Origin of the sequence: Methylobacterium sp. Leaf112 (genome assembly GCF_001423295.1) — a bacterium.
Classification (GTDB): domain Bacteria; phylum Pseudomonadota; class Alphaproteobacteria; order Rhizobiales; family Beijerinckiaceae; genus Methylobacterium.
The window spans coordinates 1-50,433 of record NZ_LMNG01000013.1 but is presented as its reverse complement, the minus strand read 5'-3'; the positions used below and the strand labels follow the sequence as shown (position 1 = coordinate 50,433).

Genomic DNA, 50,433 nt, shown 5'->3' with positions numbered 1-50,433 from the left:
CATCCATCCGATAACGCCTCCAAGAGAACCGGCGCCGCCGCCAAGACCAAAGTCCCGCTGGCCGCCGCCGATGAACAGGCTTCTACGGGCCCATAGCCCAACCGTCAACGGCCAAATGACGGGGAAACGAAATTTTCGCGACGAAAGCGTCATCCCGCCTCACACGGCCCCCTGATGCGATCTGGAACGCCAGTTCCGATGCTCCCTCCGTTCCGCATTCAGCCCAGGATCCTGCCGTTCCGAGCGACTTGAGATGCGGTCGGCGCGCGCGGTATGCGTCGTGGCATGACTCACCGAGACACTGCGCAGCCCCGACAGGGGCGAGCCCGATGAGGTTCGCCCTCCCCTGGCGCCGCATCGCTCCTCCCGCCGGCCGTGCCATCGGGGCTCTGGCGACGCGTTTCGAGAGCCTCGGCGACAATTGCGAATTCGGGTTGGTGCAACGCTATTGCGGCGTCGAACCCCTGGGCCTGTTTCGATTCTCGTCCGTCGAACACGCGGCGCTGATCGACGCCCTCGAGACCGATTTCCGGCACTATGGCGCGGCCGACGATCTCGAGATCCTGGCGAGCTTTACGGGGCGGCTCTATGTCCGCAGCCGGCGCTACGGGTTCGCCTACAACACGTCCGATTTCATCGAAACCACCGCTCCGGAGACGATCCATCGGCGCGAGATCGGCAAGGTCGCCTATCTCAAGCGCCGTCTCTTGGAGGATCTCGCGTGCGGCGAGAAGATCCTGGTGCGCAAGGGCGATACCGATGGGCAGGCCGATGCCCTGGCCCGGGCGATCCGGCGCCACGGACCTGCGCCTCTTCTCAACGTGCGTGCGGCGCAGCCGGGGGACCCGTCAGGACGGGCGGAGGCGCGCGACAGCTGGCTGGCCGGACATGTCCGGCGCTTCGCACCGTACGAGACCGCCTACGAGATCGACCTCGAATCCTGGGTCGATCTCATGACCGATGCAGACGGCCTCGTTCGGGCGCGGGGCCTCGCGGCTCCCGCTCCGGTCCTGCCGAATCTCCTGACCGGTGCGTCGGGCCGGGCCGTCGCGCACGTGCTCGGAACGCCCACGGACGGCGTCTGCGTGTTCGGTGCGCGCCAACGCACGGACCGCCTCGATCCGAACGCGGTCCACGTCTTTTCCGCGTGGGTCTGGGTTCCGGCGAGCTTTCGCGGCGAGCGGGTCGGGGCGGCCATCGGGCATTTTCGCCTCGGCTGGCGCGATGCCGACCTCGACTTGCGGGAATGCTGGCAGCGGGTCTGGGTCGCGGCACGCATGCCCGACAGCTATCGCGATCTGATGATGGGGCTCGTCGTCGTCGGGCCGGTGGGCGACCGCCTGTGGTCGGCCGGGCGGCGACTCGAAGCGGCCCCCCTCCCCGGCCCGGCGCCTCAGCCGTGGGCGATGACGATGGGGCTCGGCCCCGGCCTGTAATCGGCGAGCGCCAGGCGGAAGGTCTCGCTGCCGTCGGCCTCCGCGGCGAGGGGCGTGAACCCGAGCCCGGGGTAATGGCCGCGCACCATGCCGTTCTTCGGGCTTGGCCGGTAGCGGCCGACGAGGTGGCGGCCGCCCGCCTCAGCGACGACCTCGGCCAGAACCCTCAGAACCGCCGCCTCCACCCCTCGGCCGAGGACCCGGCAGCTCATCAGCCAGGTCTCGATGGCATGGGTTTCCGGCTCGGTCTCCCGCGCCACCACCACGCCGATCATGCCGTTGTCGCCGAGGCGGTCGACGAGCCGGAACTGCAGGCCGAGGGCGTGCGGATCGGCGATCAGGGCACGGATCTCGTCCTCTGTGGTGCGCCGGGTGGTGAGGTTGAACTGGTTGGTCTTGTTGATCAACTGGGCGATGCGCGGCAAGCCGACGGGGTCGAACCGCCGCCAGACCAGGCGCATGTCGAGGCCGGCGAGGTAGGCGGCGAGGTCGCCCCCTTCCGAGACGGCCGCCACCCGCGCGGCGTTGGCGGCGTAATGGGCCCCGCGCGCCCGGTCCTCGTCGGTGACGCGGAGGGCTTCGAAATAGCCCGCTTCGGCGAGGCGGCCGGCGTAGAGGGCGGGGTCCTCGGGCAGTTCGGGCACGGCCACCATGGGCAGCTCGGCCCGCACCCATTCGCGCTCGAACGGATTGTCGTCGACGAAGACGAGGGCGTCGAGGCCGATGCCGAGGGTCTCGGCGACCCGGCGCAGGTTCGTGGCCTTGTCGTCCCAGTTCGCCAGGAAGGCGGCGATGTCGCCCCGGCGCAGCAGCATCTCGGGATGATTCTCGAACACGTCGAGGGCGTTGGCCGCGTCGTTCTTCGAGACGACGGCAAGGATCACCCCGCGCGCGGCGAGATCGCGCGCATACGCCTGGAGGCCGAGATAGGCCTCGCCCTCCGCGCTGCCCTGCCCCAGGACGAGACCGGCGGTGCCGTCGTCGCCCACCACGCCGCCCCACAGGGTGTTGTCGAGGTCGAGCACGAGGCACTTTTTCGAGAGGCCCTGCCCCGCTGCGAGCAGCCGGGCGACGTGGTCGCCGTAGAGGGGGGCCGCGGACGGTGCGATCGCTTGCTTGGCGCGCAGCCACCAGACCGGATCGTGCCAGGCGGCGAGTCCGTCCTGGGCCGCCGCCTCGTCGAGGGCGAGGATGTCGACGCCGTCGGACTCCGCCGCCGCGCGGATGCCGGCGTTGAGGCGCGTCACGGCGTGGCGGCGCGAGCCGGGCAGGCGATGCTCGTTGGAGCCCATGAGGGGCAGTGCCACGGGAAGAAGCGTCTGCTGGATCACCGGGCAGCGAAAGCCGTCTCGCGCGCGGCGCCAGGTCTCGCACAGGCGGCGAAGGGCTTGCGCCTGGGCCGCCTGCGCCTCCTCCGGGCCGGCCGCGGGGTTCAGGCCGCCGGTGAGGTGCGGGGTATCGAGGGCGAACAGGATCGCGTCCGGTCCGAACGCGTGCAGGCCGGAGGCGGGATCGGCCAGATCCTGCGCGTAGGCACCGAAGGGCGCCTCGTAGGTCTCGATCCACAGGCCCCGGCGCAGGCCGCCGATGCGGATCGCCGGCAGGAGGTGCGAGACCGTGGACGAGGACAGCACGGCGAGGCGCAGCGGACGCGTCGCCAGATCGCCGGGCGGTCCCGCCGGAAACGCCTTGCGCAGCATCCGGTCGAGGCCGTTCGTCCGCATTGGGTCGAGGCGGGTGTTGGCCAGGGCGACGAACGCGTCCCAGGATCGGGCACGCGCGGTCGCGCCCGCCCAATCCTTCGGTTCGGGGAGCCAGGCGAGGGGGAGGCTCAGGGCCGGTCCGCCGTCTTCGCCGCGATGATGGCGATGAAATCCGCCACCCGCGCCATGCCGTCGACCTCGCGCGTGGTGAGGCGGATACCGAATTCCGCCTCCGCCGCGACGATGAGCTCGATCATGCGTCCCGAATCCCAGCCCTCGATGTCGTTCGCGGTGGTTTCGGGATGGATGATCAGGGCGGGATCGCCGAACACCTCGCGAAACAGGGTGGTCAATCGTGCCTGGACCGCGTCGGTGTGCATGCCGCCCTCGCCTCGTTCGCCCGAGCTACGATCCGGGCCGATCTCGGCGCCCGCATATCAAGACGCCGCCCGGTCAGCCACCTCTTTCGCTTGCCCCGGGGCTGTCCCGGCGATCTCCCCCGAGCTCACGGGGAGCGCGGTCCGCACGCCCCGTCGCAGGGTGTCCGGCCCCCGAGGATACGGGCGATCCGGGGCCGCAGGGGCAGGAACAGGCGGTAGGCGACCTCGGCCAGCCACGGCACGCCCGGGACGTGGCGTATCCAGGCGAGGCGATGCCATCCGGGCAGATGCGCCCACAGGGTGAAGAAGCCCGCGGCCCCCGAGGCGAGGCGTCCGTCACGGTCGCGGACATGGAAGCGAGCTCGGGCGTCGGCGCGGCTGAGGCCGCCGAGATCGGCCGGACCGTCCCGGCTCACATCCACCCAGGCGAGGGCGTCGGCACCCCGGCACCGGCGATAGGTTCGGATCTCGGCCGCACAGAGGGGGCAGGCGCCGTCGTAATAGACGGTGAGCGGGGCGTCGGAGGTCGTGTCCATCCCCGTGAGATAGGGCGGTACGCACGAAAAAGCGGCCGCGACAGATGCCGCGGCCGCCGGGTGTTCGATAAACGTAGGGCTCATTGCGCGGAGCGGATCTTCAGGGCCTCGCGGCCGGCATAGCGGGCCTGCGAGCCGAGGCCCTCCTCGATGCGGATGAGCTGGTTGTACTTCGCCAACCGGTCGGAGCGGGCCAACGAACCGGTCTTGATCTGCCCGCAATTCGTCGCGACGGCGAGGTCCGCGATGGTCGAATCCTCGGTCTCGCCGGAGCGGTGGGACATCACCGCGGTGTAGCCGGCGCGCTGGGCCATATCGACGGCGGCCAAGGTCTCGGTGAGCGTGCCGATCTGGTTCACCTTCACCAGGATCGAGTTCGCCGTCCCCTCGACGATGCCGCGCGACAGGCGGGTCACGTTGGTGACGAACAGGTCGTCGCCGACGAGCTGGCAGCGGTCGCCGACGCGCTCGGTCAGCAGCTTCCAGCCCGCCCAGTCGTCCTCAGACATGCCGTCCTCGATGGACAGAATCGGGTAGCTGTCGACGAGCTTGGCGAGGTAGCTCACCTGCGCCTCGATGTCCCGGGTCTGGCCCTCGCCCTCGTAGCGGTAGGCGCCGTCCTTGAAGAACTCGGTGGCGGCGCAGTCGAGGGTCAGCACCATGTCGGTGCCGGGCTTGAAGCCGGCGGCCTGGATCGATTGCATGACGAAGTCGAGGGCGGCCTCGGCCGAAGGCAGGTTCGGGGCGAAACCGCCCTCGTCGCCCACATTGGTGTTGTGGCCGGCCTTCTTGAGGGCGCCCTTCAGGGTGTGGAACACCTCGGCGCCCATGCGCACGGCCTCGGCGAGCGAGGACGCGCCCACCGGCATGATCATGAATTCCTGGAAATCGATGGGATTGTCGGCGTGCGCGCCGCCGTTGATGATGTTCATCATCGGCACCGGCAACACCCGGCCCTGCGTTCCGCCGATGTAGCGGTAGAGCGGCAGGCCGGCGGTCTCGGCCGCCGCCTTGGCGACGGCGAGGGAGACGCCCAGGATGGCGTTGGCACCCAGCCGCGCCTTGTTCGGCGTGCCGTCGAGTTCGATCATCGCCTCGTCGATGGCGATCTGGTCCTCCGCGTCCATGCCCCCGATGGCGTCGAGGATGTCGGACTGCACGGCGTTGACCGCCTTGCGCACGCCTTTGCCGCCGAATCGACCCTTGTCGCCGTCACGCAGCTCCACGGCCTCGTGGGCGCCCGTGGAGGCACCCGAGGGCACGGCCGCCCGGCCGAAGGAGCCATCCTCAAGGAGGACGTCGACCTCGATGGTCGGGTTGCCCCGGCTGTCGAGGATCTCGCGGGCGGCGATGTTGGTGATCGCGGTCATGCAGGAGCCTTCTTGCGTCGTTGCGATCCCTGGGGCGAGCCCGACACGAGGCCCGGTCCTCAATCCCTGCCGACCGGGGCATCGGGTCGAGATCGCGATTCAGTCGAGGCTTATCCGCCAACGTCACGCATCGGGCAAGCGTCCGGCCCCTGCGGAGGGTGGGAAGGCTCCCAAGAATGTTCGCCCGCCCCTCAAGAAAATCTTGTCGTCGCCCTGTGCTTCACGCGACAGCGACGAACCGGCAGATGCGCGCCCCTGCATCGCACGTTATAGCGAGGGGCATGACGCACGCGCCCCTGAACCCCGAAACGCTCCAATTGGGGCAGGCCACGCCCCTTCCCGGCTCCCCCGAGGAGGCCCGTCTCGATCGGGTGCCGAATCCGCATCCGGGTACGGATTACCTCGCCCGCTTCACGGTTCCGGAATTCACGTCGCTCTGCCCCGTCACGGGCCAGCCGGATTTCGCCATCTTGGTGATCGACTACGTGCCGGGTCAGTGGCTGGTCGAATCGAAGTCGCTCAAGCTGTACCTCACGGCTTTCCGCAACCATGGGGCCTTCCACGAAGATTGCACCGTCGGCATCGGCTTGACCCTGACGGAACTGCTGGCCCCGCGCTACCTGCGCATCGGCGGCTACTGGTATCCGCGCGGCGGCATTCCCATCGACGTGTTCTGGCAGAGCGGTGAGCCGCTGAAGTCGGTCTGGCTGCCCGAACAGGGTGTGCCGCCCTACCGGGCACGCTGAGGCGCACCGGGCCTGCACGCCCCTCGGCGGTCCTAGCGGTCTTCGTAGATCGCGCGCCGAACCTGCTCGACGAACCTGCTCTGCGACTCCGTCGGGCCCTGATGGACCGTGGCCACCGCCGTCAACATCCGGCACAGGTCATCCCGTTCGCCCTGGGTCAGCCGGTCGCGCAGGAGCGGCGCGAGGGACCGGATCGCCAGATCGGGATCGGGTGCCGCTTGATCGGCTGCATGGCGGATCACCACCATACGGGTTGCCAGATCGTCGCTCGGGTCGGTCACGTCGCGCATTTGGTTCAGGATCTCGCTCTCCTGCTCGGGCGTCCGGACGCCGCGCTGTCGGGCCACCAGCGCCATCAACACGCCGGCCGCATCGGCGGGATTAAGCAGGGATCGCAGTGGTGCCGAACGGATCTGGCGCTCGCTCGCCCGTCGGCGCCGGGCGGTCCGCCAGTCCCGTACGGCGTGATCGATGTGTTGCATGCCGTTCCCGTACCTGACCCAGTAGATCAGGCCGGTTACGAGGGCCCCTGCCAGAGCGATGAGGATCGGCATTCGAAATCGTCTCCGCGCCCGTTCGCGCGGTCACCTCATGCAATCTAGGCGTGTGTTTGGCAATCGTCGCCGATGGTCGGACGGGGCCGTCCTCCTGTTGCGTGGTCTGCCCTCGCCGTGCATGCGAAAGGCGGCCGGCTCGCGCCAACCGCCCCGTCGTTCGCACCCGTGAAAGGTGCCTCAGTAGCCGTAACCGTAGGCGGGGGCACCGTAGCCGTAGGCCGGACGGTCGTAGCCGCCGCGATAGTAGGAATCGCGGGCTGCACCGGCCGCGATGGCACCCGCCGCGAGTCCGGCGATCCCCAGGCCGACAGCCGCGCCCGTACCGATGCCCCGGCGGCCGCCGCCCCGATAGGCGTGACCGCGATGGCCGTACCCACCGTGATTGTACCCTCCCCGACCGTAGCCGTAGCCATGACCGCCCGGGCGTGCCTCGGCCGCCGTCGTTGCCGCCATGGCGCCGAGGGAAAGGGTGACGGCCGTGATCATCGCAAGCTTACGCATGAAGGCTCCTCGAAACGTTGAATCTCTTGAGAAGAGCAACGGTCTCGAAGCGGGAGGGTTCCCCGATCGGCCATTCGCGGCGAAAGCCCGAAGATTGGGATTCACCCGCGCGGGGATTTGTCGATCGCCTTGGCGAGGCGGTCGAATGCCTGCAATTCGGCCAGGAGTGCGGGCATGTCCTTCAACGCCACCATGTTGGGACCGTCCGACGGGGCGTGATCGGGGTCGGGATGCGTCTCGATGAAGAGGCCGGCGACACCGACGGCCACGGCCGCCCGGGCAAGCACCGATACGAATTCCCGCTGACCGCCGGAGGTGGCGCCCTGCCCGCCCGGCTGCTGCACCGAATGGGTGGCATCGAACACCACGGGGGCGCCGTGGGTGACGCGCGCCATGATCGGCAGGCTGCGCATGTCGGACACGAGGGTGTTGTAGCCGAAGGAGGCGCCGCGCTCGGTCACCAGGACGTTGGGGTTGCCGGCACCCGTCACCTTGGCGGCGACGTGGGCCATGTCCCAGGGGGCGAGGAACTGGCCCTTCTTCACGTTGACCACCCGGCCCGTCGCGGCGGCGGCGAGGAGCAGGTCGGTCTGCCGGCACAGGAAGGCCGGGATCTGGAGCACGTCGATCACCTGCGCCGCGACGGCGCACTGCCCGGCCTCGTGCACATCCGTGAGGACCGGCAGGCCGAACCGCTCCTTGATCTCGGCGAAGATCGGCAGGGCGCCCGCGAGGCCGAGGCCCCGGGCAGTGCCGCCGGAGGTGCGGTTGGCCTTGTCGAACGAGGCCTTGAACACGAGGCCGATGCCGAGCGTGTCCGTCATGCCCTTGAGGGCATCGGCGATCTCCACGGCGTGGTCGCGGCTCTCGAGTTGGCAGGGGCCGGCGATGAGGGCGAAGGGCAGGTGGTTGGCGAAGGCGACGCGGCCGGCCTGGACGACGGAACCGGCGGTATTGGGGGCAATCTCGGACATGGGAGCGGTCTAGCCCGGCCGGCGCTCCGCGAAAAGGCCGGCCCGGCGGCGCAGGGGGGCGGCCGGCGTCACGATGCAGACCGTGAGGCTGCCGGACAGGGTGTCGTCGCGCGGCCCGGTCTCGCAGCGCAAGGCCGCCTTGCCGACGATGCCCTCGCGCGACAGGCCCGTCAGCAGCGAATCCTGGTGGAGCGTCAGGGCCAGGACCTCGACGGCCTCGGCCTTCGCCCCCGCGAGCGCCTCGGCCGCGCGTCCGACGAGCACGAAGAAAGGCCGTTCGGGTTCGCGCGCCTGGGATCCGAACACCATCCGGCGCGGCGTCCGACAGGCGAGGCTCATCCGCTCGGCATCGGCCGCTCGGAACACCGCGCCGGACCCGGCGCGCCCGGCGAGGGACGCGCCCGTGGCGCGGATGACCTTGGCCGTGAGGGCGTCGCAGGCGTCCGCGGCGTGGGCCGTGCCACCGGCGAGGGCAACGAGCAGACCGCTCGTCATCCAAAGGGCATGGACCGCGCGAGTTGGCTTGCGCGAGGTGCTCACCCCTTCGTCTCCACGGGACCAAGTTTGGCGGCGGCGTCCCGCAGAACGTCGTTCATCCGAGTCTGCCAGCCCTCGCCCGTCGCCTTGAACGCGTCGATGATGGCGGCATCGAGCCGGATCGTCACCGGAACCTTGACGCGCTCCTTCTCGGAACCACGTGATTGGCGGAGCTTTTCGCCCAGGGTCGGGAACGCCTCGGCGAACGGACGTGCAGTTCGGAAATCGTCCGCGGTCCATTCTGGGTTGTCGGTGACCGCGTTCCAATCGGCCTGGGAATAGCCCGGATTGGGGACGTAATCGGACGCGATCTTAGTGGCGGCCATACAACATTCTTTCCAATGCACTCGCGGGCCGAAGACTGATGAGGGTCAAGGCCTCCGTGCCGAGTGGGGATACGATCGCAGCGACGACGATGCGGCCGTTGAACGATCCGATCAGCTTACTCCGCGGGCGACCGGTCTGGCTGGATTTGGCCGGAACTTCCAAGGCGGTCGCGAAATTAAAACCGGCCTCGAAATCCGCGAAGTCCAGATCGTGTTTGACGAGATTCGCCAAGCGCTTCGGCCCATCCCATACAATCATGGACCATCTGTACGATGAGAGCTGCCTGACAGTCTACGGCGGGGAAACGAACGCTTAACGCCCCACCTCGAGCGACCCCGTCCGTTCGTCCGGGCAGGCGGCGTCGGGGTGCGCGCGTAGGATGCGTGACAGGCGGACCGGGCGCGCGCCGGTATCATCCTCCAGCACGCCCGTGAGGGCCTCCACCGTGAGCGTCCCCGTGAAGCGAAGCGTGTGCCCGTCCGAATCCACCGTGAAGGCCAGGGCCTTGGAGGCGGCGTCGACCCGGACGGTCCCCGCCTGGACGGGGCCCGTCAGGGCGGCCTCGTAGATCAGCGTATCCCCCATCGGCGAGCGGCGCAGGGTCACCCGGTGGCCGACGGGCTCGTGATCCACCGTCAGGCACAGATCGGAATAGACGGCGGTGCCGGACGCCCACGAGGTCCGGGCCTGGGCCGCGCCGGCCGCCGCCCACAAGGCGATGGCGAGGCCGAGGGTCCGTGTCGCGATCCCGCCCATCGCCGCCTCCCTGTCTCCGACGCGCCCCGGGGCGCGTCGGTTTCCAGATCGCGTCGGGCAGCCTACGCGGCGTCGCGTTCGCGCACCCGGCGCTCCGCCTCGACCGATGCAAGAAGGATGCACACGGCGATGCCTTCGGCGGCGGCGGTGACGTCCTTCAGGCTCGGATAGGAGGGCGCGAGGCGCAGGACGCTGTCGCGCGGATCGCGGCCGTAGGGCGAGGTCGCGCCGGCCGGGGTCAGGGCGAGGCCGGCTTCCTTGGCCAGACGCACCACCTCGGTGGCGGTGCCGTCGCGCGCCTCGACGGTGATGAAGTAGCCGCCCTCCGGCTTCGTCCACCGGGCCGCGCCCGTGCCGGCGAGGTGGCGGGACAGGGCTTCCTCCACGGCGGCGAATTTCGGCGCCAGCAGGGCGCGGTGCGCGTCCATGTGGGCGTCGAGACCGGCCGCGTCGCGCAGGAAGCGGACGTGGCGGAGCTGGTTGAGCTTGTCCGGCCCGATGGTGCGCTTCGACGCGCGGGCGAGGTACCAGCGCACGTTCTCGGGCGAGCCCGCGAAGAAGGCGAGGCCGGCGCCGGCCAGGGTGATCTTCGAGGTCGAGGCGAATTCGAAGGCGCGGTCCGGGTTCCCGGCCTCGGCGCACAGGCTGAGGATGTCGGCGACGGCCACGCGCTCGGGGGTCAGGTGGTGGACCGCGTAGGCGTTGTCCCAGAACAGGCGGAAATCGGGGGCGGCGGTCTTCATGGCGGCGAGGCGCCGGACGGTCTCGTCGGAATAGGTCTCGCCCGAGGGATTGGAGTATTTCGGCACGCACCACATGCCACGCACGGCGGGGTCGGCGACGGCGGCCTCGACCACGTCCATGTCGGGGCCGTGGCCCGTCATCGGCACGGGGATCATGCGGATGCCGTAGGCCTCGCACAGGGCGAAGTGCCGGTCGTAGCCCGGCACCGGACACAGGAAGGCTATGTCGCTCTCCTTCGACCAGGGCTTCACGGACCCGGGCACGCCCGTGAGCAGGGCCCAGGCGATGCTGTCGTGCATCATCGCGAGGCTCGAATTGTCGCCGACCACGATCCCATCGGCCGGTGCGTCGAGGAGGTGGGTGAACAGGGCACGGACCTCGGCGATGCCCTGTTGGCCGCCGTAATTGCGCGCATCCTCGCCGGCTTGCGTGACGTAGTCGCCGTTGCCGGCGAGGCCGAGCATGCCGGCGGCGAGGTCGAGCTGCTCGGGCGAGGGCTTGCCCCGGGTCATGTCGAGCTTCAGTCCCCGGGCCTTGAACGCCGCGTAGGCGTCGCGGGCGCGGGCGTGCAGGTCCGCGAGATCGGCAGGATTCCGATCGGCGATGGTGGTCATGGGTCGGTTCCGGATGGTTGGGGTGCTGCAATCAAACGGGATGCACCATGACCGCTCGCGGGGCGCGCGTCACCCTGGCGGGAACGCGTTCCTCGACGCCCTGCCCTGCGCTCCGGACAAAAGGAAGCCGGCCACGCGGGGCCGGCTTCGAGTCGAGGAGGGAGGCGTGAGGGACGGGCGGCCGGTCGGCCGCCCGGAGCGGATCAGCCGGCCTTGTTGAGGGCGACGGCGACGAAGCGGGTGGTGCCCTTGGAACTCTTCACCCGCATGAGCACCGCCTTGCGGCCGCTCGATTCGGCGGAGCGGATGCGCTCGGCGACCTCGGAGGGCCGGGAAACGCTGGCACCGGCGACATCGAGGATGATGTCGCCCTGCTCGATGCCCTTGGCCGCGGCCGGGCCTTCGGGATCGACCTCCATCACCGCCACGCCCTCGTCGCCGGCGCCGACCTCGGAGGCCGGGGCGAGGCTGAGACCGAGGCGGGGCTGACCGTCCGACGACGATCCACCGCGACCGCCGCCCGTGGCCGATTTCGGGTCGTTCGGAAGCGCCCCGAGCTCCACCGTGGCGGTGTCGGACTTGCCGCCTCGGAGGTAGGCGAGTTCGACCTTGGCGCCGGGCTTCAAGCCGGCGATGCGGCGGGACAGTTCCTTGGCGTCGTTGACCGGGGTGCCGTTGACCGATTCGATGACGTCGCCGGACTTGAGCCCCGCCTTGGCGGCGGGGGTTCCGGCCTCGGCATGGTCGACCAGCGCGCCCTTGGCCTTGTCGAGGCCGAGGCCGTCGGCGATGTCCTTCGTCACCGGCTGGACCTGCACGCCGAGGTAGCCGCGCGCCACCTTGCCGTCGGCCCGGAGCTGATCGACCACCGCCTGCACGGTCTCGGCGGGAATCGCGAAGGCAAGGCCGACGCTGCCGCCGGAGGGCGACGCGATGGCGGTGTTCACGCCCACCACTTCGCCACCGACGTTGAAGGTCGGGCCGCCCGAATTGCCCTTGTTGATGGGGGCGTCGATCTGCAGGAAGTCGTCGTACGGCCCGGCGCCGATGTCGCGGCCGCGGGCCGAGACGATGCCGGCGGTCACGGTCCCGCCGAGGCCGAACGGATTGCCGATGGCCACCACCCAGTCACCGACGCGCGGCGCCGACTTGCTGAGCGAGACGTACGGAAAGGGGCCGCCCTCGGTGATCTTGAGGAGCGCCAGATCGGTCTTCGGGTCCTTGCCGATCACCTTGGCGTCGAGGGTGCGGTTGTCGTCGAGGGTCACCTGCACGCTCTTGGCCTTGTCGACCACGTGGTTGTTGGTGACCACGTAGCCGTCGGCCGAGATGATGAAGCCCGAGCCCATGGCGCCGCGCTGACCCTGGCGCTTGGGACCCTGGCCGCCGAAGCCGGGGCCGCCCTGCCCGCCCTGCCCGCCGGGACCGCCCTGGCCGAAGCGCTTGAAGAACTCGCGCAGCTGCGGCGGCACGTTCTGCTGGCCCTGGTTGCCCGGGCCGTCCTCGTCGTCCGAGGTCGCGCTGTCGTCGAGCTTCACCTTCACGGCGACGACGCCGGGCTTCACCTTGTCGACGACGGTGGCGAAGGAGCCCGGCGGGTGGTCCGGCGTCTCGATGGGGTTCTTCGAAAGGGCCTGGGCCTGGACCGGGGTCACGGGCTGGGTGACGACGCCGACGGCGCCCGTCGCCACGAGGGCGGCCACGGCGACGGAGGCGAGGGCGTTGCGGCGCAGGCGGTTCGGCTGGACGGGCATCAGAGATCTCCGGATCGGGGGGCGCCGCCACACATTCCCCGTGGGGAGCGGCGGGCCGTGATCCAGGGTGTAGGGCCGGCCGGGTGACCCCGCCGTGGCGGCGACATTACGGTTTGGACAGGTTCGGCTCGGGCCTCAGTCCGGCGCGCCAGCGCAGGTCGAGGAGAAGCCCCTGCGGGTGGGTGTCGAGCAGGAGCGTCACCGGCACGCCCGCCGCATTGAGGAGCCGGGCGGCCCAATGGTTGCAGACATTGGCGTAGGAGAAGCGCCCCTCCCCCTCGTAGAACAGGCTCGGCCCGTAGAGCCCCGGGCCGCCGGCGACGGGATGCCCGTCGACGAGGCGAAAACTCGCGTCGAGGCGCGCGAGGAGCCGCGCCAGTCCGGCGCCGGAGACCCGCACGGCCACGAGGTCGGAGAGCGGAAAGCTCGCCCGCGCGGTCCGCTCAAGGCCGACCACCTGCACCACGCCGGCGCGACCGCCGGGGGTGAACAGGGCCTCCAGGGCGAGGCGAGCGTCGAACTCGGCGAGCGTCGGCGTCGTGCGGTAGAAGCGGGCCTCGCCCCAACCGAATTCGAGGTCCGGATAGGCCTGGAATCGCAGGGCGATGGCGTTCAGGGCCGGGCCGGCGCCCTCCCCCGTCAGGGCCTCGCGTGGGATCACGAGGCCGGAATGCCAGCCATGATTGACGAGATAGAGGGTCCGGATGTCGCTTCCCGTCGCGGGATAGAGCACCGGGTCGCCGGGGCTCGCCGTGAGAACCACCGCGAGCCCGAGGAGCATGAGCAGGCCGGCGAACCCGAAAGCCAGCCTGCGTCGGGTCACGGGGTCTGGTCGGTGAGCCGGGTCAGGGCTTCGGTGATCTTCTCCAGACGGGAGGCCTGGGCGGCGCGGCGCTCGTGCTGCTCGTCCACGATCTCGTCGGGCGCGCGGGCCATGAAATCGGCGTTGGCGAGCTTGGCGTCGATCTTCTCGATCTCCGTCGCGGCCTTGGCGGCTTCCTTCGTGAGCCGCGCGACCTCGGCCCCGAGATCGACGATGCCCTCGAGGGGCAGGGCCGCCACGGAGCCGCGCACGAGGAGCTGCACCGCATTGCGCGGGGCCGCATCCGCGAAACCGATCTCGGACAGGCGGGCGAGGCGCAGGAGGGTGTCGCTCCAGCGGGTGGCGCGGGCCCTCAGGGCGTCGTCGGCGCCGATCACCACGAGGGGGATCTGCGCGCCCGCCGGCACGCCGGTCTCCGAGCGGGCCGAACGGATCTCGGAGACGAGGTCCACGAGCCAGCCGACCTCGGCCTCGGACGCGGCGTCGTTCAGGGCGGCGAGATCGGGCCAGGATGCCAGGGCGAGGAGCCCCCGGCCCGGGACGTCCTCACCCTTGATCCCCCACAATTCCTCCGTGAGGAACGGCATGAACGGGTGAAGCAGCTTGGCGATCTGGTCGATGAGGAAGGCGACGGTTCCTTGCGTCTCCGCCCGCACGCCCGCATCGACGTTTTCGCCCTGCAACACGGGCTTCGCCAACTCCACGTACCAATCGCAGAAGATGTTCCACACGAAGCGGTAGGCCGCCGCCGCCGCGTCGTTGAAGCGGTAGGCGTCCAGCGCCGTCGTGACCTCGGCCACGGCCCGGGCCGCTTCGCCAAGCGCCCAGCGGTTCAGGGGATCGGTGGCGGTCTCGGGGCGGTAATCGGCGCGCAGGGTGCAACCGTTGATCTCGGCGAAGCGCGAGGCGTTCCAGAGTTTGGTCGCGAAGTTGCGATAGCCCTCGACGCGGTTCACCGCGAGCTTGATGTCGCGCCCCTGCGCCGCCATGGCCGCGAGGGTGAAGCGCAGGGCATCGGCGCCGTAGAGCTCGATGAGACCGAGGGGATCGACGACGTTGCCCTTCGACTTCGACATCTTGGCGCCGGCAGCGTCGCGGACCAGGGTGTGGAGGTAGACCGTGGAGAACGGCACCCGGTCGGTGACGTGCAAGCCCAGCATCATCATCCGGGCGACCCAGAAGAAGATGATGTCCTTGCCCGTCACCAGGGTGTCGGTGGGGTAGTGGCGCGCGAGTTCGGGCGTGGCGTCGGGCCAGCCGAGCGTCGAGAACGGCCACAGGGCCGAGGAGAACCACGTGTCGAGGACGTCCTCGTCGCGGGTCAAGGCGACCGGCCGGCCGTGCTTCGCATCGGCCTGAGCTTGCGCCTCGGCCTCGCTCGCGGCGACGAAGAATCCGCCCTCCTCGTCGTACCAGACCGGAATCTGGTGCCCCCACCACAGCTGGCGCGAGATGCACCACGGCTCGATGTTCTCCAGCCACTGGAAGAACGTCTTCTCGTAGTTGTCGGGCACGAACCGGGTCTGGCCGTCGCGCACGGCCTGGAGGGCGCGTTCGGCGAGCGGCTTCACGTTCACGTACCACTGGTCCGTGAGGTAGGGCTCGATGACCACGTTGGAGCGGTCGCCATGGGGCACGGCGTGGGTGTTGGACTCGACGAGGCGCAGCCGCTCGCGCGCCTCCATGAGGGTGACGACCTGCTTGCGGGCGGCGAACCGGTCGAGGCCATGCAGCGCCAGGGCCTCGGGATCCGGAGTCGCGCCGGCCAGGAAGGCCGCGTTGCCCTCGAGGCTGATCCGGGCTTCCGCGTCGAGGATGTTGATGGGCGTGCAGCCGGCGCGGCGGCCGACCTCGAAATCGTTGAAGTCGTGGGCCGGGGTGATCTTGACCGCGCCCGTGCCCTTCTCCGGGTCGGAATAGGTGTCGGCGACGATGGGGATGAGGCGCCCCACGAGCGGCAGGCGCACGAACTTCCCGACGAGGTGGGTGTAGCGCTCGTCGTCCGGGTGGACCGCCACGGCGGTGTCGCCCAGCATGGTCTCGGGCCGGGTGGTCGCCACGGTGATGACCTCGCCGGTCTCGGCGCCGTCCGCATCCACCAGGGGGTAGTCGAAGTGCCAGAGATGGCCCTTCACCTCGACCTGCAGGACTTCGAGGTCCGAGATCGCCGTCTGGAACTTCGGGTCCCAGTTCACCAGGCGCTTGTCGCGGTAGATCAGTCCCTGGGCGTGGAGATCCACGAAGGTCTTCGTCACGGCCCGGACCATCTGGTCGTCGGGGGCGCCGTTCAGCCCCATGGTGAAGCGCTCGCGCGACCAGTCGCAGGAGGCGCCGAGCCGCTTCAGCTGATTGACGATGGCTCCGCCGGATTCCGCCTTCCAGGCCCAGACCTTCTCGACGAAGGCGGCGCGGCCGATCTCGCGCCGGCCCGGCTCCTTCGCTTCGGCCAAGCGGCGCTCCACCACCATCTGGGTGGCGATGCCGGCGTGGTCGGTGCCGGGCTGCCACAGGACGTCGCGGCCGCGCATGCGCTCGAACCGGGCCAGGATGTCCTGCAGGGTGTTGTTGAGGGCGTGGCCCATGTGAAGGCTGCCGGTGACGTTCGGCGGCGGGATCACGATGGTGAAGGGCCGGGCGTCCGCCCGGTCGGGCCGTCCGGCCTTGAACGCGTCGCCCGCCTCCCAGGCGGCACTGACGCGCGCCTCGACGGCGGCGGGGTCGAAGGTCTTGTCCATCATGGGCGGGGTCGGGCCAGTTCGAGCATTGCGGGTCTATGCGGGTTGGCCCGCTTTCAACCCGTCAGGCCCGCCGCGTCAACACGAGGGCGGATATTCCCCGCCCGCGATCCCTCAACGCCCGCGTGCGACGCGCTCGATCTCGGCCCGCACGAGGCGCTCGACCAGGGGCGGCAGGTTCTCGTCGAGCCAGCCCTTCAGCATCGGCCGGAGCATGTCCTGCACGAGGTCTTCCAGGGTGCGGGGATTGTTGGACAGTACCGTATTGGCCAGCATGTGGAACGCCTGGCCGACGCTGGCATCGGTCACCGACGAGGTCAGGCGCTCGGCCGCCTCGGGCTCGCGATACGCCGGCTGCGGCTCGCGATACTCCGTGCGGGGCGCTTCGTAGGCCGGCTGCGGCACCGGACGCGGCGGCTCCGGGGCGGCCATGCGAACCGGTTCGGGCTCCGGCTCGAGATCGTCGTCGAACGAGATCGCGTCGAAATCGAGGGTTTCGTTGGTGAACCCGATATCGGGCTCCTCGAAGGTCGCGGGCGCCGGGGCCTTGCGGACGGGCTGCGCCACCTCGGCGAGGTCAAGGATGTCGTCGTTCTCAGGGAGTGGCGGAGCGGCGCGCACGGGCTCCACCACCTCGGCCTTGGCGTTCTGGTCGTCGGCGATGATCCGGCGGATGGAGGCGAGGATCTCCTCCATCGAGGGTTCCTGCGCCTTGTCCGGCACCTTGGGGCTGGCTGCACTCATCCGGACGACGCTCGGCTCTCAAGGATAACGGTTCACGCTATCCGCCACTATTTCACGCTCCCATCCCGACACAAGCGCCCGGCGGAACGGGGTACGGGATAAAGTCCGCCGCCGCGATTCCCCTGGCCCGTGTGGCCGGAGGGCGACCCCCGGGATCGCCCGGCGCCGCCCCTTCCGAAGCGCACGCCCCCGCGGGAGACCCACGCGACGGCCCGAGCAACGGTCGGTTAACCAATCTAGGTTAAACCGGACTGCATCGGTGCAGCGCCGGATCCCCTAAGACCGGACGCCCGATCAGCGCCCATCGGGGGTGCGGACGCCGAACCATAGATCCTTGACTTGGTCGAAATGCTCCTTGGGGCTGTAGGCCGCCACAGGGAGGGCGGTGAAGCGCACGGTGAGGCGGCCGATGGTCTGGACCACGCCGTAGGAGTTCACCACCCGGTCGCGCTGGGCCAGGATGAGGTTGACGCGGGAGTTGAGCAGTTCCTGCTGTGCGTTCAACACGTCCAGGGTCGTGCGCTGACCGACGCGGGCTTCCTCGCGTACGCCATTGAGGGCGACCTCGTTGGCCTGCACCTGCGCCTGCGAGGCGATGACCTGGGCCTTGGAGGCTTCGAGCCGGCCCCAGGAGGTGACGATGGCCGAGCGGATCTGGTCGCGGACGTCCTCGACCTCGATCCGGCGCTGGCCCACGAGCTCCTTGGCCTGGCGGATCTGCGAATAGGTCAGGCCACCCTCGTAGAGTGGCACGGAGATGCGGCCGACGATCTGGGCGTTGAGGCTGCGGTCGCCGGGGAACTGGCTGTCGAAGCGCTGCTGGACCGTGCCGGACAGGCCCGCCGTGGGGTAGAGCTGGCCTTCGAGCACCTTGACGCTGGCCTCGGCCACGTCGACCGCATGCATCGATGCCAGGATCTGGGGGTGCTCCTTCAGGCCGATCGTCACGGCGGCGTCGAGATTGGCCGGAACGTAGCGGTCGAGGGGGCGGCCGGGGGCGAGCTGGCGCGGCTCGACGCCGATGAAGCGGCGGTAGGTGCCGATGCTGGCGCGCAGGGTCGCCTCGGCGCCGCTGACTTCGGAGCGGGCGCCGGCGAGGCGCGCCTCGGCCTGGGCGACGTCGGTGCGGGTGACCTCACCGACGTTGAAGCGGTCGCGGGTCTGGCGCAGCTGCTCTTCCAGCACCTCGACGTTGTTGCGGCGAAGTTCGAGGTTCGCCGTGTCGCTGAGCACGAACATGTAGGCCTGCGCCGCGCTGAACAGGGTGTTCATCTCGACGGCGCGCAGGGTTTCGCGCGTGCTGAGCACGTTCGATTCCGCCCGGCGGGTCTGGTTGTCCGTCTGAAATCCGTTGAACAGCGTCTGGTTGACGGTCAGGGATGCGCCGCCCGGCCGTGTCACGTTGTTGATGTCCAGTGTCTGGACCCGTCCCTCGGTCCGAGCGAGACCGATATCGGCCGATCCGCTCACCGTCGGGCGATAGCCGGATTTCGCCTGCGCGACGTTCTCGTCGACGCCACGCAAGGCGGCGCGGTTCGAGTTCAGGGTCGGGTTCGCCGCATAGGCGCGCGACAGCGCGCTCTCCAGCGTCTCGGCCTTGGCCGGATGCCCTACCGCCAGCGTCACTGCGACGATGCCAGCGCATCGAAGCCCATGGCGCATCGCTGGTTTCCGTTCTCTCACGTTCATCAGCCCTTGCGGTTTCACGATGAACCGGTCGGCCGCTATCCTGCGGCGCCGCGCATTCGCGCAATCCGGGTTGCCCGCCCATGGGCAAGTCTAGCCGAACTTGGCGTCGCGGGCATCGGGGTGGGGACTGGCCGGGTGTTGAATGGACGGCAGTGCCACAAAAAAGCGACACCGGCCGGTCGTCGACGGGGCGTGGTCGCCCCGGAAGGAAGGCGGCGCGACGCGTCCTAGAAGGCGAAGTCGTTCGCGGCCGCGAAGGGACCGAGCACCGGAAGCGTCGCGTCGAAGAGCGGGCGGGCGCCATAGGCGTCGCCGGTCCGGACGAACAGCGTCGCCTTGGCGGCGCGCGGTTGCCCGATGACGCAGACGAGGCGTCCGCCCTCCTTCAGCTGTTCCAGGAGCGCCTGCGGCCGCACCTCGACGCGACCGTTGACGAGGATCCCGTCATACGGCCCGCTCGCCGGAGCACCGGCCTCCAGCGGGGCTTCGACGAGCTCGGTACCCGCGAGACCGCCGAGGCGCTCACGCGCACCGGCCGCCAGGGTGGCGGAGGATTCGAGGGCGACCACCTCGGCACCGAGGTGGTGCAGGATTGCGGCCGCGTAGCCGTAGCCAGTGCCGACATCGAGCGCCTTGGCGCCTGCCTTGAGGTCCAGGGCCTGAATCATCCGGGCGAGCAGCATCGGGGCCGGCATCGCGCGAACATCGCCACCGCCGCCGTCGAGGGTCAGGGTCTGGTCGATATAGGCGAAGTCCTCGCGTCCGGGCGGGACGAACCGCTCGCGCGCCACGTCCTCGAACGCGTCGAGGACGGGGACGCTGTTCACGTCGAAGGTCCGCAACTGACAATCGACCATGAGGCGTCGCGCCTGCGCGTAATCGAGCATGAATGCGGTCTCTTCCTTCGACGGCGGTTCCGGCGTCCGGTCCGGACCCCCTCTCGTGGGAGGCCGTTCGGTGACGCGCGAAGCCCGCGGGTTGTCGGGGATGGGCGTTGAAAACGCAAGGTTCCGGCACGCCGGCGCGCGTTCGCCGGTCCCCGTGCGAGAATATCGGGGACAGCGACGGAAAGGGATGGGAAATGGGAAGGATTTGGAGGCCTCGCCCGGAATCGAACCGGGGTGCAAGGATTTGCAGTCCTCTGCGTAACCACTCCGCCACGAGGCCTTCCCGCTCTGCCCCGAACGAGCGGGGCGGCGCCCCCGGCCGGGCGGTCCGTCCGGGGTGAGCGGTCTCTAGCAGAGGGGTGGGCCGATCGGCAACGGTGTTTCGCCGGCCAATCCATGTTTCCCCGGTCCACCCATGTTTCCCCGGTCCACCTATGAGAAGTCGCGCGGGGGGGGCCGATGTGGTGAATCCGGCCCTTCCAAGCCGGCGCTCGCGATCCGGTCCGGCCCAGGCGGGTGGCGCTCGGGAAATGCGACGGATTTGTCAAACGCCGGTCCCCGGGGCCTTGCGTCCGGCGGCGGCCCTGTGTAGAGACCCGATCGCGGTCCCCGATAGCTCAGTTGGTAGAGCAAGCGACTGTTAATCGCTTTGTCGCAGGTTCGAGTCCTGCTCGGGGAGCCAAATTCTTCTCTCGATCTTGCGCTGTGCCTTCGTGGTGCAAGGTTAGGATCATGGTCCTCCGGACCTTCGTTTCATCCTGGGTCGGCGCAATCCTTGGCGCGATCCAGGTGGTCATGCCGCTCTCTTGCGCATCCCATTGGGTTCGCGCGGAGCCGTGGCGGTGATCCCCGATAGCTCAGTTGGTAGAGCAAGCGACTGTTAATCGCTTTGTCGCAGGTTCGAGTCCTGCTCGGGGAGCCAATCCTTCGTCCATGCCGGGTGTCTCGGGCCAAGTGCCTGGGGGCGCCGAGTGCCGAGACTGACACACCCCGCCATCCCCATGCTCGCCTGTCCGGCCGGGCCGCCCGAAATGGCCCCTCCGGGGTTCCGCCGTGACGCGGAGCCGGGCTGCGTGCGGCTGTGTCCTGCCACCCACCCTGCCGAGCCATCGATGATCTCATGAAAAACGCCGCAGACCCTGGGGTCCGCGGCGTCGAAGGAGGTGGGTGGCGATGTCGGTCGGTTGGACCTACCGGTCGCCGGCTCCCGAAAGGAGCTTCTCGATCTGCTCCATGCCGTTGCCGTAGGCCTTGGCCTCGGTGGGCAGGCTGCGGTCGGACCGCTGCACCAGCTTGCCGTTCTTGCGAATGGCCCACTGGTAAGGCGCGCCCTCCGCCTTCGGCGGCACGATCTCGAGAGTGTAGGGATGGGTGTTGATGGTTGTCTCGCTCATCTGCGCACTATGCCATGCGGGAGCGCCGGTCGCCAGACACCGGAGCGTTCAAGAAATCGATAAACGGCCCTTCGGTGCATTTTCTCACGCCGAGACAGGCGTTTTCACCCGCCCCGGCCATGCACGGCGCGGGTTCTGCGACCGCGCTCCCAGGTGATTCGCGGTCGGTCGGGCGTGATCGTCTCCCGGAAGGTCGATCCCGGCGGATGCGGTCTTCAGTCGGACGGGGGCTGTTCGGCTGACGATCGCACGTCGGTGATTCGGGCGTCGTCGGACGTCCGTGCGGCCAAGGCCCGGGCACGCCAGGCGTCGCGCTCGGCCAGAGCTTCGGCCAGGGCGGCCTCCGCCCTGTCGGCCCGGGTCGTCTCCAGCTTGGCCAGGGCCTGTGCCCGTTCGCGCGCCCGGGTCTCGGCCGCCATCTGGACCTTGAGGTCCCTCGGCGTTCCCATGATCTGTTCCTCGATGCCGGCGCCGGCCCGGGGGGCCGGCGCCGCGGGACCTTACTGGGCCACTTCGTTACCGGCGTAGTTGATGGAACCGTCGGCGCCCTTCTTCCAGACGTACATGACGTAGTCCGGCCGGGTGATGTCGCCCTTCTTGTCGTAGGCGATGTCGCCGATCACCGTGTCGAACGGCTTGCCCTGGTGCAGGACGGCCGCGACCTTCTGGCCGTCGGAGGATTTCGCGATCTCCATGGCCTGCTTCAGGATCTGGACGGCGGCGTAGGAGTAGAGGGTGTAGCCCTCGGGATCGAAGTTGATCGCCTTGAAGGCGTCCACGGTCGCCTTGGATTTCGGGTTCTTGCGAGCGTCGGGCGAGAACGTCATCAGGGTGCCGTCGGAGCCGGGGCCGCCGACCTGCGCGAACTCGCGGTCGGCGATGCCGTCGCCGCCCATGAGCGGGGCGGCGAGGCCCTGGTCGCGCATCTGGCGGATCAGCAGGCCGGCCTCGGTGTAGAGGCCGCCGAAATAGATCACGTCGATGCCCGCCTGCTTGAGCTTCGACACGAGGGACGAGAAGTCCTTCTCGCCGGGGTTGATGCCCTCGAAGATCACGTTGGTGCCGCCCTTGGCCTTCAACGCCTTCAGGGTCTCGTCGGCGAGGCCCCGGCCGTAGGGCGTCTTGTCGTGCACGAACGCGATCTTCTTGCCCTTGAACTTGTCCGCGAGGTAGGCGCCCGCCACCGCGCCCTGCTGGTCGTCGCGGCCGCAGGTGCGGAACGTGTTCCAGTTGCCACGCTCGGTGTATTTGATCGCCGTCGAGGCCGGGCTGATCTCGATGATGCCGGATTCGGCGAGCACGTCCGAGACTGGGATCGAGACGCCGGAATTGAACGCGCCGACCACGGCCTTCACGCCCTCGGAGGCGAACTTGTTGGCCACCGACACGCCCTGCTTCGGATCGGAGGCGTCGTCGCCCACCGTCATCACGAGCTTCTCGCCGTTGACGCCGCCGGCCTTGTTGATGTCGGCGATGGCCTGTTGCGCCCCGGTCTTGATCTGTGCGCCGAAGGCGGCGTTCGGCCCGGTGACGGGGACGACCACGCCGATCTTGATCTCCGCATGCGCCGCCGTCGCCGCGACCATCAGGCCCAGAGCGACGCCCACTGACAACACTGACTTCATGCTGGTTTCCCCTCTCGAAGCGTCGTACCGCCCGGCATCCCGTGACGGCACGATCGCGTGGAATTCAGGTCACGGCGCGGCCGGCCGGTCGCGCCAGCTCAACGGGCCGGTGCGCTCGTAGAGCCAGGCGTATTGCCGGGTCATCTGACCCGCGCGGGTGAAGCGATAGGCGAAGGCCCCGACGGCGAGCGCGAACACGGCATCGACGGCGTAGTCCGGCGCGGACAGGAGCGTCCCCTCGAACAGGGCGTAATGCAGGAACCGCGTCACGGCCGCGATGAGCAGGAGGGCGAGGGCGCAGTGCCAGAACGGGCGCCAGCCGCGTGCCATGCCACTCCCGGTCATCCAGGCGGCCGAGCCCCCCATCGCCACGGTGACGAGGAGGAAGATGCCCAATGTCGCGCCGGTCAGCGCGAAGGTCTCCGGCATCAATGCTGTCCCCCTTCGAGGTAGGCGGCCTTCACCTGCGGATCGTCGAGGAGCGCTTGGCCCGTCCCGCTCATGGTGACGGTGCCCGTGACCATGACGTAGCCGCGATGCGCCAGCTTGAGCGCATGGTAGGCGTTCTGTTCGACGATGAACACGGTCAGACCCTCCGTGCGGTTCAGTTCGCGCACGGTGGAGAAGATCTGCTTGACCACCAGGGGGGCGAGGCCGAGCGACGGCTCGTCGAGCATGAGCAGGCGCGGCCGGCTCATGAGGGCGCGGGCGATGGCGAGCATCTGCTGCTCGCCGCCCGACATGGTGCCGCCGCGCTGGTCGATGCGCTCCTTAAGCCGCGGGAACAGGGTGCACATCCGCTCGAGATCTTCCGCGAAATGCTTTCCGCCGTTGACGGCCGCGCCCATCTGCAGGTTCTCGCGGACCGTCATGCGCGAGAAGATGCGCCGGCCTTCGGGCGACTGGGCGAGGTTGAGGCGGGCGATCTCGTGGGTCGGCAGCTTCGTGATGTCCTGACCCGCGAAGGTGATGGTGCCCTCGCGCGCTTGGGGCTGGCCGAAGATCGTCATCATCAGGGTGGATTTGCCGGCCCCGTTGGCGCCGATGAGGGCGACGATCTCACCCTCGTTCACGTCGATGTCGACGCCTTTCAGGGCGCGGATGCTGCCGTAATAGGCCGACACGCCGCGCACGCTGAGCAGCGGCGCCTTCGCTTCCGCCGCCTGGGCGCGGGTCTCGTCCACGAGGACGTTGATGCCGGCGACGCTCATGCATGGGTTCCTGCAAGGCCGACTTCGGCCTCGACGGCGGCGACTTCCTCGTCGTCGACGCCGAGATAGGCGGCGATGACCCGCGTGTCGTTGCGGATCGCGTCGGGCGTGCCGTCGGCGATCTTGATGCCGTAGTCGAGCACCACGATCCGGTCGGAGATCTGCATCACCACCGACATGTCGTGCTCGATGAGGAGCACCGAAGTGCCGAACTCGTCGCGGATGAGGCGCAGCAGAGTGTTGAGGTCCGCCGATTCCCGCGGGTTCAGGCCGGCGGCCGGCTCGTCGAGGCAGAGCAGGACCGGGTCCGTGCACATGGCCCGGGCGATCTCGAGGCGGCGCTGATCTCCGTAGGGCAGGTCGCCGGCCGGCTCGTCGGCCCGGCGGGTGAGGCCGATGCGTTCGATCCAGGCAGCGGCCTTCGCGATCGCTTCCTCTTGCGCCCTGCGGTAGCTCGGCAGGCCGAGGATGCCCGCCAGGCTGAAGGCGGAGGCCTTCATCAGGGGCTTGTGCATGGCGACCAGCAGGTTCTCCAGCACGGTCATCTGCGGGAACAGGCGGATGTTCTGGAAGGTGCGGGCGACGCGGGCGAGGCGATTGACGTCGTGTCCCGGCAGGCGCTCCAGCAGGTGGGTCTCGCCGCCCGACTGACGCAGCCGGATCATCCCTTCGGTGGGTTTGTAGAAGCCCGTGATGCAGTTGAAGACCGTGGTCTTGCCGGCGCCGTTCGGGCCGATGAGGGCGGTGATGTCGCCGCGCCCGACCTTGAACGAGACGTCGCCGACGGCGGTGAGGCCGCCGAAGCGCATGGTGAGGTGATCGACCACGAGGATCGGATCGGCCGGGCCCCCGGGAACGGCGGCCGGGGGCTCGTCCTTCAGGGTGGCGAGGCGGGTGAGACCGGTGGCGTCGCTCATCGGGCGCGCGCTCCCAGGCGCACGGAGGGCGTGCGCTCGGAGATGAGGCCACGCGGACGCCAGACCATCATCGCCACCATGGCGAGGCCGAACAGCAGCAGGCGGTACTCGTTGGGGTCGAAGCCCTCGCCGAACACCGCCTTGAGGAAGCCGAGGTTGCGCAGCAATTCGGGCGCCCCCACCATGGCGATGGCGGCGACGGCCACCCCGAGCTGGCTGCCCATGCCGCCGAGCACGACGATGGCGAGGATGATGGCGCTCTCGAGGAAGTTGAAGCTTTCCGGCGAGACGAAGCCCTGCCGCACGGCGAAGAACGAGCCGGCGAACCCGGCGAACATCGCCCCCAGGGCGAAGGCCGAGAGCTTGGTGATGGTGGTGTCGATGCCAAGCGACCGGCAGGCGATCTCGTCCTCGCGGAGCGCCTCCCAGGCGCGGCCGAGCGGCAGCCGGCGCATCCGCAGGGTGACGAGGTTGGTGACGAGCGCGAGCACGAGGATGAGGTAATAGAGGAAGACCACCCGGTGCATCGGGTTGAAGGCGAGGCCGAAGACGTTGGCGAACCCGCCCTCCCCGGCCGTGAACGGAATCCCGAAGAAGCTCGCCCGCGGGATTGACGACAGGCCGGCGGACCCGCCCGAGAAGTCGACCCAGTTGATGAGCACGAGGCGGATGATCTCCCCGAAGGCCAGGGTGACGATGGCGAGGTAATCGCCGCGCAGGCGCAGGACGGGAAAGCCCAGCAGCACGCCGAAACCCGCCGCGAACAGGCCGGCCAGCGGCAGGCAGACCCAGAACGACAGGCCGAACACCGTCGAGAGCAGGGCATAGGAATAGGCACCAACGGCGTAGAAGGCGACGTAGCCGAGGTCGAGGAGGCCGGCGAGGCCCACCACGATGTTGAGGCCCCAGCCGAGCATCACGTAGGTGAGGATGAGGATGCCGAGATCGATCCAGTAGCGCCCCTCCGACAGGCCGCCCGACCCGAGGGCGGCGAGCAGCGGCAGGGTGAGGGCGACCACGAGGGTGAGGGGCCCGATGATCCGGCCGGGACGCGCGACGCGGGCGGGGGCCGTGGACTCCGCCTCCGCCAGGGTGCGGATGTCGCGGCGGCGCGAGACCTCGCCGAGCACGAGGCGCTGGGCGAGCCGCAGGACGAACACCGCCGCGCACAGGCCGGCGACGAGGCCCCAGCGGCCGGTGAGTTCGAGGCCGGTGCCCTGGCCGAGATCCGTGCGGTAGGCCACCACCGGGATGGCGAGGCCCAGGGTCACCAGGGCAAAGAGCGCGGCATCCTTGATCATTTCGGGCAAGGCGGCGCCGGAGCGGCGCGCCACGGTCGGGGCCACCCGGCCGATCGTCGTACCTTGAGCCACGCTAGACCTTCTCCACTTCGGGGCGCCCGAGGATGCCGGACGGCTTGAAGATGAGCACCACGATCAGGATCAGGAACGCGGCGACGTCCTTGTACTCGATGGAGAAGTAGGCCGACCAGAACGTCTCGATGAGGCCGATGATCAGGCCGCCGAGGACGGCGCCCGGCAGGGAGCCGATGCCGCCGAGCACGGCCGCCGTGAACGCCTTCACGCCGGGCACGAACCCGTCCGAGAACGAGACCACGCCGTAATACAGGAGGTAGAGGGTGCCGGCGACGGCGGCGAGTGCGGCGCCGAGCACGAAGGTCAGCGAGATGGTGCGGTCGACGTTGATGCCGAGCAGGGCCGCCATGCGCCGGTCCTGCTCGCAGGCGCGCTGGGCCCGGCCGAAGGAGGTGCGCTGGACGAGGTACCAGAAGCCGGCGAGCAGGAGCGCCGTCGTCGTCATGATGATCGCCTGCTTGTAGGACAGGGTCACGGTGTATTGCGCGTTCTCGTAGAGGACGATCACGTCGCGCACGAGGGGCGGTACCGGCTTGTTGCGGGCGCCCTGCACCACCTGGACGAAGTTCGACAGGAAGATCGACACGCCGATGGCGGAGATCAGCGGCGCCAGGCGGAACGAGCCGCGCAACGGTCTGTAGGCCGCCCGCTCGATGGCCCAGCCCCACAGGGCGGTCAGCACCATGGCGAGGATCAGCACGATCAGGAAGACGAGGGCGACGGAGGTCAGCCCGAGCCAGGTCGTGAGGATGAGGAAGAAGATCAGCGCGATGAAGGACGACAGCATGAACACGTCGCCATGGGCGAAGTTCACCATGCCGATGATGCCGAACACCATGGTGTAGCCGAGCGCGATCAGACCGTAGATCGACCCGAGGGTCAGCCCGTTGATGAACTGCTGGGCGAAGAATTCCATGGGCGCCTTTTCCAGAACCGGGCGCCATCGCGGGACCGATCAGCTTGAGCGGACAGGCCTCGCGAATGACGTGCCAGCTTGGCATGTTCCGAACGGGGGGCAACGGTCAATCCTCGGTGCCCATCCTCCGTGCACGGTCGCCGGCTCCTGAAACACGAACGGCCCGGCACAGGGGTGCCGGGCCGTCCTCGCAGTGAGACGCGAGAGCCGCTCGCGGTGGAGGCTTACTTCAGGAGGGAGACCAGGGCCTTGCCGGCCGGGGTCTTTAGTTCCTTGGCGTCGAGGGTGCCGTCGTTGTCCGGATCGGCGGCCTTGAAGCGGGCTTCCACGAGGGCGAGGTACTCGGTCTTGTCGAGGGTGCCGTCGCTGTCCGGATCGGCGGCCTTCAGGGCCTTCTTGGTGACGCGGCCCTTGAGCTCCTTGGCGTCGAGGGTGCCGTCCTTGTCGGCTTCCAGCTTGTCGAACCGCGCGGCGGCCACGGCCTGGACTTCCTTGAGATCGACCGTGCCGTCGTTGTCGGTGTCGACCATCGAGAGCACCTTCTGCGCGCTCGGCTCCTTCGCCGAGGCCGGCAACGTCAGGGGGAGCGTGAGTGCCACGGCGCCGAGGGCGGCGGTCAGACGGAACAGTTTGGACATGGAAGAACCTCTCTCGGGCAATCGCCATTGCCACTTCATCACGGGCGAACGGTCGAAAATCTATTTCATGCCGCAGTGCAATATTTCAACCCCCGCCCCGGGGTGAACCGGTAGAATCCTGCCGGTTCGGCGACCCTCGGGACGGGCGGCGCGGTGGGCCGCCCGTCCCGCGCCCGGTCAGTCGCGGGGTTTCGGAGCGGGACCGGCCGGTACCGGCATCGCCGCGAGCTTGTCGAGCATCTGCAGGGCAATCTCGGCGCAGGCCTTCATCGGTTCGTCGGCGGCGCATTTCACGTCGAGGGCGGTGTCGCCCCGCTCCAGGCGGAACTGCGCGGCCTTCGGCGGCGGAGGCGGGGCGTCGGGGCCGCCACGGGGGCCGCGCGGGCCGCCATGGGGCGGTGGAGGCGGCGGCGCGCCGGCTTCGGGACCGGTTTTCGGACCACCGGGCGGCGGCGGGGCGGGCTGGGCCACGGCGGCGGACGCGCACAGAATCGCGGCCGCGCTCAGCAAGGCGAGGGTCTTGGTCATGGGTGGAACTCTCGGTGAGGGTGCCCGTGAGGCACCGAGGCTAGGAACGCGGATCGGAAGGCCGGGGTTCAGAAGACGCGCTTCTCGCGCACCTGACCGTCGAAGCCGACATGGAGGTGGCGCTCGCGGCCATCCGCGCCCTTGGCCGCGACGTCGAGGTGGCGTGGCCCCCGGCCCGTGACGCGGATGTCGGAATAACCGGCGGCCTCCACCTGGGCCGTCAGGGCGGGCACATCGGCCCTCGGGCCGAGGCCCATCTTGTCCTTGGCCCAGTCGAGGGTGCCGGGGGGCGGGCCGCCGGCGGGGCCGACCACGACCTTGGTGCCGTCGGCGCGGGTGATCAGCGCGGCATGGAGGAAGCCGTTCTCGAACCGGCCCTGGACGGTGACGGCCTCGCCGGTCGTCACCAGGGTGCCGCCCTCGCCGCGCTTGCCCGTCTCCACCAGGGCCTTCCCGGTGCCGTCCTGCACCACGAACTTGTTGCCGTAGATCTCGGCGACGGTCCCCTTCGCGGCGATGGCGGCGGAGGGCTTCAAGTCCGAGACCGCGACGGGCTCCACCGGCGTGAGGGTCGCGGTGTTGTTCTGCGCCAGCGACAGGCCGACGGCGCCGAAGGCGAGGGGGGCGGCGATGGCGCCGGCCACGAGGGTACGCTTCCTGGAACGCTTGGCCTTCTTCGGGGTCAGGTCGGTGGCGGTCCGGTCGATGGTGTCGGTATTCATGGTGTCGGTGTTCCTGTCGGCGTTGCCCTTTCGGGTTGACGCCGTTCTAGGGAAGCCCCGCCAATCCGATCTGAACCGCGCGGTTCAGCCCCGGTTAAACCCAACGGCGTAGCCCGCCCCTTCCCATCCGCCGCCGCCCACGGATTCTACGCCCGATGAAGATCCTGCTTGTGGAGGACGACGCGCCGCTGGCCGCCGAGATCGCCAAGGCGTTGCGGGCGGAGAACTTCGCCCTCGACCACGCCGTGAACGGCGAGGACGGCCAGCACCTCGGCGAGACCGAGACCTACGACGCCGTGGTGCTCGACCTCGGCCTGCCCAAGCGCGACGGGATCGGGGTGCTCCAGGCCTGGCGCGGGGCCGGTCGGACGGTCCCGGTGCTCATCCTCACGGCGCGCGACGGCTGGAGCGACAAGGTGGCGGGCTTCAAGGCCGGGGCCGACGATTTCCTGGTCAAGCCGTTCCGGGTCGAGGAACTCGTGATCCGCCTGCGCGCCCTGGTGCGGCGCGCCACCGCGCACGGGGCGAACCGCGTCGTCTGCGGACCCCTGACATACGATTCGGGGCTCGGCACCTTCGAGCGCGACGGCCTGCCCCTGAAACTCACGGGCCTCGAATGGCGGGTGCTGTCCTGCCTGATGCTGCGCAAGGACGGGGTGGTGCCGCGCGGCCAGCTCATCGAGCGGGTCTATGACGGCGACGCCGACGTCGATTCGAACTCCGTCGAGGTCATCATCACCCGCCTGCGCCGCAAGATCGCCCCGGCCCGCATCGAGGGCGTGCGCGGCCACGGGTATCGCCTGATGCCGGGCGAGGCGGCCTGATGCCGCCGCGCGAGCCGGAGCCCCCTGCCCCGCCCCCTCCGAAAGCCGAGGGCGTGGCCGGGCCGTTCCATCTCGGTTCGCTTCAGCGCCGGCTGCTCGCCGCCGCCCTGGTCCTCGTCACCGTCGCCCTCGTGGTGGCGGGCGTCGCCATCGGGCTCGTTCTGTACCGCTTCGTCCGGGGCCAGCTCGACAGCCGCCTCGACAGCCAGCTCGTCGCCCTCGCGGCCGGCCTGGAACGCGGCCCCGGCGACCGCTTGCGGCTCGCGCGCAACCTCGACGGGCCGCCCTTCGACCGGGACCGGGCCGGCTGGTACTGGCAGGTGCGCCAGGGCGGCACCGTCCTGCGCTCCGGCGCCCTGGAGGGCCGCGACCTCGCCGTCGAGGCGGGACGCCCCGAGCGGGACTACACGGATCGGCCGCGCCCGGCCGACGGCACCGGCCCGTGGGGCGAGAGCCTGATCCTGCGCGTCCTCACCCTGCCGCCCGCGCCTGGCGTGCCGCCCGCGATCCTCGTGGCCTCGGCGCCGTCCGCCGCCCTGCGCGGCCCCTTGCGCGAGGCGGCCGGCGCCCTGGCGCTCATCCTGGGCCTCCTCGGTGTCGGTCTTCTGGCCGGAGCCCTCGCGCAGATCCGCCTCGGCCTCAGGCCCCTGGAGCGCCTCCGCCGCGACCTCGCGGAGGTGCGTGCCGGGGACCGCGCCCGCGTGCCGGGCAAGCAGCCGGCCGAGATCCGCCCCCTGGTGGCGGAGGTCAACGCGCTCCTCGACCAGAACGCGGTCAACCTCGAGCGCGCCCGCACCCATGTGGCCAACCTCGCCCACGGGTTGAAGACGCCGCTCGCGACCCTGTCCCTCGCCTTGTCCGACCGGTCCCGCGACCCCGACGGGACCCTGGCCAGCCTCGTCGGTTCGATGGATTCCCAGGTCCGACACCATCTGCGCCGCGCGCGTGCGGCGGCCCTCGGTGGAGCCACCCGCGCCCGCACGCCCCTCGCCGGACCCGTCGCGGATCTGCGCACCACCTTCGCGCGGCTCTATGCCGAGAAAGGGCTCGTCATCGACGTCACCCTTCCGGTCGGCGTGACCGACACGTCCAACGCGGCCGTCGCCTGCGACGCCCAGGACCTCGACGAGATGCTCGGCAACCTCATCGACAACGCCTGCCAATGGTGCCGCGGCTACGTGCGCGTTGGTGCGGTCAGCACCGCATCCGGCCTGGTGATCACCGTGGAGGATGACGGGCCGGGCCTCGCTGCCAAGGCCGCCGCCGAAGCGGTCCGGCCCGGGCGGCGCCTCGACGAGACCGTGCCGGGCAACGGCTTCGGCCTGTCCATCACCCAGGAATTGGCCGAACTCTACGGCGGCGGCCTCCGCCTCGACCGCTCCGGCCTCGGGGGACTCCGCGCGGCCCTGACCCTGCCGGTGTGACGCCCTCAGGCGAAGTGCTTCGAGAGCTTCAGCCCTTGCGCCTGATAGTTCGAACCGGCCCCGGCCCCGTAGAGGGTCGCCGGCACCTCGGCCATGCGCTCGTAGACGAGGCGGCCGACGATCTGGCCGTCCTCGAGCAGGAACGGCACGTCGCGCGAGCGTACCTCCAGCACGGCCCGGGCGCCGGCCCCGCCGGCCGCGGCAAAGCCGAAGCCCGGATCGAAGAAGCCGGCGTAATGCACCCGGAACTCGCCCACGAGGGGATCGAACGGCACCATCTCGGCGGCGTGGTCCGGCGGCACCTGCACGGATTCCTTCGAGGCCAGGATGTAGAACTGGCCCGGATCGAGGATCAGGGCGCCCGAGCCGTCGGCGGCCAGCGGCTCCCAGAACTCGGCCGTCCGGTGCGCGCCGGGTCTGTCGACATCGACGAGGCCGGTGTGGCGCTTGGCCCGGTAGCCGATGAGCCCGTCGAAGCCGGAGAGATCGATGGAGACGGCGATGCCGCCCTGGAACGACGGCTGGCCCGCATCGACCAGGGGCGTGTGGGCGTGAAGCGCCGCGAGCGCAGCGTCGGTGAGGCGCGGATCGCCCCGGCGGAAGCGTATCTGCGACAGGCGCGAGCCCGTGCGCACCTTGACCGGGAAGGTGCGTGGGGAGATCTCGGCGTAGAGCGGGCCGTGATAGCCGGCCTCGACCTGATCGAACGCCGTGCCCCGGTCGGTGATGACCCGGGTGAACACGTCGATGCGTCCCGTCGAACTCTTGGGGTTGGCGCTGGCGGCGAGATCGGCCGGCAGGGCGAGGTGCTCCTGCAACTCGGCGATGTAGACGCACCCCGTTTCCAGCACGGCGCCCTGGGTCAGGTCCATCTCGTGCAGCACGAAGGCCTCGATGCAGGCCGCGACCGTGCGGGCGCCGGGCAGGAAGCTCGTGCGGACGCGAAACACCCGGGCGCCGAGGCGCAGATCGAGGCTCGCGGGCTGGATCTGGTCCGGGGCGTAGGACGTGTCCGGCCGGATCGCCCCGGCCTGCGTCAGGGCCGCGATCCCCTGCGCCGCCAGGATGCCGGTGCGCGCCTCTGTCTGCATCACGTCCGGCCCTTCGCTTCGCCCGCACTCGATCGGGCGCCTCGTGTCGATGAGGATCGCCGAATTCGCGGCAGTGTCGCGGCGACGGCCTAAGGCCGCGTTAAGCTTCCGGCTCCTCGGGCGTCGCGAGCACGATCTGCGCGAGCACGATCCGCGCGAGGGCGAGGCGGGCGAGAGCCCCCATGGTGACGAGGCCGGCCAGCGCGCTCGCCAGGACGGGAAAGCCCGCCGGCCAGACGATCAGGCCGAAGCCGAACAGCACCGCGCCGAGGCCCGCGCCCGGCCCGACGGCGAGCACCACCGAGGGCATGCCCACCATGCGGGGCGACGGCCCGGTCCGCCGCGCGACCCGGGCGCCGGCCATCCGCGACAGCCCGTCGAGGGCGAGGGCGGCAACGAGCGCCGCGGCGGCCCAGGTGTTGGCATCCGGGGCGTGCCACGCGAAGGCGGCGGCGAGCCCGGCCATGGCGAGGCTGGCGAGAAGCCCCCGCGTCGGGGTTCTCCCCGGAAGCGGCGGAGAACCCCGCAAAACCGTCTCGTCGACCACGCAGGCTGGTCCTCATTTTTCCGCGGGTATCCCCGCATTCACCACGATTGACGCGGTTTTCGCCGGGCCGTACCACGACGCCCTGAGCTTGTCGCGATCCTGGGTCGCGCCCGGGTCAGGCCCGGCCACGGAGGCGTTGAAGGCGATGTACAAGGCTCAGACGCGTGGGATCAGCGTGACGGTGATGCCCCGCTTCGTCGAGGAGGAATCCTCGCCGGACGAAAGCCGCTACTTCTTCGCCTACACCGTGGAGATCGTGAACAACGGCTCCGAGCAGGTGCAACTGCGCTCGCGCCACTGGCGGATCGTCGACGGGCGCGGCTCGACCCAGGAGGTGCGGGGCGCCGGCGTCGTCGGCAAGCAGCCCGTGCTCGAACCGGGCGAGTCGTTCAGCTACACCAGCGGCTGCCCGCTCTCCACGCCCGACGGCCTCATGGCCGGCAGCTACACCATGGCGACGAATGCCGGCGAGAGCTTCGAGGCCGAGATCCCCGCCTTCTCCCTCGACTCGCCCCACGTCCGCCGCAGCGTCCATTAAGCTCATGCCCGGCCCGCGCCCCGAGACCCTCGACCTGCTGGCGCGGCTCGTGGCCTTCGACACCGAAAGTTCGAAGTCGAACCTCGCGCTCATCGACTTCGTCTGCGGCTACCTTGCCGATCTCGGCGTCCCGCACGTGCGCATTCCCGACGCGACCGGCAGCAAGGCTGCGGTCTTCGCCACCATCGGCCCGATGATCGACGGCGGCATCGTGCTCTCCGGCCACACCGACGTGGTGCCGGTGACGGGGCAGGCCTGGAGCACCGACCCCTTCACCCTGCGCGTGGCGGACGGGCGGGCCTACGGGCGCGGCGCCGTCGACATGAAGGGCTTCTGCGCCCTGGCGCTGGCGGCGGTCCCGGATTTCCGCGCCGCCGACCTCAAGCGCCCGATCCACATCCTCCTGTCCTACGACGAGGAGACCACCTGCCTCGGCGTCGCCGACACCATCGCGCGCTTCGGCGCCGATCTGCCGCGCCCCGGCGCCGTCATCGTCGGCGAGCCCACCGACCTCGAGGTCGCCGACGCCCACAAGAGCATCGTCACCTATATGACTACGGTGCACGGCCACGAGGCGCATTCGGCCAAGCCGATGCTCGGCGCCAACGCCGTGATGGCGGCGGCCGACCTCGTCTCTGAATTGAACCGCATCGCCGATGCGATGATCGCGCGCGGCGACGCGTCGGGCCGGTTCGATCCGCCCGCCACCACCGTGCATGTCGGCACGATTTCCGGCGGCACGGCCCGCAACATCCTGCCGAAGCTCTGCACCTTCCACTGGGAGTTCCGGGGCCTGCCCGACCTCGACATGAGCGAGATCCCGGCCCTGTTCCAGGCGAAGGTGGACAGCGTGCTGAGGGAGCGGCTCAACCGCTACGGCGATTACGGGCACATCGAGACCCTGGAGGAGGTGGCGGTGCCCGGGCTCGCACCCGAGCCCGGCTCGGCGGCCGAGCACCTCGCCCTGCGGGTGGCGGGGCGCAACCACACGGTCTCGGTGCCCTACGCCACGGAGGCCGGACGGTTCCAGGTGGCGGGTATCCCGACCGTGGTGTGCGGCCCCGGCTCCATCGACCAGGCCCATCAGCCCGACGAGTACATCACCCTCGCGGCCCTGGAGGCCGGCGAGGCGTTCATGCGCCGCCTGATCGACGAATGCCGCGTCCCATGAGAACCGTCACGGCCCGCACCATCGCCGCCGACGGCCCGGTCAAGCTCCGCCCGCTGGAGCGCGAGGATCTGATGTTCGTGCATCAGCTCAACAACAACGACAGCATCATGCGCTACTGGTTCGAGGAGGCCTACGAGTCCTTCGCCGAGTTGGCGCAGCTCTACGAGCGCAATATCCACAACCAGACCGAGCGGCGCTTCATCATCGCCAATGCCGACGGCGAGCCCGCCGGTCTCGTGGAGCTCGTGGAGATCAACCACCTCCACCGGCGCTGCGAGTTCCAGATCGCGATCCACCCGATGTTCCAGGGCCAGGGCTACGCCCCCCGCGCTACCCGCATCGCCATGGACTACGCCTTCAGCGTGCTCAACATCCACAAGCTCTACCTGCACGTGGACAAGGACAACGCCCGGGCCGTGCGCATCTACGAGCGCTGCGGCTTCGTCCCCGAAGGCATTCTCAAGGACGAGTTCTTCGTCAACGGCAAGTACCGCGACGCCGTGCGGATGTGCCTGTTCCAGCCGGAATATCTGGCGCGCCGGGGCAGCGGCGAGATCGCCGAGCCCGTGTTGAAGGCCTGACGGCGCCGCCAAGGGATATGCGTATGATCGTCGTCTCGCTCACCTACGTCAAAAGCACCGAGGAGGCCGACCGCCACATGGCGGACCATCTGGCGTGGGTGAAGCGGGGCTATGCCGAGCACGGCTTCCTCGCCTCCGGCCGCAAGGTGCCGCGCACCGGCGGGGTAATCCTCGCCCGCGGCCCACGCGCGGAGATCGAGGCCTTCATCGAGACCGATCCTTTCCGCCAGCACGGAATCGCCGACTTCGAGATCACCGAGATCGACGTGACCACGGCGATCGAGGGACTGGAGGCCTTGAAAGGCTGAGCCCAGTCCTCGGTTCTCATACGGTTTCCGGCTGATCAGTTCGGTGACGCGGTATAATGCGGGTTCCCTCTCCTTCCAGGAGAGGGAACCCGTCGCGCCCGCTCGATCCGAAGTGATCAGGCGGACACCGTATCAGTCGGCCGCGACCTGCGCCTCCACCTCGGCCGGATCGAGGTCGTAGCGTCGCGAGCAGAACTCGCAGGTGATGCCGATGCGGCCGTCGTCGGCGACCATGTCCCGGCGCTCCTGGGGCGAGAACGACACGATCATCGCCATGACCCGCTCGGGCGAACACCGGCATTGTTCGCGCACCCCCTGCGCCTCGAACACCCGCACGCCGCGCTCGTGGAACAGGCGGTAGAGCAGGGTCTCGGACGACACCGCCGGATCCACCAGTTCGTGGTCCTCGATGGTCGAGACGAGGCTGCGGGCCTCGACCCAGGCGTCGTCCTCGGGGACGCCCTGGGCGTCGAAATGGGCGTGGCCCTCCGGGATGTCGCCGGGGGGCAGGTCGGCGAGCCGCGCCCGGTCGATGGATTGCGGCAGGAACTGCACAAGGAGGCCACCCGCCCGGTAGGTGGTGGTCCCGTTCGCGTATTCCTCCGCCACGGCGAGGCGGACCTGGGTCGGAATCTGCTCGGATTGACGGAAATACTGGTGGGCCGCCTCCTCCAGGCTCTGACCCTCCAGGGCGACGACGCCCTGGTAGCGGCTGCTCTGCGGCCCCTGGTCGATGGTCATGGCGAGGTGCCCCTGCCCAATCAGGTCGTGACTTTTCAACGGGGAGCTTCCCAGGGCCTGGACACGACCGGCATCGAAGCGCGCCGTGGCCCGCACCCGGTCGGGGGCCTCGAAATCGACGACGATCATCTCGACGGGGCCGTCGGTCTTGGTCTGGAGCTGGAACCGGCCCTCGAACTTCAGGGACGAGCCAAGGAGAACGGTGAGGGCCGCCGCCTCGCCGAGCAACCGCGCCACGGGGTCCGGGTAGCCGTGCCGGCGCAGGATGGTGTCGACGGACGGACCGAGGCGCACCACCCGGCCGCGCACGTCCAGCCCCTCGACGGCGAAGGGCAGCACCACGTCGTCGTCCCCCTCGATGGCGAGGGCCGGGGCGACGGGGTCGGGTCCGGCGGGGCGTTCGTATCCGGCAGTCATGGCATCTCCCTTCGGGGGCGGGCGAACGTGGGCCGTCCGAAGCGCCGAGCGGGGCGTTGCCTCGGCACTCGGCGCTCCAGCCCCTCCGTCGTCCGGCTCGAGCCGTTCATATAGGACGCGACCGCCGCTCGCGCGACGGGGGACACGATGCCTCGGGGCGTCCCGTCAGAGGGCGTGCAGGCACCAGGCCAGGATGCCCTTCTGGGCATGCAGGCGGTTCTCGGCCTCGTCGAAGATCACCGATTGCGGGCCGTCGATGACCTCGGCCGTGACCTCCTCGCCGCGATGGGCCGGCAGGCAGTGCATGAACAGCGCGTCCTTGGCCGCCGCCGCCATGAGCTTGGCGTTCACCTGATAAGGCGAGAGCAGGTTGTGGCGGTGATGGTCGTCCTCGTCGCCCATGGAGACCCAGCAATCGGTCACCACGGCGTCGGCGCCGTCGACGGCCGCGTAGGCATCGGTGGTGCAGTTGACGGCGGCGCCCTGCGCGCGGGCCCAGTCGAGGAGCGGCTGCGGCGTCGAGAGCTCCGGCGGAGCGGCGACGTTCAGGGTGAAGTCGAACCGCGCGGCGGCGTGCACCCAGCTCGCCAGCACGTTGTTGGCGTCGCCCGACCACGCGACGGTGCGGCCCTTGATCGGCCCGCGATGCTCCTCGAAGGTAAGCACGTCGGCCATGATCTGGCAGGGATGCGAGACCTTGGTGAGCGCGTTGATCACCGGCACCTCGGCGTGCTCGGCCAGTTCCAGCATCAGGTCGTGGTCGAGGATGCGGATCATGATCGCGTCGACGTAGCGCGACAGCACCCGGGCGGTGTCGCCCACGGTTTCGCCCCGGCCGAGCTGCATCTCGCCGCCCGTCAGCATCAGGGTCTCGCCCCCGAGTTCGCGCATGCCGACATCGAACGAGACCCGCGTGCGGGTGGACGGCCGGTCGAACACCATCGCGAGGGTCTTGCCGATCAGTGGCCGTTCGGCCGCGATCTCGCCCTTGCGCCGACGACCCTTGATGGCGGCCGCGGCGTCCAGCACCGTGCGCAGCTGCTGCGCCGAGAAGTCCTTGAGGTCGAGGAAGTGGCGCGGGCCGGGCCCGGTCCCGTTGAGGGTGGTGGTCATGGATCCGTTCTTCGTCTGACGGTTCGTCGTGGGACCGGCCATCACGCGGCCGCCCCCTGTACCGGGGTCTTGAGTGCGGTGGCCGTCGCGTCGAGGCGCGCCACGGCCTCCGTCACGTCGGCATCGGTGATGATGAGCGGCGGCAGCAGGCGCACGACGTTGTCGCCCGCCGGGATGACGAGGAGGTGCATGTCCCGTGCCGTCGCGGCGAAGTCGGTGTTGGGCACGCCGAGCTTGAGCCCGAGCATCAGCCCGTCGCCGCGGATCTCCTGGATCACCCCGGGGTGGCGGTCCTGCAGGGCGGCCAGACGCTGCTTGAGCAGCAGGCCAACCTGTCCGACCCGGTCGAGGAAGCCGTCGGCCAGCACCACGTCGAGGACGGCGTTGCCCACCGCCATGGCCAGCGGGTTGCCGCCGAAGGTGGTGCCGTGGGTGCCGGCGGTCATGCCGCGCGCGGCCTCGGCCGTGGCGAGGCAGACACCCAGCGGGAAGCCGCCGCCGATGCCCTTGGCGGCGCTCATGATGTCGGGCGTCACGCCGGACCATTCGTGCGCGAACAGCCGGCCCGTGCGACCGACCCCGGTCTGGACCTCGTCCATGATCAGGAGGAGGCCATGCGCGTCGCACAGGGCGCGGAGGGCGCGCAGGTGCTCGTGCGGAATCACCCGGACGCCGCCCTCGCCCTGGATCGGCTCGATCATCAGGGCGGCGGTCTCCGGGCCGATGGCGGCCTCCAGCGCCGCGAGATCCCCCGTCGGAACCTGATCGAATCCGTCTACCTTCGGGCCGAAGCCCTCGATGTACTTGGCCTGGCCGCCGGCCGCGATGGTGGCGAGCGTCCGCCCGTGGAACGCGCCCTCGAAGGTGATGATCCGGAACCGCTCGGGGTGGCCGCCGACCGCATGGTACTTGCGCGCCATCTTGATGGCGGCCTCGTTGGCCTCGGCGCCCGAATTGGCGAAGAACGCCACGTCGGCGAAGGTCGCGTCCACGAGGCGCCGGCCCAGCCGCTCGCCGTCTGGAATCTCGAACAGGTTCGAGGTGTGCCAGAGCTTTTGCGCCTGATTGGTCAGGGCGTCCACGAGGTGGGGATGGGCGTGGCCGAGGGCGTTCACCGCGATCCCGGCGCCGAAATCGAGGTATCGCTCGCCGTCGCGCGCCACGAGCCAGGCGCCCTCGCCACGCTCGAAGGCGATGGGGGCGCGGGCATAGGTCGGCAGAAGAGCGGATGTCACGATCCCGACTCCGTGTCTCGCGGCGTCCGAAGGCGACCGCACCAAATGAAAGTGCCGCCTCGGCAAGGGGGCGGCACGCGCGCGATTACTAGAGAAAAGCCCAATTCTGTCAATGACGGGAGGGGTTCACACCTCCGACATGACGGCCCGCTACGCCGTTCGCGGAGGTGCCTTGCGTGCCACGCGCGGACATGGTCAGAGCCCCTCGGAACGGTTTCTCAGGAGATGCGACGCGCATGAGCACGGCCAAGGAACGCCTGGAGGCCATGGGCCTCACCCTGCCGAAGGCGGCGGCCCCCGTGGCGAACTACGTGCCGTTCGTCCGCACCGGCAACCTCGTGGTGATCTCGGGGCAGATCTGCTTCGGGCCCGACGGTAAGCTCGACCCGGCCCATCTCGGCAAGCTCGGCGCCGAGGTCTCGGCTGAGAACGGCATCGCGGCCGCGCGCCTGTGCGCCATCAACGTCCTGGCCCAGGTTCAGGCGGCCGTGGGCGACCTCGACCACGGCGTGGTGCAATGCGTGCGGCTCGGCGGCTTCATCAACGCGGTGCCGAGCTTTTCCGGCCTCGCCGGCATCATGAACGGCGCCTCCGATCTCATGGTCGAGGTGCTGGGCGACCGGGGCCGCCACGCCCGCGCCACCGTGGGCGTGGCCGAACTCCCCCTCGACGCGGCCGTCGAGGTCGAGGCGATGTTCGAGGTCAAGTGAGCGTTTGAGTTGAGCGTCAACGCACCGGCCTGGCTCACCGCCCGGCCCATCGCCCATCGCGGCCTGCACGACCGGGGGGCCGGTGTGCCGGAGAACACGATCGCGGCGGCGAGCGCCGCGATTCACGGCGGCTACGCCATCGAGTGCGACGTGCAGCGCAGCGCCGACGGCGAGGCGATGGTTTTTCACGATGCCGGGCTCGGCCGCCTGACCGGGATTCCGGACCCGGTTGCGAGCCTGTCGGCCGCGGCTTTGCGCGATCTCGCGGTCGCCGGCTCGTCCGAGCGCATCCCGACCCTGCCCGACTTCCTCGCCGCCATCGCCGGGCGTACGCCCCTCGTGATCGAGGTGAAGTCGCGCTACGACGGCGACATGCGCCTCCTCGAGCGCGTCGCCGAACTCGCAGCCGCCTATGCGGGCCCCGTGGCGGTCAAGTCGTTCGATCCGCAGCTCGTGGCGGCCCTGCGCGACCGTGCGCCCGGCATCCCGCGCGGCATCGTCGGCGAGACCCGCCAGGACGACCCGGCCTACGCCGCCCTGCCCCCGAGCCTGCGCCGCGCCCTGTCGGACCTGCTGCATTTCGGCGAGACCGAGCCGGACTTCCTGTCCTGGCGGGTGGACGACCTCCCCTGCGCGCCGACCCATCTCTGCCGGCTGCTCGGCGGACGCCCGGTGATGACCTGGACCGTGCGGACACCCGACCAGCGGCGTCACGCGCAAGCGCATGCCGACCAGATGGTGTTCGAGGGGTTTCTGCCCTGAGCGGCGTCTGCCCTGGGAAGACTCCCGCCCCGAGAAGTCCTCGTCGGCGGACTACCGCGCCAGCGGCTTCAGCCCATCCAGGAAGGCGGAAACCTCGCGGCGATTCCACGACGCACCGTTGTTCCAGAAGTTGAGCAGGGCAACGTGGTTGAGGCGCACCCATGCGATCACGCGCGGAAGCGCAGCACGCGAAAGGGTGCCGGGTAAAAAATCGTCGCGGGGCTGCGGGTCCGGGCCGATGGAGACGATGAGGCAGGGCAGAGTTCTGCCCGCGCGATCGGGATACCACTTCACCCGAGGGCCATGCGCGCCCAGTGCCGTCGAGATGAAGATCGTGCCAGGAATGTTGGTGTCCTGTTCGTCGAGATTGGCCATCTCGATCAGGACGTCTTGGGCGAAATCGTCCGGCGGCGTGCGGGCCGGATGCGTCTGCCCGGCACGAACGTCCATCAATCCCATCGTCTGCCCCTTCCGAAGGCACGTACCGCGTCATCTTGAGCTTGCGGATCCGTCCTTGCAAGCCCCACCAACCTTGCGAGCGACCAACGCCGGACGTCGGTGACGACGGACATCCCTGCGACGGTGCGCGGCTCCGCTCGCCCTTGGCCCCTCCGCCGGCGGGGCCTAGATTGCCTCCTCATGGACACGCCCGACGCAGCACCCGACGCCCCGGCCGAAACCGTGACCACGTTGCAGGTGCGTGCGGTCCAGGGCCTCGGCCAGATCGCGGCGGCCGAGTGGGATGCGTGCGCGACCTCGCCCGAGACCCTGTCGGCCGGCGACGAGACCCACAACCCGTTCATCTCCCACGCCTTCCTGTCGGCCCTGGAGGATTCGGGCTGCGTCTCGCGCCACACCGGCTGGTTGCCGCTCCACGTGGCGGTCGAGCGCGAAGGGCGCCTCGTCGGGGTGGCGCCGTGCTACCTGAAATCCCACAGCCAGGGCGAGTACGTGTTCGATCACGGCTGGGCCGACGCCTACGAGCGGGCCGGGGGCGCCTACTACCCGAAGCTTCAGGTCAGCGTGCCGTTCACGCCGGTGACCGGCGCGCGCTTCCTCATCGCTCCGGGGCAGGACGTGAACGAGGCGGCCTCCGCCCTGGTGGCCGGCCTGCGCGCCCTGCGGGCGGAGACCAAGGCGTCCTCGATCCACGTCACCTTCATGCAGGAGCGGGAATGGGCGCAGGCCGGGGAGCTCGGCTTCCTCCAGCGCGTCGACCAGCAATTCCACTGGGACAATGCCGGGTATGCGAGCTTCGAGGATTTCCTCGGGGCTCTGGCGTCCCGCAAGCGCAAGGCGATCCGGCGCGAGCGCCGGGATGCCCTCAGCCGCGGCATTACCATCGAGCACGTCACCGGGGCCGATCTGAAGGCGGAGCACTGGGACGCGTTCTACGCCTTCTATTCCGACACCGGTGCACGCAAATGGGGCCGGCCCTACCTCAACCGGAAGTTCTTCGATCTCGTCGGTGAACGGATGCCCGAGCGAGTGCTGCTGATCCTCGCCCGCCGCGAGGGGGAGATCATCGCGGGCGCCATCAACTTCATCGGCGACGTCGCCCTCTACGGCCGCAACTGGGGCTGCGTCGAGGATCATCCGTTCCTGCATTTCGAGGTCTGCTACTATCAGGCCATCGACTACGCCATCGCCCATGGCCTGAAGCGGGTCGAGGCCGGGGCGCAGGGCGAGCACAAGCTCGCGCGCGGCTATCGGCCGGTGCTCATGCACTCGGCCCACGACATCGCCGACCCGGCCCTGCGCCGCGCCGTGGCCGACTATCTCGCGCGCGAGCGCGCGCACGTGGTCGAGGCGGCCGACGTCCTCGACACCCTGACGCCGTTCCGGCGCGACGGGGCGGAGCGGCCGCCCGAGGAGCCCGCGTGAGCCCGACGGGGATCAGACCCGCCGGCGCCAGATCCACCCCCGAGGGGACCCGATGACCAGCCTGTACGATCTCGTTCCACGCGCCGCCGACGGCACGCCGTATCCGCTGGCGCGGCATCGCGGCCGGGTGCTCCTCGTCGTCAACACCGCCTCGCAATGCGGTTTCACCGGGCAGTATGCAGGGCTGGAGGAGATGTGGCGCCGGCACCGCGACGCCGGCCTCGTGGTGCTGGGGTTTCCCTGCAACCAGTTCGGCGCCCAGGAACCCGGGGACGCCGCCGAGATCGCCCGGTTCTGCAGCCTGACCTACGACGTCACGTTTCCGGTTCTCGCCAAGGTGGCGGTCAACGGCTCTGCCACCGATCCGGTCTTCGCCCATCTGAAGCGGGAGAAGCCGGGCCTCCTCGGGCTCACCGGCATCAAGTGGAACTTCACGAAGTTCCTCGTCGGGCGCGACGGGCGCGTGATCGCCCGCTACGCCCCGAAGACCAAGCCTGCCGATCTCGATGGGGCGATCGCGCAGGCGCTCGCCGCGCCGGCGCCTCAGGCCCCGGCGGGTGCCGCCGCCGGGTAGGCCGGCGCCGTGTCCTTCGACTGGATCTCGATGAACACCCGGGTGACGTCGGGGCTCCGCGCCTTCAGCTTGGCTTCCAGGCGGCCGACCATCGCCTCGATGTTGCCGGCGCTCAGGGTGTCGTCCATGTCGAGGCTGACGTTCACCAGGATGTCGGACGGCCCCATGTGCTGGGTCAGTACGGCGTTGACGTTGTGGACGCCCGGCTCCGTGCGCACCACCTCGCGGATGGCCGCGACGAGGGCGGGGTCCGCCGCCTCGCCGATGAGCAGGCCGTGGGTCTCGATCATCAGGAAGCCCGCCATGCCGATGAGGATCGCCCCGATGGCGATGGAGGCCCAACCGTCGAGGTCGGGCATCTCGAGCACGTGCGCCAGGATCACGCCCGAGAGGGCCACCACGAGGCCCATGAGAGCGGCGACATCCTCGACGAGCACCGTGAACAGGGCCGGGTCCTTGCTGCGGCGGATGGCCGTGAGCGGCGGGCGGCTGCCCTTCTCGGCCCAGAACGACTTCAGGGCGACGGCGCAGGAATAGCCCTCGGCCAGAACCGCGAAGCCCAGGATGCCGACATTGACCCACAGGCCCGGGATCGTGTGTCCGAACACGTGCGCGTCCGAGACCGGCTCGGGATAATGCAGCTTGTGGATGCCCTCGTAGACCGCGAAGGCGCCGCCGCCGAGGAAGATGAACAGCGCGACGATGAACGCGTAGAAGTAGATCTCGCGGCCGTAGCCGAACGGATGCAGGGCATCGGCCGGGCGCTTGGCCCGCTTCATCCCGACGAGGAGCAGGATCTGGTTGGTGGTGTCCACCATCGAATGGACGCCCTCTGCCAGCATCGCCGAAGAGCCGGTGAAGAACGCGCCGACGAACTTCGCCGCCGCGATGGCGAGGTTGGCGCCGGCGGCGGTGTAGATGGCGCTCGTGCTTTCGTGGGCCATGTGGGTCTCGTCCGGAAAAAGCCGGGGAAAGCCCAGGCGTCGAACCCTGCAACGCATGGGGCAAGGCCAAGGTTCGGTCGGTAGACGCGCGGGGGACGCCTGTGCATCGTGGTGCCCGAAACGACCCGACCGGAGCGAGCGACCGTGACCGCAGCCTATGACCCTCAGAACATCTTCGCCAAGATCCTGCGCGGGGAGATCCCGGCGCAGAAGGTCTACGAGGACGACCACACCCTCACTTTCATGGACGTGATGCCCCAGGGCGACGGCCACACCCTGGTGATCCCGAAAGCCCCGGCCCGTGGCCTCCTCGACGCCGACCCGGCTTCGCTGGCGGCGGTGGCGGCGACGGTCCAGCGCGTCGCCCGCGCGGTGAAGGCGGCCTTCGCCGCCGACGGCCTGACCGTGTTCCAGTACAACGAACCGGCCGGCGGCCAGACGGTGTTCCACCTCCACGTCCACATCCTGCCGCGCTTCGACGGCGTGGCGCTCGGGCGCCACACGGGCGGCATGGCCGATCAAGGTGTTCTGGCCGATCACGCGGCGCGCATCCGGGCGGCGTTGGAGACGGCGTAGCGCTTGCACACCCCGGATTTCGGGGGACCGCTCGGGCCGGCGTCAGCCGGCGTTGACGGTGCCCTCGGCCGGAGCGGCCGCCGCGCCCATGAGCAGGCGGCGCAGAGCCGCGTTCTCGGCTTCGAGTTCGCCGACCCGGCGCATCAGCATCAGCATGGAGCCCGGATCCTCGGCGGGAGCCGGCATGGGCGCCGGCACGGCCTCGTCCAGAAAGGTGATGCCGACGCCGTCGGCCCGGCGCCAGGCCAGGGTCGAGCGGTAGGTCCTGTCCTTCTGCGGGATGTAGAGGTCGAAGGATTCGGGAAGGGTGGTGGTTTCGCTGAGGGCCAGGCGCGCGCCGGACGCCGACATGTCGCGCACGAGGCAATCCATGCTCGACGCACCCTTGTTGAACAGGATCCGGCCCTTGAGGAACGTCCTCTGCCGTACTTCCCTGCGATGCTCCGACATGGGGCGCGATCTCCGTTCACCGCTCGCGATGACGGATCCTGACACGCGCCCCTTAAGGAATGATCGCCGGGATCGGCGACTCGGGCGCGTCTCAGTGGAAGCGGCTGTCCATGGTCTGGAACAGGTAGAATCCGTTGAAGCGCACGGCCGTCTCCGCCGCCCGGTCGTCGAACTCGATGGGGGCCGCGCCGAGATCCGCGATCTTGCCCCCGAACGACCAGTGCCCGCCGCCGAGGAAGTGCGGCACCGCGCGGCTCTCGGGCACGGCGCAGCAGAGGCCCTCGACGGTCCTGAGGCAGAAAACGTTGTAGTTCTGCATCGGTCAACCTCCGATTCGCCCACCCACCGGGAGACGTAGCCAGACAATCGGACGGGTTTGTGTCGGCTCCCGGTCCGGCGGCCCTTTCGGTCTCGGCTTCAGCGCTCGGGGACGTTGCGCTCCAACTCGTCCAGCCACGCTCGGGCCGAACCGTCGGAGGGCGCCCGCCAGTCGCCACGCGGCGACAGGGCGCCCCCGGCCGAGACCTTCGGCCCGTTCGGCAGGGCCGAGCGCTTGAACTGGCTGAAGCCGAAGAAGCGTTTCAGGAACAAGGCGAGCCAGCCGCGGATCTCGGGCAGCGCGTAGGCCCGGCGCTCGCCGCGCGGAAAGTCCGGCGGCCAGGCCCCCGCGCGCGCGTCGCCCCAGGCGTGGAGCGCCAGGAAGGCGATCTTCGAGGGCCGGAAGCCGTACCGCAGGATATGGAACAGGTTGAAATCCTGCAGGGCGTAGGGGCCGATCACATCCTGCGTGCTCTGGGGCCGGGCGCCCGCATCCACAGGCACGAGTTCCGGCGAGATCTCGGTGCCGAGGATCGCCGCCAGGGTCGCGCCCACGTCTCCGTCGAACTGTCCCGTGCCGACCACCCAGCGGATCAGGTGCTGGATCAGGGTCTTGGGCACGCCGGCATTGACGCCGTAATGGCTCATCTGGTCGCCGACGCCGTAGGTGCACCACCCGAGGGCCAGTTCCGACAGGTCGCCCGTGCCGATGACGATGCCGCCCTGCTGGTTGGCCAGCCGGAACAGGTAATCCGTGCGCAGGCCCGCCTGCACGTTCTCGAAGGTGACGTCGTAGACGGGCTCGCCGCGCCCGAACGGGTGGTCCATGTCGGCGAGCATCTTCGTCGCCGTGTCGCGGATGTCGATTTCCCGGGCGGTGGTGCCGAGGGCCGCCATCAGGGCGTGGGCGTTGGCCTTGGTCTCGTCCGAGGTGGCGAAGCCCGGCAGGGTATAGGCCAGGATGTTCGAGCGCGGCAGGCCGAGGCGGTCGAAGGCCTGGGCCACGACGATGAGGGCGTGGGTCGAATCGAGGCCGCCCGAGACGCCGATGACGGCGCGCTTCGTGCCCGTCGCCGCCAGGCGCTGGGCGAGGCCCGCGACCTGGATGTTGTAGGCCTCGTAGCAATCCTGGGCGAGGCGGGCCGGATCGGCCGGGACGAACGGAAATCGCTCGACCCGTCGCTTCAAGCCGAGGTCGCCCCTGGGCGGATCGAGGCGGAACCCGACGCGGCGACAGGCCGACCCGCGGGCCCGGGCGTTGTCGTCGAAGCTTCCGGTCTGGAGCCGCTCCTGGGCGAGCCGGTCGAGGTCGATGTCGGCGAGGGTGACGACGGGGGTGTCGGCGAAGCGCGCGCCCTCGGCGAGGCGCTCGCCCAGTTCGTCGATGCTGGTCTGGCCGTCCCACGACAGGTCTGTGGTGGATTCTCCCATCCCCGCCGCAGCGTAGACGTAGGCGCACAGGCCCCGCATGGAGGCGGCGCGCGTCAGCAGCGCGCGGGATTCCGCGCGGCCCACGGTGATGGGGCTGCCCGATGGGTTGGCCAGCACCGTGGCGCCGGCCAGCGCCAGATCCATGCCGGGGGAGGCGGGCACCCACAGGTCCTCGCACACCTCGATGCCGAGCACGAATCCCGGCACGTCGTCGGCTTCGAACAGCAGATCGGTGCCGAACGGAACGGTCTGGCCGCCGATCCGGATCGTCTGCCCGGTGATGCCGGCCCCGGACGCGAAATGGCGCTTCTCGTAGAATTCCCGATAGTTCGGCAGGTAGCTCTTCGGCACCACCCCGAGCACCTGGCCCCGGTGGATGGCGAGGGCGCAATTGTAGAGCCGGTGGCCGGCCCGCAGGGGGGCGCCGACCACCAGTACCGTGGCCAGCCCCTCAGTGCCCGCCCGCACCGCCTCCACGGCCGCCTCCACGGCCCCCTGGATCGTGGCCTGCAGGAGCAGGTCCTCGATGGCGTAGCCGGACAGGCAGAGTTCGGGAAACACCGCCAGCGCCGCGCCGTGACCGTCGCAGTCCCGCGCGAGCGCCAGGACGGCCGCGGCATTGGCCGCCGGATCGCCCGGGTGGCTGCGCCCGGTGCAGGCCGCGGCCCGGGCGAAGCCGTGGGTGTAGAGCGAGCGGAAGGGCTGGGCGGCGCAAGTCGGGGCGGGGCTGGTCTGGGCCGGGGGAGCGGTCAAGGGGCTGGGGGTCCGTAGGGGAGGGGCCGTAGGGATCTGGTGAGCCATCCTAGTCCGATCCGCCCCGTCCCTCCAACGGCCGTCGGCCGGTGGCGCAAGCGTCTGTTAACGACGATGGTCCTAACTCGTGGGTGAACCGCGCCCCTCCCGGCAGCGGACCCGCTTCGAGTAAATCCGGCCAATCATGCGCGCATCGGGACGGCTCCCCTACTCCCATCGTGATCCCTCTCGCCCCGTCCGTGGCGGCGACCGCCTCGGACTGTCCATAGGCGCCCTTGCGCATCGGCTCATGAACCTGCGGGCCACCCTCACCCGCCGGCTCGCCGGGCCGCCGCAGCGCCCGGACTACACCGTGGCGGCGACCCGGCCGGCGCCGAGCTGGATGACGAGTCCGCACGCCCTCGTCGGACGGGAAGCGGCCTACCGCACCCCGCCCGCCGTGCAGGGCTGGCCTGACCACGTCTTCGACGACCGCGCCACCCTCGACATGATCCCGGCGCGCGCGGCCCCCTTCGCCCGGCCCGAGGACGGTCTCGGCGACGGCGAGGCCGGACCCCGCGTCCTCATCCGCGCCCCGCGCCGGCCCGCCGCCATCGTGCCGGAGGCCGACGAGGCCCGCCCGGTCCAGGCCACCACCGCCCCCGCCCCGGCCGTGCGCTACACCCGCACGCCCGATCCGGTGCTGCAGGAGCGCCGCCAGCGCGCGCTGGATGCCGAGCGCGCCGTCCTGGCCCAGGCCGAGGCCGCCGCCGAGGAGATCCGGACCCGCGCCGAAGCCGAGCGCGCCGCCGAAGCCGCCGCGCGCGCGGCCGCCGAACTCGAAGCCATCGAGTGGGCGACCCGCGAGGCGGCGGCGGCCACCGCCGAGCCCCTGTGGCGCCAGCCCTTCGTGGTGCCGGAGGGCGTCCGTTTCTTCCGCAGCCCCGACCGCCGGCAGGCCAGCCCCGCCGTCGAGGCGCCCGTTCTGGACGCGCCCGTTCTGGACGCGCCCGTTCTGGACGCGCCCGTCTTGGAGGGGCCCGTCTTGGAGGGGCCCGTCCTGGAGCTGTCGGTCATCGCCGAGACGCGTGCCGACGCCCCGGCGGCCGATCCCATGGCCGAGGATCGCGACTGGTCCGAGGTTCCGGACTGGTCCGAGGTGCACGCCTGGTTCGACAACCGCGATTCCGCGGCCCTCGACGCGTGGTCGGAGATCCAGGCGGATTCGGCCGGCGTCGCGCCGATTGCCGATGTCGTCCCGCCGCTGGCGGAGGCCGCGTCGGCTCCGGACGCCTTCGTCCCCCCGCCCGCCGATCTCGCGCTCCTGCGCCCCGCGCCGGTCTACGGCCTCGACCGCCTGCTGCAGTTCGACAGGCCTCCGGCCCCCGCCGACGGTCAGGACAACGCGGCGCGCGCCGTCGCCCAGGTGGCCGCCGCCGCGCCGCGCTCGCCCGTGCTGAGCGCCATGGCCGCCCGCGCGGCCATTCGCTCGGCCCGCCCGCCGGTGGCCCCCTCCCCTGCCCCGCTCCCGCTCGCCGCGATCGTCCCGGCCCTGCCGGACGCCCGTGCCGAGATGGTGGCGTTGCCCCGGTCCTTCGCGGAATCCCAGCCCTTCCCCGACCCCAAGCCTTTCGCCGAACCCGTGATCTTCACCGAGTCGGCCTTCGTTCCGGCGGCGATCCCGGCGCGGACGGTCCTGCTGCGCACGCCCAAGGGCGCGCCTGCCCCCGAGCCCGTGGTCGAAACGCCGGAAGCCGAAGGAACCCTCGCGCCGCAGGTTGCGTCCGAGCTTCGGGCCCAGCCCGAGCCCGAACTGGCCGCGGCGGTCGCCCCTCCCGTTCCGGTCCTCAACATCCCGCGCGCCATCCTGCCCGAGCGCCAGACCCTCATCGCCGCCGGGCGGCACATCTCCCTGTCGCTCGTCGAGAACGAGGATTACGAGCATCCCTCCCTCGAACTCCTGGCCGAGCCCGACCCGAGCGGGACCGAGGAGGTCGATGCCGACGTGCTGGAGCAGAACGCCCTGAACCTCCAGCAGACCGTGCAGGATTTCGGCGTGCGCGGCGACATTTTGGCCGTACGGCCCGGCCCCGTCGTGACCCTCTACGAATTGGAGCCCGCGCCCGGCACCAAGTCGAGCCGCGTGATCTCGCTCTCGGACGACATCGCCCGGTCCATGTCCGCCGTCTCGGCCCGCGTCGCCGTGGTGCCCGGCCGCAACGTCATCGGCATCGAGCTGCCCAACGACACCCGCGAGACCGTATACCTGCGCGAGCTCCTCGCCTCGGCCGATTTCGGCCTGAGCAAGCACAAGCTCGCCCTGTGCCTCGGCAAGAACATCGGCGGCGAGCCGATCATCGCCGACCTCGCCCGGATGCCGCACCTTCTGGTGGCCGGCACCACCGGCTCCGGCAAGTCGGTGGCCATCAACACCATGATCCTCAGCCTGCTCTATCGGCTCAAGCCCGAGGAGTGCCGCCTGATCATGGTCGATCCGAAGATGCTCGAACTCTCCGTCTACGACGGTATTCCGCACCTGCTCTCGCCCGTGGTCACGGACCCGAAGAAGGCGGTCATCGCCCTGAAGTGGGCCGTGCGCGAGATGGAGGAGCGCTACAAGAAGATGTCCAAGATCGCCGTGCGCAACATCGACGGCTACAACGCCCGCATGGCCGAAGCGCGGGCCAAGGGTGAGATCATCACCCGCGAGATCCACACGGGCTTCAACCGCGAGACCGGACAGGCCGTCTACGAGACCGAGGAGATGGACCTCTCGGCCCTGCCCTACATCGTCATCGTCGTCGACGAGATGGCCGACCTGATGATGGTGGCGGGGAAAGACATCGAGGGCGCGATCCAGCGCCTCGCCCAGATGGCAGGAAAGACATCGAGGGCGCGATCCAGCGCCTCGCCCAGATGGCA

Annotated in this window: 53 protein-coding genes and 3 tRNA genes; 16 read left to right on the top strand and 40 right to left on the bottom strand. The window is 70.0% G+C overall.

Annotated elements, in window-relative coordinates; all coding sequences use genetic code 11:
- Window positions 1-329 precede the first annotated feature (329 nt).
- Window positions 330-1,436 (top strand): hypothetical protein, encoded by a 1,107-nt coding sequence (locus ASF52_RS08920; RefSeq protein WP_056170902.1) that lies wholly within the window; start codon window positions 330-332, stop codon window positions 1,434-1,436.
- Here the strand turns inward: ASF52_RS08920 and ASF52_RS08915 are convergent.
- From ASF52_RS08915 to eno, 4 genes are all read right to left on the bottom strand, one after another.
- Window positions 1,394-3,160, bottom strand: a complete 1,767-nt coding sequence (locus ASF52_RS08915; protein WP_082515253.1) for an HAD-IIIC family phosphatase — start codon at window positions 3,158-3,160, stop codon at window positions 1,394-1,396. The two genes, ASF52_RS08920 and ASF52_RS08915, sit on opposite strands and share 43 nt — an antisense overlap.
- 107 nt (window positions 3,161-3,267) lie before the next feature.
- Window positions 3,268-3,519, bottom strand: coding sequence for an acyl carrier protein (locus ASF52_RS08910; protein WP_056170899.1), 252 nt, complete (start codon window positions 3,517-3,519; stop codon window positions 3,268-3,270).
- A gap of 125 nt (window positions 3,520-3,644) precedes the next feature.
- Window positions 3,645-4,055, bottom strand: coding sequence for a thiol-disulfide oxidoreductase DCC family protein (locus ASF52_RS08905; RefSeq protein WP_056170896.1), 411 nt, complete (start codon window positions 4,053-4,055; stop codon window positions 3,645-3,647).
- Window positions 4,056-4,135: 80 nt separating this feature from the next.
- Window positions 4,136-5,425, bottom strand: a complete 1,290-nt coding sequence (gene eno / locus ASF52_RS08900) for a phosphopyruvate hydratase (protein ID WP_056170893.1) — start codon at window positions 5,423-5,425, stop codon at window positions 4,136-4,138.
- A gap of 281 nt (window positions 5,426-5,706) precedes the next feature.
- On the opposite strand from eno, the gene queF reads away from it, so the two are divergent.
- Window positions 5,707-6,171: a preQ(1) synthase gene (gene queF, locus ASF52_RS08895; RefSeq protein ID WP_056170890.1), complete on the top strand. Its 465-nt coding sequence runs from the start codon at window positions 5,707-5,709 to the stop codon at window positions 6,169-6,171.
- A gap of 32 nt (window positions 6,172-6,203) precedes the next feature.
- Here the strand turns inward: queF and ASF52_RS08890 are convergent, their stop codons facing one another.
- The 15 genes from ASF52_RS08890 to ASF52_RS08820 all read right to left on the bottom strand — a co-directional run bounded on the left by ASF52_RS08890 (window position 6,204) and on the right by ASF52_RS08820 (window position 20,093).
- A complete protein-coding gene (locus ASF52_RS08890) occupies window positions 6,204-6,725 on the bottom strand; it encodes a hypothetical protein (RefSeq protein WP_056170886.1) in 522 nt (173 codons plus the stop codon).
- A 180-nt stretch (window positions 6,726-6,905) separates the two neighbouring features.
- Entirely contained in the window at window positions 6,906-7,229 is a 324-nt protein-coding gene (locus ASF52_RS08885; RefSeq protein ID WP_056170882.1) for a hypothetical protein, read from the bottom strand.
- 101 nt (window positions 7,230-7,330) lie between these two features.
- Window positions 7,331-8,203, bottom strand: a complete 873-nt coding sequence (gene kdsA / locus ASF52_RS08880; RefSeq protein WP_056170879.1) for a 3-deoxy-8-phosphooctulonate synthase — start codon at window positions 8,201-8,203, stop codon at window positions 7,331-7,333.
- Between the two features lie 9 nt (window positions 8,204-8,212).
- The gene (locus tag ASF52_RS08875) at window positions 8,213-8,698 is read right to left on the bottom strand and encodes a hypothetical protein (RefSeq protein WP_056170921.1); all 486 of its coding nucleotides are present in this window, start codon (window positions 8,696-8,698) and stop codon (window positions 8,213-8,215) included.
- Window positions 8,699-8,739: 41 nt separating this feature from the next.
- Entirely contained in the window at window positions 8,740-9,066 is a 327-nt protein-coding gene (locus ASF52_RS08870) for a BrnA antitoxin family protein (RefSeq protein WP_056170876.1), read from the bottom strand.
- Window positions 9,053-9,325 carry a BrnT family toxin gene (locus ASF52_RS08865; RefSeq protein ID WP_056170872.1) on the bottom strand — a complete coding sequence of 91 codons (273 nt, stop codon included), beginning with the start codon at window positions 9,323-9,325 and terminating at the stop codon, window positions 9,053-9,055. Before ASF52_RS08865 ends, ASF52_RS08870 begins: the two co-directional genes overlap by 14 nt.
- Window positions 9,326-9,379: 54 nt before the next feature.
- The gene (locus tag ASF52_RS08860) at window positions 9,380-9,823 is read right to left on the bottom strand and encodes a hypothetical protein (protein WP_056170870.1); all 444 of its coding nucleotides are present in this window, start codon (window positions 9,821-9,823) and stop codon (window positions 9,380-9,382) included.
- Window positions 9,824-9,885: 62 nt separating this feature from the next.
- Window positions 9,886-11,181 (bottom strand): aminotransferase class I/II-fold pyridoxal phosphate-dependent enzyme, encoded by a 1,296-nt coding sequence (locus ASF52_RS08855; protein ID WP_056170867.1) that lies wholly within the window; start codon window positions 11,179-11,181, stop codon window positions 9,886-9,888.
- 203 nt (window positions 11,182-11,384) lie between these two features.
- Window positions 11,385-12,935: a Do family serine endopeptidase gene (locus ASF52_RS08850; RefSeq protein ID WP_056170865.1), complete on the bottom strand. Its 1,551-nt coding sequence runs from the start codon at window positions 12,933-12,935 to the stop codon at window positions 11,385-11,387.
- Between the two features lie 106 nt (window positions 12,936-13,041).
- Window positions 13,042-13,758 carry a DUF2459 domain-containing protein gene (locus tag ASF52_RS08845; protein ID WP_156630014.1) on the bottom strand — a complete coding sequence of 239 codons (717 nt, stop codon included), beginning with the start codon at window positions 13,756-13,758 and terminating at the stop codon, window positions 13,042-13,044.
- Window positions 13,755-16,496 (bottom strand): valine--tRNA ligase, encoded by a 2,742-nt coding sequence (locus ASF52_RS08840; RefSeq protein WP_056170862.1) that lies wholly within the window; start codon window positions 16,494-16,496, stop codon window positions 13,755-13,757. Before ASF52_RS08840 ends, ASF52_RS08845 begins: the two co-directional genes overlap by 4 nt.
- Before the next feature lie 111 nt (window positions 16,497-16,607).
- On the bottom strand, window positions 16,608-17,237 hold the full coding sequence (locus tag ASF52_RS08835; RefSeq protein WP_200937389.1) for a PopZ family protein: 630 nt from the start codon (window positions 17,235-17,237) through the stop codon (window positions 16,608-16,610).
- 294 nt (window positions 17,238-17,531) lie between these two features.
- Window positions 17,532-18,926, bottom strand: coding sequence for a TolC family outer membrane protein (locus tag ASF52_RS08830; RefSeq protein ID WP_056170859.1), 1,395 nt, complete (start codon window positions 18,924-18,926; stop codon window positions 17,532-17,534).
- A 227-nt stretch (window positions 18,927-19,153) separates the two neighbouring features.
- Window positions 19,154-19,813, bottom strand: coding sequence for a protein-L-isoaspartate O-methyltransferase family protein (locus ASF52_RS08825; protein WP_056170857.1), 660 nt, complete (start codon window positions 19,811-19,813; stop codon window positions 19,154-19,156).
- Window positions 19,814-20,019: 206 nt separating this feature from the next.
- Window positions 20,020-20,093 (bottom strand) — tRNA-Cys (locus ASF52_RS08820).
- A 326-nt stretch (window positions 20,094-20,419) separates the two neighbouring features.
- Here ASF52_RS08820 and ASF52_RS08815 point away from each other — a divergent pair.
- Both ASF52_RS08815 and ASF52_RS08810 read left to right on the top strand, forming a co-directional pair.
- Window positions 20,420-20,495: transfer RNA gene (locus tag ASF52_RS08815), tRNA-Asn, on the top strand.
- A 164-nt stretch (window positions 20,496-20,659) separates the two neighbouring features.
- A tRNA-Asn gene (locus ASF52_RS08810) sits at window positions 20,660-20,735 on the top strand.
- 268 nt (window positions 20,736-21,003) lie between these two features.
- Here the strand turns inward: ASF52_RS08810 and ASF52_RS08805 are convergent.
- From ASF52_RS08805 to ASF52_RS08755, 11 genes are all read right to left on the bottom strand, one after another.
- Window positions 21,004-21,207, bottom strand: coding sequence for a hypothetical protein (locus tag ASF52_RS08805; protein ID WP_056095218.1), 204 nt, complete (start codon window positions 21,205-21,207; stop codon window positions 21,004-21,006).
- 215 nt (window positions 21,208-21,422) lie between these two features.
- Window positions 21,423-21,656: a hypothetical protein gene (locus tag ASF52_RS08800; RefSeq protein WP_056170855.1), complete on the bottom strand. Its 234-nt coding sequence runs from the start codon at window positions 21,654-21,656 to the stop codon at window positions 21,423-21,425.
- Between the two features lie 51 nt (window positions 21,657-21,707).
- Window positions 21,708-22,832, bottom strand: coding sequence for a branched-chain amino acid ABC transporter substrate-binding protein (locus ASF52_RS08795; RefSeq protein ID WP_156368972.1), 1,125 nt, complete (start codon window positions 22,830-22,832; stop codon window positions 21,708-21,710).
- A gap of 69 nt (window positions 22,833-22,901) precedes the next feature.
- Window positions 22,902-23,261 (bottom strand): DUF6867 family protein, encoded by a 360-nt coding sequence (locus ASF52_RS08790; RefSeq protein ID WP_056170854.1) that lies wholly within the window; start codon window positions 23,259-23,261, stop codon window positions 22,902-22,904.
- A complete protein-coding gene (locus ASF52_RS08785; RefSeq protein WP_056170852.1) occupies window positions 23,261-24,043 on the bottom strand; it encodes an ABC transporter ATP-binding protein in 783 nt (260 codons plus the stop codon). Before ASF52_RS08785 ends, ASF52_RS08790 begins: the two co-directional genes overlap by 1 nt.
- Complete coding sequence (locus ASF52_RS08780) at window positions 24,040-24,960, bottom strand: ABC transporter ATP-binding protein (RefSeq protein ID WP_082515252.1); 921 nt, start codon at window positions 24,958-24,960, stop codon at window positions 24,040-24,042. The genes ASF52_RS08785 and ASF52_RS08780 overlap by 4 nt, the downstream gene beginning before the upstream one ends.
- On the bottom strand, window positions 24,957-26,261 hold the full coding sequence (gene livM, locus ASF52_RS08775) for a high-affinity branched-chain amino acid ABC transporter permease LivM (protein WP_056170908.1): 1,305 nt from the start codon (window positions 26,259-26,261) through the stop codon (window positions 24,957-24,959). Before livM ends, ASF52_RS08780 begins: the two co-directional genes overlap by 4 nt.
- 73 nt (window positions 26,262-26,334) lie before the next feature.
- A complete protein-coding gene (locus ASF52_RS08770; RefSeq protein ID WP_056170850.1) occupies window positions 26,335-27,252 on the bottom strand; it encodes a branched-chain amino acid ABC transporter permease in 918 nt (305 codons plus the stop codon).
- 224 nt (window positions 27,253-27,476) lie between these two features.
- Window positions 27,477-27,890, bottom strand: a complete 414-nt coding sequence (locus ASF52_RS08765) for an EF-hand domain-containing protein (protein ID WP_056170849.1) — start codon at window positions 27,888-27,890, stop codon at window positions 27,477-27,479.
- A 177-nt stretch (window positions 27,891-28,067) separates the two neighbouring features.
- Window positions 28,068-28,418 carry a hypothetical protein gene (locus ASF52_RS08760; RefSeq protein WP_056170845.1) on the bottom strand — a complete coding sequence of 117 codons (351 nt, stop codon included), beginning with the start codon at window positions 28,416-28,418 and terminating at the stop codon, window positions 28,068-28,070.
- Window positions 28,419-28,486: 68 nt separating this feature from the next.
- On the bottom strand, window positions 28,487-29,140 hold the full coding sequence (locus ASF52_RS08755) for a hypothetical protein (protein WP_056170841.1): 654 nt from the start codon (window positions 29,138-29,140) through the stop codon (window positions 28,487-28,489).
- 155 nt (window positions 29,141-29,295) lie between these two features.
- Here ASF52_RS08755 and ASF52_RS08750 point away from each other — a divergent pair, with 155 nt between their 5' ends.
- Window positions 29,296-29,964, top strand: a complete 669-nt coding sequence (locus tag ASF52_RS08750; protein ID WP_056170840.1) for a response regulator — start codon at window positions 29,296-29,298, stop codon at window positions 29,962-29,964.
- Window positions 29,964-31,388, top strand: coding sequence for a sensor histidine kinase (locus ASF52_RS08745; RefSeq protein ID WP_082515251.1), 1,425 nt, complete (start codon window positions 29,964-29,966; stop codon window positions 31,386-31,388). Before ASF52_RS08750 ends, ASF52_RS08745 begins: the two co-directional genes overlap by 1 nt.
- A 5-nt stretch (window positions 31,389-31,393) precedes the next feature.
- On the opposite strand, the gene ASF52_RS08740 is transcribed toward ASF52_RS08745, so the two are convergent.
- Window positions 31,394-32,479 carry a 2'-deoxycytidine 5'-triphosphate deaminase gene (locus tag ASF52_RS08740; protein WP_056170833.1) on the bottom strand — a complete coding sequence of 362 codons (1,086 nt, stop codon included), beginning with the start codon at window positions 32,477-32,479 and terminating at the stop codon, window positions 31,394-31,396.
- Between the two features lie 100 nt (window positions 32,480-32,579).
- The gene (locus tag ASF52_RS08735; RefSeq protein WP_056170828.1) at window positions 32,580-33,026 is read right to left on the bottom strand and encodes a hypothetical protein; all 447 of its coding nucleotides are present in this window, start codon (window positions 33,024-33,026) and stop codon (window positions 32,580-32,582) included.
- A gap of 145 nt (window positions 33,027-33,171) precedes the next feature.
- On the opposite strand from ASF52_RS08735, the gene apaG reads away from it, so the two are divergent.
- From apaG to ASF52_RS08715, 4 genes are read left to right on the top strand one after another with little or no spacing between them, the layout of a single operon-like run.
- Entirely contained in the window at window positions 33,172-33,564 is a 393-nt protein-coding gene (gene apaG / locus ASF52_RS08730; RefSeq protein WP_056170823.1) for a Co2+/Mg2+ efflux protein ApaG, read from the top strand.
- Between the two features lie 4 nt (window positions 33,565-33,568).
- Window positions 33,569-34,735 carry an acetylornithine deacetylase gene (gene argE / locus ASF52_RS08725; protein WP_056170820.1) on the top strand — a complete coding sequence of 389 codons (1,167 nt, stop codon included), beginning with the start codon at window positions 33,569-33,571 and terminating at the stop codon, window positions 34,733-34,735.
- Window positions 34,732-35,316, top strand: a complete 585-nt coding sequence (speG, locus tag ASF52_RS08720; protein ID WP_056170817.1) for a spermidine N1-acetyltransferase — start codon at window positions 34,732-34,734, stop codon at window positions 35,314-35,316. Before argE ends, speG begins: the two co-directional genes overlap by 4 nt.
- A 23-nt stretch (window positions 35,317-35,339) precedes the next feature.
- On the top strand, window positions 35,340-35,624 hold the full coding sequence (locus ASF52_RS08715) for a YciI family protein (RefSeq protein WP_056170814.1): 285 nt from the start codon (window positions 35,340-35,342) through the stop codon (window positions 35,622-35,624).
- 132 nt (window positions 35,625-35,756) lie between these two features.
- Here ASF52_RS08715 and ASF52_RS08710 read toward each other — a convergent pair whose 3' ends face one another.
- From ASF52_RS08710 to ASF52_RS08700, 3 genes are all read right to left on the bottom strand, one after another.
- The gene (locus tag ASF52_RS08710; protein ID WP_056170806.1) at window positions 35,757-36,782 is read right to left on the bottom strand and encodes an Hsp33 family molecular chaperone; all 1,026 of its coding nucleotides are present in this window, start codon (window positions 36,780-36,782) and stop codon (window positions 35,757-35,759) included.
- 165 nt (window positions 36,783-36,947) lie between these two features.
- Complete coding sequence (gene argF / locus ASF52_RS08705; protein ID WP_056170905.1) at window positions 36,948-37,895, bottom strand: ornithine carbamoyltransferase; 948 nt, start codon at window positions 37,893-37,895, stop codon at window positions 36,948-36,950.
- 41 nt (window positions 37,896-37,936) lie between these two features.
- A complete protein-coding gene (locus ASF52_RS08700) occupies window positions 37,937-39,130 on the bottom strand; it encodes an aspartate aminotransferase family protein (RefSeq protein WP_056170803.1) in 1,194 nt (397 codons plus the stop codon).
- A 236-nt stretch (window positions 39,131-39,366) separates the two neighbouring features.
- Here ASF52_RS08700 and ASF52_RS08695 point away from each other — a divergent pair, with 236 nt between their 5' ends.
- The gene (locus ASF52_RS08695; protein WP_056170800.1) at window positions 39,367-39,840 is read left to right on the top strand and encodes a RidA family protein; all 474 of its coding nucleotides are present in this window, start codon (window positions 39,367-39,369) and stop codon (window positions 39,838-39,840) included.
- Window positions 39,841-39,849: 9 nt separating this feature from the next.
- A complete protein-coding gene (locus ASF52_RS08690) occupies window positions 39,850-40,602 on the top strand; it encodes a glycerophosphodiester phosphodiesterase family protein (RefSeq protein ID WP_056170797.1) in 753 nt (250 codons plus the stop codon).
- A gap of 51 nt (window positions 40,603-40,653) precedes the next feature.
- Here ASF52_RS08690 and ASF52_RS08685 read toward each other — a convergent pair whose 3' ends face one another.
- Complete coding sequence (locus ASF52_RS08685; RefSeq protein WP_056170794.1) at window positions 40,654-41,052, bottom strand: hypothetical protein; 399 nt, start codon at window positions 41,050-41,052, stop codon at window positions 40,654-40,656.
- A 189-nt stretch (window positions 41,053-41,241) separates the two neighbouring features.
- Between ASF52_RS08685 and ASF52_RS08680 the strand changes: the two genes are divergently transcribed.
- Window positions 41,242-42,486 (top strand): GNAT family N-acetyltransferase, encoded by a 1,245-nt coding sequence (locus ASF52_RS08680; RefSeq protein ID WP_056170789.1) that lies wholly within the window; start codon window positions 41,242-41,244, stop codon window positions 42,484-42,486.
- 52 nt (window positions 42,487-42,538) lie between these two features.
- Window positions 42,539-43,060 carry a glutathione peroxidase gene (locus tag ASF52_RS08675; protein WP_056170787.1) on the top strand — a complete coding sequence of 174 codons (522 nt, stop codon included), beginning with the start codon at window positions 42,539-42,541 and terminating at the stop codon, window positions 43,058-43,060.
- On the opposite strand, the gene ASF52_RS08670 is transcribed toward ASF52_RS08675, so the two are convergent.
- Window positions 43,030-44,004 carry a cation diffusion facilitator family transporter gene (locus tag ASF52_RS08670; RefSeq protein WP_056170784.1) on the bottom strand — a complete coding sequence of 325 codons (975 nt, stop codon included), beginning with the start codon at window positions 44,002-44,004 and terminating at the stop codon, window positions 43,030-43,032. The genes ASF52_RS08675 and ASF52_RS08670 overlap by 31 nt on opposite strands.
- 144 nt (window positions 44,005-44,148) lie before the next feature.
- Between ASF52_RS08670 and ASF52_RS08665 the strand changes: the two genes are divergently transcribed.
- Entirely contained in the window at window positions 44,149-44,580 is a 432-nt protein-coding gene (locus ASF52_RS08665; protein WP_056170775.1) for an HIT family protein, read from the top strand.
- A 42-nt stretch (window positions 44,581-44,622) separates the two neighbouring features.
- Here the strand turns inward: ASF52_RS08665 and ASF52_RS08660 are convergent, their stop codons facing one another.
- The 3 genes from ASF52_RS08660 to ASF52_RS08650 all read right to left on the bottom strand — a co-directional run bounded on the left by ASF52_RS08660 (window position 44,623) and on the right by ASF52_RS08650 (window position 47,532).
- Entirely contained in the window at window positions 44,623-45,030 is a 408-nt protein-coding gene (locus ASF52_RS08660) for a PilZ domain-containing protein (RefSeq protein ID WP_056170772.1), read from the bottom strand.
- A 91-nt stretch (window positions 45,031-45,121) separates the two neighbouring features.
- Complete coding sequence (locus tag ASF52_RS08655) at window positions 45,122-45,349, bottom strand: hypothetical protein (RefSeq protein WP_056095294.1); 228 nt, start codon at window positions 45,347-45,349, stop codon at window positions 45,122-45,124.
- A 98-nt stretch (window positions 45,350-45,447) separates the two neighbouring features.
- Complete coding sequence (locus tag ASF52_RS08650; RefSeq protein WP_056170770.1) at window positions 45,448-47,532, bottom strand: NAD(+) synthase; 2,085 nt, start codon at window positions 47,530-47,532, stop codon at window positions 45,448-45,450.
- Between the two features lie 289 nt (window positions 47,533-47,821).
- Here ASF52_RS08650 and ASF52_RS08645 point away from each other — a divergent pair.
- Window positions 47,822-50,433 (top strand): DNA translocase FtsK (locus tag ASF52_RS08645; RefSeq protein ID WP_056170767.1); only part of this gene is annotated, 2,612 nt, incomplete at its 3' end.

Excerpts from the sequence above, each read along its gene's own strand:
- ASF52_RS08920 (WP_056170902.1), top strand. The coding sequence starts at position 330 with ATGAGGTTCGCCCTCCCCTGGCGCCGCATCGCTCCTCCCGCCGGCCGT.
- ASF52_RS08915 (WP_082515253.1), bottom strand. The coding sequence starts at position 3,160 with ATGCGGACGAACGGCCTCGACCGGATGCTGCGCAAGGCGTTTCCGGCG.
- ASF52_RS08910 (WP_056170899.1), bottom strand. The coding sequence starts at position 3,519 with ATGCACACCGACGCGGTCCAGGCACGATTGACCACCCTGTTTCGCGAG.
- ASF52_RS08905 (WP_056170896.1), bottom strand. The coding sequence starts at position 4,055 with ATGGACACGACCTCCGACGCCCCGCTCACCGTCTATTACGACGGCGCC.
- eno (WP_056170893.1), bottom strand. The coding sequence starts at position 5,425 with ATGACCGCGATCACCAACATCGCCGCCCGCGAGATCCTCGACAGCCGG.
- queF (WP_056170890.1), top strand. The coding sequence starts at position 5,707 with ATGACGCACGCGCCCCTGAACCCCGAAACGCTCCAATTGGGGCAGGCC.
- ASF52_RS08890 (WP_056170886.1), bottom strand. The coding sequence starts at position 6,725 with ATGCCGATCCTCATCGCTCTGGCAGGGGCCCTCGTAACCGGCCTGATC.
- ASF52_RS08885 (WP_056170882.1), bottom strand. The coding sequence starts at position 7,229 with ATGCGTAAGCTTGCGATGATCACGGCCGTCACCCTTTCCCTCGGCGCC.
- kdsA (WP_056170879.1), bottom strand. The coding sequence starts at position 8,203 with ATGTCCGAGATTGCCCCCAATACCGCCGGTTCCGTCGTCCAGGCCGGC.
- ASF52_RS08875 (WP_056170921.1), bottom strand. The coding sequence starts at position 8,698 with ATGACGAGCGGTCTGCTCGTTGCCCTCGCCGGTGGCACGGCCCACGCC.
- ASF52_RS08870 (WP_056170876.1), bottom strand. The coding sequence starts at position 9,066 with ATGGCCGCCACTAAGATCGCGTCCGATTACGTCCCCAATCCGGGCTAT.
- ASF52_RS08865 (WP_056170872.1), bottom strand. The coding sequence starts at position 9,325 with ATGATTGTATGGGATGGGCCGAAGCGCTTGGCGAATCTCGTCAAACAC.
- ASF52_RS08860 (WP_056170870.1), bottom strand. The coding sequence starts at position 9,823 with ATGGGCGGGATCGCGACACGGACCCTCGGCCTCGCCATCGCCTTGTGG.
- ASF52_RS08855 (WP_056170867.1), bottom strand. The coding sequence starts at position 11,181 with ATGACCACCATCGCCGATCGGAATCCTGCCGATCTCGCGGACCTGCAC.
- ASF52_RS08850 (WP_056170865.1), bottom strand. The coding sequence starts at position 12,935 with ATGCCCGTCCAGCCGAACCGCCTGCGCCGCAACGCCCTCGCCTCCGTC.
- ASF52_RS08840 (WP_056170862.1), bottom strand. The coding sequence starts at position 16,496 with ATGATGGACAAGACCTTCGACCCCGCCGCCGTCGAGGCGCGCGTCAGT.
- ASF52_RS08835 (WP_200937389.1), bottom strand. The coding sequence starts at position 17,237 with ATGAGTGCAGCCAGCCCCAAGGTGCCGGACAAGGCGCAGGAACCCTCG.
- ASF52_RS08830 (WP_056170859.1), bottom strand. The coding sequence starts at position 18,926 with ATGAACGTGAGAGAACGGAAACCAGCGATGCGCCATGGGCTTCGATGC.
- ASF52_RS08825 (WP_056170857.1), bottom strand. The coding sequence starts at position 19,813 with ATGCTCGATTACGCGCAGGCGCGACGCCTCATGGTCGATTGTCAGTTG.
- ASF52_RS08805 (WP_056095218.1), bottom strand. The coding sequence starts at position 21,207 with ATGAGCGAGACAACCATCAACACCCATCCCTACACTCTCGAGATCGTG.
- ASF52_RS08800 (WP_056170855.1), bottom strand. The coding sequence starts at position 21,656 with ATGGGAACGCCGAGGGACCTCAAGGTCCAGATGGCGGCCGAGACCCGG.
- ASF52_RS08795 (WP_156368972.1), bottom strand. The coding sequence starts at position 22,832 with ATGAAGTCAGTGTTGTCAGTGGGCGTCGCTCTGGGCCTGATGGTCGCG.
- ASF52_RS08790 (WP_056170854.1), bottom strand. The coding sequence starts at position 23,261 with ATGCCGGAGACCTTCGCGCTGACCGGCGCGACATTGGGCATCTTCCTC.
- ASF52_RS08785 (WP_056170852.1), bottom strand. The coding sequence starts at position 24,043 with ATGAGCGTCGCCGGCATCAACGTCCTCGTGGACGAGACCCGCGCCCAG.
- ASF52_RS08780 (WP_082515252.1), bottom strand. The coding sequence starts at position 24,960 with ATGAGCGACGCCACCGGTCTCACCCGCCTCGCCACCCTGAAGGACGAG.
- livM (WP_056170908.1), bottom strand. The coding sequence starts at position 26,261 with ATGATCAAGGATGCCGCGCTCTTTGCCCTGGTGACCCTGGGCCTCGCC.
- ASF52_RS08770 (WP_056170850.1), bottom strand. The coding sequence starts at position 27,252 with ATGGAATTCTTCGCCCAGCAGTTCATCAACGGGCTGACCCTCGGGTCG.
- ASF52_RS08765 (WP_056170849.1), bottom strand. The coding sequence starts at position 27,890 with ATGTCCAAACTGTTCCGTCTGACCGCCGCCCTCGGCGCCGTGGCACTC.
- ASF52_RS08760 (WP_056170845.1), bottom strand. The coding sequence starts at position 28,418 with ATGACCAAGACCCTCGCCTTGCTGAGCGCGGCCGCGATTCTGTGCGCG.
- ASF52_RS08755 (WP_056170841.1), bottom strand. The coding sequence starts at position 29,140 with ATGAATACCGACACCATCGACCGGACCGCCACCGACCTGACCCCGAAG.
- ASF52_RS08750 (WP_056170840.1), top strand. The coding sequence starts at position 29,296 with ATGAAGATCCTGCTTGTGGAGGACGACGCGCCGCTGGCCGCCGAGATC.
- ASF52_RS08745 (WP_082515251.1), top strand. The coding sequence starts at position 29,964 with ATGCCGCCGCGCGAGCCGGAGCCCCCTGCCCCGCCCCCTCCGAAAGCC.
- ASF52_RS08740 (WP_056170833.1), bottom strand. The coding sequence starts at position 32,479 with ATGCAGACAGAGGCGCGCACCGGCATCCTGGCGGCGCAGGGGATCGCG.
- apaG (WP_056170823.1), top strand. The coding sequence starts at position 33,172 with ATGTACAAGGCTCAGACGCGTGGGATCAGCGTGACGGTGATGCCCCGC.
- argE (WP_056170820.1), top strand. The coding sequence starts at position 33,569 with ATGCCCGGCCCGCGCCCCGAGACCCTCGACCTGCTGGCGCGGCTCGTG.
- speG (WP_056170817.1), top strand. The coding sequence starts at position 34,732 with ATGAGAACCGTCACGGCCCGCACCATCGCCGCCGACGGCCCGGTCAAG.
- ASF52_RS08715 (WP_056170814.1), top strand. The coding sequence starts at position 35,340 with ATGATCGTCGTCTCGCTCACCTACGTCAAAAGCACCGAGGAGGCCGAC.
- ASF52_RS08710 (WP_056170806.1), bottom strand. The coding sequence starts at position 36,782 with ATGACTGCCGGATACGAACGCCCCGCCGGACCCGACCCCGTCGCCCCG.
- argF (WP_056170905.1), bottom strand. The coding sequence starts at position 37,895 with ATGACCACCACCCTCAACGGGACCGGGCCCGGCCCGCGCCACTTCCTC.
- ASF52_RS08695 (WP_056170800.1), top strand. The coding sequence starts at position 39,367 with ATGAGCACGGCCAAGGAACGCCTGGAGGCCATGGGCCTCACCCTGCCG.
- ASF52_RS08685 (WP_056170794.1), bottom strand. The coding sequence starts at position 41,052 with ATGGACGTTCGTGCCGGGCAGACGCATCCGGCCCGCACGCCGCCGGAC.
- ASF52_RS08680 (WP_056170789.1), top strand. The coding sequence starts at position 41,242 with ATGGACACGCCCGACGCAGCACCCGACGCCCCGGCCGAAACCGTGACC.
- ASF52_RS08675 (WP_056170787.1), top strand. The coding sequence starts at position 42,539 with ATGACCAGCCTGTACGATCTCGTTCCACGCGCCGCCGACGGCACGCCG.
- ASF52_RS08670 (WP_056170784.1), bottom strand. The coding sequence starts at position 44,004 with ATGGCCCACGAAAGCACGAGCGCCATCTACACCGCCGCCGGCGCCAAC.
- ASF52_RS08660 (WP_056170772.1), bottom strand. The coding sequence starts at position 45,030 with ATGTCGGAGCATCGCAGGGAAGTACGGCAGAGGACGTTCCTCAAGGGC.
- ASF52_RS08655 (WP_056095294.1), bottom strand. The coding sequence starts at position 45,349 with ATGCAGAACTACAACGTTTTCTGCCTCAGGACCGTCGAGGGCCTCTGC.